Here is a 55,582-nt window from a genome sequence, read left to right on the forward strand (position 1 = left end):
GCGTCTGCGGCAGGATCGCCTCGATTTTTTCGACCAGCGGATCGCCTTCCACCTTGAACTTGATCGACGCATAACCGAGCGCCGCGCCCAGGACGATGGCGCCGAGTGCCATGATCGCCAAGGTAATGATCATTGATACTTGTCGAGTCCGACGAAACCCATGAAAGCCAGGCTCATGAGCCCCGCGGTGACCATCGCGATCGCGGTTCCGCGGAAGTGAACCGGTACGTCGGCGCCTTCGACGCGCTCGCGGATACCCGCGAAGAGGACGAGGACCAGCGAGAAACCGATCGCGCTAGCGGCACCGAACAGCAGCGACTCGACGAAGTCGTGCTTGTTGGCGACGTTCAGCAGGGGCACGCCGAGAACGGCGCAATTGGTCGTGATCAGCGGCAGGTAAATGCCCAACACCTGGTGCAGCAACGGACTGGTCTTCTGAATAACCATCTCGGTGAGCTGGACGATCGCCGCAATGGTGACGATGAAGGACAAGGTGCGCAGGTACTCCAGCCCGAAGGGCATCAACAGGTAGTGGTCGATGATGTAACTGGCGCCGGTAGCGACGGTCAGCACAAAGGTGGTTGCTGCGCCCATGCCGAAAGCGGTTTCGAGTTTCCGGGACACCCCCATGAAGGGGCAGAGGCCGAGGATCTTGACCAGCACGACGTTATTGACGAGGACCGCGCCAACGATGATGAACAGGTAGTGAGTCATAGTTTGCATGGGCGATGGGCAGCGCGCTCCGCGGCCCGGCGATTATCCTGCGGCGAGTGAGACCATGCAACCACGTTATCGACGACGCCATCCAGGCTCAGGCGCGACGCAGCCCGGCAATCGCCGCCGCGGCCTCGGCGATCAGTTGCGGACCGCGATAGATAAAGCCGGTATAGCACTGGACGAGACTGGCGCCGGCAGCGATCTTGGCCGCCGCATCGGCACCACTCAAGATACCGCCGACGCCGATGACCGGCAACTCGCCGGCCAGCGCCGCCGCCAGTCGACGAACAACCGCCGTCGACCGCGCCGTGAGCGGCGCACCCGAAAGCCCGCCGGTCTGTTCGGCATTTGGCAATCCCTCGACGCCGACGCGCGAAACGGTGGTGTTGGTCGCGATGACGCCGTCCATCCGATGCCGTCGCAAGAGGTCGGCAATCGCCTGAATCTGTTCGTCTTCGAGGTCGGGAGCGATTTTCAGCGCCAGCGGAACGTACTTGCCGTGGCGATCGGCGAGCCCGGCTTGCGCCGCCTTGAGACGACCGAGCAGCGCATCGAGCGCGTCGTCGTTCTGCAGGTCGCGCAGGTTTCTCGTGTTCGGACTCGAAATATTGACTGTGACGTAGCTCGCCGCCGCATAGACGCGGTCGAGGCAGACCAGGTAATCGTCCGCCGCCTTTTCGATCGGCGTATCGAAATTCTTGCCGATATTGATCCCGAGAACGCCGCCACGACGTGTGAACTGCGCGCCGACGACATTGGCCAGCAACTTGTCGACGCCATCGTTGTTGAACCCCATGCGATTGACGATAGCCTGCTGCGCGGGAATGCGAAACAGACGTGGCTTGGGATTCCCCGGCTGCGGACGCGGCGTGACGGTGCCCACCTCGATGAAGCCAAAACCCAACGCCGCCAAAGCGTTGACGTGTTCGCCGTTCTTGTCGAGGCCGGCGGCCAGACCAACCGGGTTGGGAAAGTCGATCCCCATCACACGCCGTGGGTCGCGCGGCACCGGCGAGGCCAACAGGCAGGTGACTCCGGCCGCATCGAGAAAGTCGATGCCAGCCATGCCAACGCTATGCGCGGTCTCGGCGTCCAAGGAAAAGAAGAGATGTCGCAGCAGCGGATAGATCATCCGCGCATTTTACCGCATCGCAACATGCCGGCGTGAGCGGACTGCTCCCCAGCCGAGAATTGCCGGGCGCAGAACGTAAGCGCGCGCCGCAAGCTCATTGCCCCTGGCAAGCCTTTAGCAGGTGACGTGGAACAGCCCGACCGTGCCACCTTTCGCCATGTTGTAGGTCTTGATGGCCTCCGAAGTCGGCTGCAGAATCACGCGACAGTGGCGTTCGGCAAAGAACTCGGCGGCTTCCGACGACAGGTGCACGTTGCCATACTGGCCAGCGCCCAATACCAGCGTTTCGCAACCGTTCTCATGGACAAACTCCGCTTCGTCCCGGGAAATGGTGTGCGAGGTGCCATAGTGCTGTTTCGACAGCCGCTTTCTGCGCCTCACCACCTCGCCGGACAAGCGGATCAGTACATCGTGCGCATAGATTACGCCGTCTACGGTGATGCTGCCAAACGCGGTCGAATCGATTTTCATGGCGCGCCCTCCAGACTGAAACGCACCTTCTATCACTCGTCGCGCAACATTTCAAGGCGCCGGCGGGCGTTCGAGCGCCGAATCAGCCTTCTGGAACCGATAGCACAACGGGTCTGCCTCAGCCACCCGAAAGACGGAGATCCGCCCGCAAACTCAGCTTCGCGGCGCTCGACCTCCCGGCGCGCACAAAGTCAGCGCCAGTTTCCAAAACGCGTCGGGCGGCAAGACGGCGGATTCAGCGTGCCAGGCGAATTTCTGGCACCTCGACGATGGCCAAGGTCGTTGCCGGGGGTTCCTCGATGGCACGAAGCAGCGCCTGCGTCATCTGTTCCAGGGTGACGAGCCCCAGGCGACCGAGCGCCGGACGCCAGCGCGGAACGCACGCCGCCAAGGTATAGAGCGGTGCCAGAATGATCGGCCAGCGGTGCCCTGGGCCGATGACGTACCAGGGACGCAGGATGGTCGCGCGCACGCCGCTGCGCGCGATCGCCTCCTCGCCGGCGGCCCGGGCGGCGACATAGGCGCGCATTACCGGCGCCGGCTGCGCGACGCTGACGTATACCAGGTGAGCTACCGACAGGCGCGACGCCGCGCTCACGGCGGCGCGAATCGAAGCGAGATCGACCGCCTCGAATTCTGCCGCTTTTCTCGGGTTGGGGTGCGGCGTACCGACCAGGTGGACGAGGGTGTCGCCTGGCTGCAAGACAGTGGCGATCGACTCGCAATCGAGCGCGTTACCAACCACGGCCTCGGCCCCGGGAGCAACGCGTCCGCTTGCCGAGCGGCGCACCAGAAGTCTGACCCGGTGCCCGCGCGTCAGCAATCGCTCGACCAGACGCGTACCGAGGTAACCCGTTCCCCCGGTCACCACCACCGTCCCTCTCGTCACCGCCATGGCCGGTCGCCGTCCGGGAGCGCGATCAGCGCCCAACGATATCGCCCTTCAAGCCCGAAACGGCCGTCAGGACTTCCTTTCGCTCGATAGTGGGAACCTTGAACTTGTCGAGCGTGGCGCTCAAGGCCTTGACCGAGATGTCCCAGTCCTCATCGGTGATTTTCAGCCCCCCGTGCGCTGTTTTCATGTCGCGGCCGCTGTAGGAACAAGGCCCCTTGCTGATCACGCACAAGAAGTCGATGATCTCGCCGCGAATGCGATTGAGCGAATCGCTGCTATGTCCGACGAAGAACCGACCGAGTTTCGGGTCGGGCAACAGCCGACCGAGAAAATCGTCGGTCACCGCCGCCAGAGCGTCGTAACCGCCCAGGCGTTTGTACAACGTTGGCGATTCTTCGCTCAGTGCCGGTGTGCTAAACGCGGTCGCCAGAAGAGCAGCGAGTAGGGAGTGAGTCAGTTTCATCGGTAAATCCTCCGTGGGTGAATAGGCGTCGTCCGATGGTCGCCGCGGAGGACGACCACCTAGCCACCGTACGCGTCACGCCCACCTTTGGATGCAGAGGCCCTTGTCCGGGTGGCAGAACAGCGGCCCTGTCGATGGCCCCCACATGCGGATCGCTCAGCTACCCATGCCGCTGACGCTGCTGGCGCCTTTCTTGCGTAGCGCGTGGATCTTGGCCAGACCGCCGCGTGCCGTCTCCCGATAACTTACCTTCATGTCGCAGCCGGTTTCCCACATGGTACGGACCACCTCGTCGAATGAAACGATGTGGTGGCCGTCCGAAAGCAGGGCGTAGGCAGCGCAGTCGACGGCGCGGACGGCAGCCACCGCATTGCGCTCGATGCAGGGAATCTGCACATAGCCGCCAATGGGGTCACAGGTCAGGCCGAGATGATGCTCCAGCCCCATCTCTGCCGCATACTCGATCTGCCGCACCGACCCCCCCAGGAGTTGCGTCGCGGCGCCGGCCGCCATCGCACAGGCGGTTCCGACTTCGCCCTGGCAGCCGACTTCGGCCCCCGAAATCGACGCATTGCGCTTGACGATGTTACCGATCATCCCGGCCGTCGCCAGCGCGCGGCAAATCTTTTCGTCCGACAAGCGCGCGTGCCCTTGCAGAAAGAACAACACCGCGGGGAGCACGCCGCAGGCGCCGCAGGTCGGCGCGGTCACCACCTCGCCACCGGCCGCATTCTCTTCCGATACGGCCAGTGCATAGGCAAACTGCAAGGCCGTTTGGCCGAAGTAGCCGGCGAGGCTCTGCGCACGGGCGTGATAGGCCGAAGCCTTGCGCGACACGTTCAGCGTCCCCGGCAGACGTCCTTCGGCGTTCAGACCGGTCGCGATAGTCTTCTGCATGCTCTTCCAGACGCGGCACAGATAGTGCCAGATGGCCGGCCCTTCGTGGCGTTCGACGATTTCCCAGATGCCCATCCCCTCGCGTTCAGCCTGTTCGAGAACCTCCAGCATGCCGGCATAGGGATACACCTCGTCGCCGCCGTCAGGCTGGCCGTTCTCGTCGAGCAGCGCGCCGCCACCCACCGAGTAAACGACGCGTCTCGTCAGAACACTGCCCATGGCGTCGAGCGCCTCGAACTGCATTCCATTAGGGTGAAGAGGCAGGGATCGATCGGGCAGCCAAACGATGTCCACCGGTGTCGGGAAGAACGGCACGCTGACCGCCAGATCAGTGAGGTGACCGCGGCCGGTGGCAGCCAGGGCTCCGTAGAGCGTGACGCGCAGGCGTGCCGCCAGCGGGTTGGCGGTCTTGAACGCGATGGCGGCAAAACGCGGCCCCATGGTGTGGCTGCTCGAGGGGCCAAGACCGATACGGTAGAGTTCCTGCAGGGATTTCATGGGCTGGCTGCGCCTCGCGAATGGTCAAGAAATCGTCGATGAAGTCAGCTTGCCAAACCGCCGCCTGCCGACCGCCTTGCCGGGATGTATCGACATTCGCTGGAGTATAAGCCTACCCCTCGCCCACCGGGCGGGATATTGCAGGTGCCGAGCGTCGGCAGAAATGGCCGGAAAATGCCGCGACGCTGATGGACGCCAGACCAGACGTCTCGACACTGAGCCGCCTGAAAAGCGCGCGCAGGAGACAAGGCGGGCGTCCAAGTCCGATAGGTCGCTAGGCGACGATCGCCAGTGTCAACAGGAGTGCGAAGAACAACTGCAAGCGCGCCGTGGCGGCCAACATCTGGTTGAAAACCGGCCCCGTCGCCGCACGCCGGAAACGGTCTATCTGCAGCAGCGCGAGGGGCAGCAGCAACGCTGGCCAAGTCAGGCGGGCGCCGTGCCCGACGAGCACCGCCAAGCCGGGCAGCAACGCAAAGGGAAGCAGAACTTCGACACCGTAGATCCACGTCGCGGCCCGCCGGCCAAGAATGACCGCCAGCGTGCGTCGGCCAGCGCTGGCGTCGGACTGGATGTCGCGCGTGTTGTTGACGGTGATCACCGCTGCCCCGAACAGCCCGGCCATGGCCCCGGCAAGCAGCGCGGCCGGCGCGATCGACAAGGTCTGCAGGTAATAGCTGCCACCGACGGCCGCCAAGCCGAAGAACAGTACGACGAAACCCTCGCCGAGCGGCGAATAGGCGATCGGTCGCGGCCCGCCGGTGTAGGCCCAGCCGGCGAGCAGTGAAGCCAGGCCGATGGCGATGATCGGCCAGCCACCGAACCAGGCGAGATAGATGCCGAAGTTGAAGGCCAGGGCAAAAGCGGTCCACGCGGCCCGCCTGACGGCAGATCCCGGCAGCCAGCCCATGGCCGTGGCGCGCGGTGGCCCGAGCCGCCTCGGGGTATCGCCACCGCGCTCAAAATCGGAAACGTCGTTGTGCAGATTGGTGCCGATCTGAATCGACAGCGCGGCCAGCAAGGTTACCAACGCCAACCAGATATCCAGGAAGCCCCGCTCTGACCAGGCAAGCGCGTTTCCGATCAGCACCGGGACCGCGGAGACGCTCAGTGTCTTCGGCCGAATGGCCAGCCACCAGACGCCGCTCGGACTTGGTCGCTCGATCCCCGTGCTCACGGACGAAGTCCTTCGCAAGCCGCCGACATACCTGGCCAGCGCCGAGCAGGCACAGCCAACGACTGTCGACCGTGCCGGGAAGAGAAGTCATCCCGAGTCATCCAGACTGATTATACGATGAGCCAACGATCTTCCTGGCGCCGCTCCAACCCACCGCGAGTGCGACGACGAGTTGGGTCAGTGTCATTCGCCGTCGTGTGCCTCCGGAGCTGGCGGCTTGGAATGGGACAGGCGACGCACCCGAATGCTCGCCGTCTGATGATCACCGCCGACGCCTGCGGCGGCAACGCCTACCGCGCGCCTCGATGGCGAACGGACCGACAGGCCAGTACCTCGGAACAATGATGAAAAGCTGTTGATTCTATAGTTTAATCGATTCTTTCTTGCGCCATGAAGCGCCACCAGCATAGGCCATCGAAATCGGAAAATCCGACCGTGGCGGAGATGTGCCGTGACAACCCCCGGGGGCCGAAAACGGCGGCTTTGCCTGCCCGCTCGCGCGGCCGATTGGGCGACCGAATCAAACGCATTGCGCAGAACCTGTGATGACCAACGAAAACTTTGTCGCCCTGCTCGACCGGCTCGAGCCGCAGGCGCGCCGCGACCCGGCCGCGTATCGGACCAAGGTCGTTCTGCTCGCTCTGCTCGGTAACGCCTACCTGGTGCTGCTCCTGTTGTCGCGCCTCGCCGTGTTGGGCTGGCTGGTCGCTGCGGTGCTGATGCTCAAGGCGATGGCGGTAAAGCTGGCCATCGTCGTCGGCGTGTTTCTGTGGATCGTCGCCAAGGCGCTGTGCGTGCGCATCGACCCCCCGGCCGGACGGGCAATCGCGGCGACGCAGGCGCCCGAGCTGTTTACGCTGGTCGATCGCCTGCGCCGGAAATTGGGTGCGCGGCCTATCGATCGCTTGCTGATCACTGCCGATCTCAATGCCGGGGTTGTGCCGGTGCCACGGCTAGGTATTTTCGGATGGCCACGCCGCTAGCTGCTTGTCGGTCTGCCGCTTCTGAAGGCACTCGGCGTGGAACAAGTTGGCCGCGGTGCTGGCACACGAGTTGGGGCACCTGGCGCGCGATCACGGACGAACGTCGAATTGGGTATACCTCCAGAAACTGCGCTGGGGTCGTCTACAGACCGCGCTCGAGGCGAGACAAAGCCGTGGCGGCTTCCCATTCAAGCCTTTTCTGAACTGGTTCGCACCCTACTTCAACGCTTTCTCGTTTCCGATGGCACGGGCAAACGAGTACGAGGCGGACGCAGCCGCCGTTCGTTTGACCTCGCCACAAGCGGCGGCCATGGCGCTGACGACGGTCGAAGCAGTCAGCCGCTTCCTGGCGGAACGCCATTGGCCGCGGATGCTTTCCCTCCAGTCGTGCCAGCGCGCTTCGCGCGCGGCAAGCCGGGCGGCCGCCCTCGCGAGGTCTACCACGGCAAAGCGATTCGTCGCGCCGGGGCGGCAATGCAATGACACCCGGTGCCACGCCATCCGAGACGATATTGGCACTGTCGGCGTCGTGATGGGCAAGTGCCGGTCCAGCGAGACGAATGCCCAAGCGATCGCTTTCCACGCTCATCGTGTAGGGCTACTTGGCAAACAGTGGATCGACCGCCCGCGCTTTTTCGAGGGCCGCGCCCAAGCCCATCACCCGAGCGTGGATCGACGGGTCGATACGCTCGCCGAACTCGACCGTCCACGCGCTGTCGCCGAGTGGCAGGAGGCGCGGCGGAAAGCGCTGGTTGCTGCTTGGCACGGCACGCGTCAACCCGCAAGCTTACGTGACAGCCAGGCAATCACTTACCGGCCAGGGAATCGCTCCAGGTTTCGTCGAAACCATCGGCCCAGGCGCTGACCATCGAACCCGCCATCCCGGCGAGGAACGCCGGTTCGGCCGCCTCGACGGCCTGCCAAGAGGCGAGGCGGCAAAGCATTTCGGTCTTGTTCAGGCCGTCGCTCATCGTGGCCAAGGCATTGCCACGCCCCGGAGAAGCGCCGCAAGCGACAAGCGAAGGATCCTGGCAGGCGGCCAACACCCGCCACGGCGAACCAGCAGTCAATAGATCACGGAGGCGGCCGGGCTGATGATCGCCAGAACTTCCATCGCCTGCAACCGGGCTTCCAGAATCACGTCGGCCACCACTGTCTCGTCCAGCCCGAGCGATGCCCAGGCGACGGCGTCACAAGCGGCGCTACCGGTCTGGCCGTTTGTTCCTTTCAGCGTCGGCGATACGCCGGCCGCCAAAACGTTGGCCACGTGCAGCAAGGCGGCCTCACGCGGGAACGCGGTGGCTTGGTCAGGTTGTAGCTGGCAGGCGACGAGAACCTGCAGAATCGCCGGCAAGTTCCATGCTCTGAGCAATTCCGCGCCCAGCACCGCATAGTCAAAGCCGAAGACGCGCCGTTCGGCGGCGGCCAGCAAAGTCTCGTCCGTCGGTTTCTCGGCCACCAGCAGGGCACGGTATTCATCGGGCAGACAGGTGTAGAAGACGAGCCGGCCAACCGCGTGCAGCAATCCGGCAAGGAACAACTGTTCGGTCTGGCGAAAGCGGCAGCGACGACCGAGAAGCCGGGCAATCACCCCGCAGGTCACACTGTTGTCCCAAAAGCTGGCCATGTCCACCAGGTCGGCGGGCAAGCCCTTGAAGGTCGTGGTCACCGACGTCGCCATGGCCATCACCTGCAGTTCCCCTTCACCGATCACGGCGATCGCCCGAGGAAGGCTATCGACCCGAGCCTTCAGCCCATAGTAGGCGCTGTTGGCCAGCTTCAGCAGCGCCGCGACCAGACCCGGATCGAGTTCCACCACCTCGACCAACTCCTGGGTCGTGGAATCCGGCGAAGCGATCAGTTCGTTCAGGCGGACCGCCACTTCGGGCAGGGTAAAGAGCTGGCTGACTTCCTGGACCAAGTGTTGTGGCGTCATGACGCAAACCTCGCGAAAAAAATAAAGCATACCCCGATTCGCGAAGCAGAACTCATGCGGTCTCAGCAAAATGCCTTCCGCGTACCGGGCGCTGGGGCATCGATTTTGGTGGCCGGGCGCCGCCCTGCCATCAACCGCGTGGATCGGGAGTGAAACCGCCGGGAAACGGGTTGGCGACCGGCGGCTGGGGCTTGGCGCGCGGAATGATGCCCTGGGCCAGAAGGTTGGTGCGACTGTCGTAATGGATGGCGACGATCTCGGAAGGCAGCTCCGTGGCACGGCGAAAATCGGTGTATTGGGTCGGAGCGCTGATGCGCTCGCCGTGGCCGGTACCCAGACGCGACTCCGCAAGCCGGCCCCCCACTTCGTCACGCGCCGTTGCCGCTGTCTTCGCTTCAGCGGTCGACGCGGCCGGGGCGGCGGCCCGCTCGTGTTCGCGCGCCTGCCTGCTCACCGGTGGCGTGACGGCCAGGGTCGCCTCACGGTAGACGGCGACGCCGATCACGCCGACGTTTTCGGGCCGGTCGGTGCGCCCCGCGTAGCTATCGGCCAGGCTGGTGAAATAGAAAGCGGCGACATCATCCATGCTCTTCCGCCAACCGCCGATCTCCGCCGACTGCCAGGGCGACAGGACATAACCCGACTGCGAGCTGGCCGCCGTCTGCCCACTCAGCGCGTTGATACCGTCGACCGATACCACGGTCAACAGCCGTCCTGCACTCTTGTTGCGCAGCAGGACAACGTAGCGCTTGCCGGGGGTACCGGCGACATACAGGCGCCCTTGATGGCGATAGACTTCGAGCGTCTGACCACTGCTGCGGTCGATGACGCTGATGTCAACCAGCGCACCGGCGTCAGCGATACCAACACAGGCGGCCAGCGACAGGGCGGCGAACAGGGTGGGGATATTTTTCATGACGGTCTCCTTGGTTGAAGTGAGTAGGTGACCGTGTAAACGCTAACGACCGGCAAACGGGGTCGAGTCAGCGGCGAAGATCGTCTGGCAGAGGGTAGTCTGGATGGGCACGTCGGAATTCGCGCAGTTGCCGCGCAGCTTCCTCGATCTGCCCGGCGCGCCGCAGTGCCCGAATTTCGTCGAGCCAGACGGCCGGAGAGCGAGCCTGGTCGACGCTCGACTCCGCGGGGGCAGGCGAGGTGTCACGGAGGACCGAAGACGAGCGGGCGGCCGTGGGGCGCGCGGTTTCGCCACGCTCCTTCACCCCGGCGGTACTCTCGACCGGGGCTGGCCACGGGCTCTCACGCTTCGCCTCGGCAGACGTCGCGGCGGGGGCCGCCGGCCACACCTGACGTTCGTCTTGCTTCGGCGAAGCGGACTCGGCGGTCGATCGGGCAGCGGCGGGCGCCTCGTTCTCGCTAGCCCCAGCGGGCGAAGATGGTGCGATCTTCCCGCTGGCCGCCGACGGCTTCTGCAACGCCGCCGCTGGTACTGCCGAAACAGTAGCGGGTGTCGGTCCGGCTCGCTCAGCCAGAGGATCGCTCGGTGCATCGCGCCGTACCTCGGGCAGCGTCGGCTCGCTAGTAGGTGGCGTCGATCGATACGCCGGCTGCCGTTCGTGCAGCAGGGCCAGAGTTAGACTCAACACGAGCGTCGTCGCCAGGGCTAGTGAGGTGCGCCAGCGCGACCACCAGCTGCCACGCAGCGGCACACGATGATCGGCCAGCGCTGCCCGCGCTGCGGCCAGAACACGCTGGTCCAGCGCGGCCGATGGCTCGGCCACCGAGAACTGCCGGTACAGAGCGGAGAGTTTTGGATCTCTCGGCGAATCCCGGAGCGGCTCGCTCATAGCAAGTCCCGCAGCGAATGTCTCAATTTGCCCAGCGCGTAGCGCAGGCGGCTCTTCGCCGTTTCGCGCCCCGTCTCGGTCGCGGCGGCGATTTCGTCTAGGGTCAATCCACCCTCCTCGGCGAGCAAAAAAACATCACGCTGGGCGACTGGCAGGTCGGCCAAGGCCAAGCTGATGCGCTCTGCGGTCGTCCGACGTTCGAGCAGAGCGTGCGGCGTCTCGTGATCGGCAGCGGGCAACTGGTCGATCAACTCGTCCACGGGGTCGAGCTCATCGTTCATGCCGAGCGGCGCGAAGCTGGCCGCCAACCGGGGCGCTTGTTGCCGATAATGATCGATGAGACGGTGACGCGCAATCCGGAAAACCCATGTCGAGAAGCGTGCCAGCGGTTCGTAGCCGGCGCGCGCGTTGATGACTTTGATCCAGACCTCCTGAAAAAGCTCCTCGGCAAGCGCCGTGTTCCCGCAATGCCGGTCGAGATAACGATAGAGTGAGCCTCGATAGCGACGGTAAAGCGTTGTGAACGCCTCGGCGTCACCAGCACGGTAGGCCAGCATCAATCGCTCGTCGCTCCACTCTCCTCGCATTCGCGCAGTCTAGCGGCTGGCTGAGCAAACGCAAGCAAGCACCGCTAGCCAAAGCCGAAGCCACCGCGCCGGGTGTTAGAATCATCTCCCTTCGTCATCGGAGACCGCTAATGACCTGGCATCGTGTGTGCGCTATTTTAGGCGGCTGTCTGCCGGCCATGATCCTGCCGGCACAGACATCGGCCGCCGGCCCGAAAGCTGAGGCAATCGTCGACCGCGTGCAAACGCCCGCCTGGATCGAGCGACACGGCATGCGGCAAAAGCTTTCGACGGGGCTGGTGCTGCGCAATCGCGATCACCTGATTACAGGGCCCGGCGCCCGCCTACGGATTCAGCTCGGCGATGGCAGCGTCGTCGGACTCGGCGCCGACAGCCGCCTCGAATTGAATGCGCTGGGCGTACGCGAGCGAGATGTCTTCACGGCGGCTCTCGACCTGCGACAAGGCACGCTGCGTTTCAGCACCGGCGCCCTGGCCAGAAGTGTTCGGCAGCGGGCCGTCAATCTGCGCGTTGGCTCAATCACCGCGACCATTCGGGGAACGGACCTTTGGGGCTCTGCCGATCAGGATGGAGACCGCATCTGCCTGCTCGAGGGCGGCATCACCGTCGTTCACCCGCAGGCCGAGGCGCAGCAGATGGACCAGCCGCTGCGCTGTTACAACGCACCAAAAGGGGAGGCGCCACTGACGCTCGAGATAGCCAGCCAGCAGCAACTGTCCGCGTGGACGGCGCAAACCGATCCGCCTTTTGACCGCCGCTCAGATCCTCGGCAAAACAAATGGGGGGTAGAAGTGGCTACCGTAGATAGTGAGTCCGCAGCACTCGCCCTTTACGACCGTCTTCGCGACGCTGGCTACGAGGCCCGGATCAAGCCACAACCGGCCGCCGGTGGGACTTATCGTTACTCCGTTCGCCTTACCCGGTTGACGACCGGGAATGAAGCGGCCGAACTGGCGAAACAGTTCGCCCCCTCGCTCCCGATCCCTTCACCAACGGCTATCGGTCGCTGACGCCGAGTGCCGAGTCTAACCGTCTCGGCCGCCTGTCTTGCGTTCACGTGGCCTGATGGTAAAGGCGAAAACACTCGTTCCATTTTACTTGCCACAACCGAGCGAGGCTCTGTGCAGTAATCAAATTCAGCTTCGAGAGACGGTTCTGGTGCCGCCATAGCCACGAGAAGCATGTCCTCGCTCCGGCCGCCTGGCGGACGACGCTACGGCCACCTTCAGCCTCCGCAAAGTCTATGAAACGCTCCACCGCGACGCGATAGTAATCCGAACTGTCGCAGCAACCGGTCATCACTTCGGCTTCACCGGCCGCGCGGCGCCAAAGCTTGAGCGCGAGTTCTTCACTAATACCGGTCTTGTGGGCAATCCACGGCAGGATTTTAGGTGCTTTCATGCTATTACTCCTCAGGTACTGGCCATGCCAGACACTTCAAATTCGGACGGAAGTCTCGTGAACCTCACGCTTTGTTGCAGTGCAGCATCATTATAGGGATTCTGCACAGAAAAAGTAAGGATATTCACCTAATTCTCGACTTCAATGAGGGCGGCAAACTTGTTCTTACAAGCGCCGAGGATCCGCCGGATGGAAGCCATCCATGCTGCACAACAATGTCAGCGGCCCCTCAACTGGCTACCACGTTAGCACTAGCCGCCGCGTCGCGCCGTGACTTAACGCACAAGACCCAGCCTATGCATCGCGCGGGATGGCCGGGTGCGCGAGAAAATCCACACATGGTGCCGCCCTCTTCCGATCCGTGGCGCTTCGACAGAACACCGCACTCAGCTTCCCGCAGCGCGCTCGAAGAGCGCAATCGACTCGACGTGCGAAGTGTTGGGGAACATGTTGACCACACCCGCCCCGCGCAAACGGTAGCCCTTCTGACTTACCAGGATGGCTGCATCCCGCGCCAAGGTCGCCGGGCTGCACGAGATGTAGACGATGCGCAGAGGACTCTCGGAACCGAGCGACTTGACGAGTTCCAGCGCGCCTTCGCGCGGCGGATCGATCAGCATCTTGTCGAAACGCCCGAGATCGCTCAGGGTGTCGTCGGTCGCCGCGAAGAGGTTCGCCACCCGATACTCTACGCGATCTTGCAAGCCATTGGTCGCCGCATTCTCGACCGCCCGGCGCACCAGTTCCGGACTTCCCTCGACGCCGAGGACGCTGGCACCCGAACGGGCGATCGGCAGCGTAAAGTTCCCGAGACCGCAGAACATATCGGCAATGTGCTCACCGGGGCGAGGATCGAGCAGGCGAAGCGCACGGCGGACGAGGACACGATTGACCGGGTGGTTGACCTGAGTGAACTCGGTCGGCGAAAAGAAATGCTCGACGGCAAAGTCCGGCAAGACGTAGGACAGGCGTGGACCCTCGAGCGGATAGAAGCGATAGGCGGTGGCCGGCCCAGCCGGCTGCAGGTAGAAAACAACGCCATGGCGGTCGGCAAACTCGCGCAACAACACTTCGTCGACCGTCGTAAGCGAATCCAGAATGCGCAGGACCAGCGCCGTCATTCGTTCGCCAACGGCGACCTCGATCTGCGGCAGGCGGTCCCGGATCGTCATCCGGCCAACCAACTCGCGCAGGGGCAGCAGCATCGCCGACAGATGGAAAGGCAGAATCTCGCACTGCTGCATGTCGGCAACGTAACTGCTCTTCCTCTCGTGAAATCCAACGAGCACACCGCCCTTCTTGGCGACGAAGCGGACCGACAAGCGGGCACGATAGCGGTACGACCAGGGCTGGCCGTAGATCGGCGCGTACAGTTGCTCGGCGGTGAGGCGCCCGAGATGTCGGAGATTGTCCTCCAACAGCCGCTGTTTGGCCGCCACCTGCGCCAATGGGTCGAGGTGTTGCATGCTGCAACCACCGCAGACGCCGAAGTGTGGGCAGCGCGGCGACACGCGATCCGGTGAGGCTTTCAGAATATGCAGCGCGCGCGCCACTTCGTAACTCGGCTTGCGGCGATAGCTGGCATACTCGACCGTTTCGCCAGGCAAGGCGCCCTCCACGAAAACCGTCTTGCCATCGAGCCGGGTGACTCCTCGCGCCTCGTGATCTAGCGATTCGATGATTCCTTCTGGCATTCGTTTCGTCCACCGGTAAAGCGCGCGATGTTATCTCGAACGCCGGTTGCACAGCGCAGTCGTCAGCCTGAATCCTCGCCGCGTTTTGATGAGCGCTCGGCGAAAGCGTTCCGCCTGCAGGCACGACATCAGCCCGCGACGGCCGAAATCAATCGCCAGCCGCTGGAACGATCCGCTGCCGGTAGTTGATCGAGAGAGCCGTGAGCAAGGGATGCTCGGCCAGTCGCCTGGCGAACTCGTTTTCTGCCCGACTCAAGGTGGCGATGTCCGCCAGCGCCTCGTGAGGCAAATAGACCTCGGCCTCGACACGCCCATTGAGATAGTGCAGGACGACTCGTTGCGGTTCGGGCAAGCCCGCCAGAACCGGTGCCAGATGGCTCATCAGTTCGTGCCGATCCAGCATCGCCTGCGTGCTGCTGTCGTGGTCCAGATCATCCTCCACGTCGACATGGACGAGCACGTCCGACACCGAGGGGTGGCTCTCGAGCACCCGCTTGCGGGTCGTCTCGGCGATGCGATGGCCTTCCGAAACGCTGATCCGCGGGTCGACGCAGACGTGCGCGTCAACCAGCGAGCGATGCGCCATGCGCCGGGTACGCAGTTCGTGCAGACTGCTCACGCCAGGGGTGTCAATGATCACCTGGCGGATGCTGGCGACTTCTTCGGTCGACAAACCGGTGTCGATCAACTCCTGGATCGCCTCCCACGAGAAAACGACGCCCATGCGCACGATCATGAAACCCACGATGATAGCTGCCACGGAGTCGGCAAAGTTGAAGCCCATCAGGTTGCCGACGATGCCGACGGCCACGACCAGGGAAGAGGCGGCATCCGAACGGGCGTGCCAGGCGTTGGCGATCATCATCGGCGAACGCAGGCGCTCGCCGACACGAAGCATGTAGCGAAACAATCCCTCCTTCGCCGCCAGCGCCAGGATCGCCGTCCACAACGCCAGCGACGCGACGGGCGGCAGATCGTCAAGGTTTTGCAGCTTCACCCCGGCCCCCCAGATGATTCCGGCGCCCGTTACCGCGAGGATCGCCCCAAGCGCAAACGACGCCGCTGTTTCGACGCGGGCGTGGCCATAGGGGTGGCTCTCGTCGGCAGGATCTTTGCTGTGATGAGCGGCAAACAGAACCAGAAAGTCGCACACAAGATCGGACAACGAATGCAGTCCGTCAGCGATCAAACCCTGCGAATGCGCCAGAATGCCGACGATGACCTGTACCGCGGTGAGGAAAACGTTGACCATGACGCTGATCCAGGTGCAGCGCTGAGTCATACCGTGCCGCCCCGGATCATCAAAGGACACTTCGGGAATGTCTTTGTAGGCACTCATGGGCTTCCTCGCCTCCGGAGAAAAAGGGAAAGAATTATAGGTCAGTCCGGTAACGGTGCGAACAAGGCGGCGATATCGTCACGACCGAACTTGGCGTCAACGCTACGGTCTTCGGACAGAATCTGCGCCGCCAGTTCAGCCTTGCGCTCCTGCAACGCGAGGATTTTCTCCTCGATGCTGCCGGCAACGATCAGCTTGTAGACGAAGACTGGCCTATCCTGGCCAAGGCGATGTGCACGATCCGTAGCCTGGTTTTCGGCCGCCGGGTTCCACCACGGATCGTAATGGATCACGGTATCGGCAGCCGTCAGATTGAGGCCGACGCCACCGGTTTTCAGGCTGATCAGGAAGACCGGCACTTCACCCGACTGAAAGCGCTGGACCTGCGCTTCGCGATCCCGGGTATCGCCGGTCAGCAGCACATAGTCGATACCCGCCACCTTGAGTTCCTTTTCGATCAGCGCCAGCATGCTGGTGAACTGCGAAAACAGGAGGATGCGCCGACCCTCGTCGACCTGTTCTGGCAGCATCGTCATCAACAGATCGAGTTTGGCCCGCTCCTTGACTTTCTGCGCCGACCTGGCTTTCAACAAACGCGGGTCGCAACACACTTGTCGCAACTTCAGAAGGGCGTCGAGAATGACGATCTGACTGCGGTTGAACCCCTTGCTGGCGATCTCTTCGCGCACTTTCTCGTCCATCGCCACGCGCACCGTCTCGTAGAGGTCGCGCTGGCTACCGGTGAGTTCGACTTTGCGCACGATGATCGTTTTCGGAGGCAACTCGCGCGCCACCTCCTCCTTCTTGCGGCGCAGGATGAACGGCCGCACGCGGCGGGCCAGGAGATCGCGGCGTTGCGCGTCACCCTGCTTTTCGATCGGTGCCCGCCAGTGCTTGGTGAAGCTCTGATTGCTGCCGAGAAAACCCGGCAGCAGGAAATCGAACTGACTCCAGAGCTCGCCGAGATGGTTTTCCAGTGGTGTGCCCGTCAGGCACAGACGATGCCGGGCGGAAATCTTGCGTACCACTTCGGCACCCTGGCTGCGTGCATTCTTGACTGTCTGCGCTTCGTCGAGAATCAGCAGGTGATAGTTGTTCCGGGTCAACTCGGCAGCATCGCGCCAGAGCAGCGGGTAAGTCGTCAGCACAGCGTCGTGCCGCGGGATGTCGGCAAAGCGACTCTTGCGCTCCGGCCCGTGTAGCGAGAGGATCGAAAGGCCGGGGGCAAAGCGTGCCGCTTCGTTCTTCCAGTTGAAGATCAGCGAGGTCGGCAGGACGATCAAGGCCGGGCGATCAAGTCGGCCGGACTCTTTCTCCAACAGCAAATGCGCCAAGGTCTGCGCCGTCTTGCCCAGCCCCATGTCGTCGGCGAGAATCCCGGCCAGGTTCTGTTGGCGAAGGAACTGCAGCCAGGCCAGGCCTTCGGTCTGGTAGTGGCGCAGTTCGAGTCCAAGGCCGCGCGGCGGATCGATGTGGCTGATTCCCTGCGCCGCGGCGAGCTGATCGGCCAGCGCCAGGACGTCGCTTTGGCCCCGGAAGCGCCAGCGGCTGCTATCGTTGAACTCGGCCAGGCGCGGCGCGTCGAAGCGCGACAAGCGCAGGGAACTACCGCCGGAAAATCCGTCGAATAGATCGATCAGCGTTCCCGCCAGCGGCTTCAGGCGCCAAGCCGGGGCACGTATACGTTGACCGGCTGGGGTGACCAGTTCGATCAGCTCAGCGTCCTCGATCTGCGCCAGCAAAGCGGCGTCCAGCCATCGCCCATCGCGTCGGAACAGCGCCGCGAGCAGCGGCGCCAAAGGCAAACGCTCGCCCTCGACGATGACGCCCATGTCCAGCTCGAACCAGCCATTCTCGCCGGCGACGAGATCCGCATCCCAAGCCTCGACCTCGAGAAAACGGTGACGAAAGTCGGCGGCGAACTCAACGCGCCAGCCCGCCGTGCGCAGGCGAGCCAGCTCGTCGCGCATCAAGACAGGCCAGCCGCCTTCGCAGGCCAGTCCGTAGGCATTGTCCGGCGGCTTGCCGAAAGTCTGCAGTACGTAACCGGGAATTTTCTCGAAACCTGCCGCCGCCAGTTCATCCATCAATTGCTCTTCGCGCCGGCTCTGGCGGACAACCCGGACCATCTCGCCATTCTCTACGATCGCGTAGTCACGAACGTCGTCGGCCGTTAGCTCGACCTCGCCATAATGGAAAACCGGCCGCGCGACGTCGAAAGGACCACCGCCATAGCTCGTCAAATAGTCACGCCAGCTACGATTACCATGTGTATTCAGTGTCTCGAACTGAAGTACCGGCTGGAGATCGGCCGCAATGCACCGCGTGCTGGCACCGCCATCGTCCGGCTCGTTGGGCAGTTCTCGGCTGCTCTCTGCGAGTGCTTCACCAACCAGGGCAGCGGCGGTGGCCGACAAGGGAGGCAAGGAGAACAGGCGAGCAACCACGGCCGGATTGCCGCGTACCCGCAAAAGTCCGATCTGCCGCTTGTCGAGATCGAGGTACCATGGCGCACGCAGGGGAATGATCAGCCTGGCCGGAGGCTCCGGCCGGAGCAACGGGACTCGCCGCCCGTCGGGATTGATCTGCCAACCGAGCGTCGCCGGTCGCGATGCCGACAAGGTCAAGGGCGAGAAGTCGTCCTTGCGACACAGCCGGCCGGTCTGCGCCATCAGCTCGAGCACTTCGCCGCCGTGCCGAGGCCCAAGCCCGAAGGCACGCAGCCCGGTAGCGAACGAACGTTCGGCCCATAGCAGACGCAGGATCGGCCGATCTTCCTCAGCGACAAAACGGGGCGGCTTGCTCAGCAGACGATCAATGCTCCACAGCGCTTCTGCACCTTCCGGATCGCGCCCCTTGTGCACGCTGACGCCAAAGCCGCGGGCATCGGTCGTCCAGTGCAGCAGATAGTAGAGCTGTTGACGGCCAGTCGCGGAATGGCGATCTTTCTTACTAACCGCCACGGCCACACGGCGCAGTTCCTCAGTCCATGACAGGACGCCGAGTTCGCCGTGCTCAGCCGCCGGCAGCGCTTTGACAGGCTTATCCAGCGTCATACTCTCGCCAGGCGATCTCGCCTGCCGGCAGTCAACGGCGAGGAGGCGGCAGACGTCCTCGAGGTCCGACTAGACGAGGGAACGGTCATTGGTTGCCCACTTTGTCGGGACGCGACACATGACGCTCCAGGTAAGCACCAGCCACGTACCGTAGCACACCCTGGCACGCCGCAACAAGATGACGCTTGGCCAGCGCCACTCGCCGCAGGTCGCCGCCATCAGTCGCGAAAGTTGCCGTACTTGATCGGAAAATCACTGATTTCCCGGGTGATCAAGGCGATGCAGGATTGCAGATCGTCACGCTTGGCGCCGCTGACGCGCACGGCGTCGCCCTGGATCGATGCCTGGACCTTGAGTTTCGAATCCTTGATCAGCTTGACGATCTTTTTTGCCAGTTCCGACTCGATCCCGAGGCGGATCTTCAGATCCTGCTTCACCTTGTTACCGGAAACGCGTTGCACGGGCTGACTGTCGAGGCGTTTGGTGCTTTCCTTCTCCTTCTTTTCCATCGCCGGGAAGAGCAGATCCTTGATCTGCTCGAGTTGGAAATCGGAATCGCCGTACAAGGTGATCAGCTTGTCCTTTTCGTTCAACTCGACCTTGGCACTGGTCGCCTTGAAGTCGTAACGATTGTCGATCGCCCGCCGGGTCACGTCGACCGCATTGTTCAACGCGGCCATATCGGCTTCTGAGGAAAAATCGAATGACGGCATGGTTACATTCTCCAAAATTTCTCGAGGACCGTCTTGGTGATGAAGCCGATCATGCCGAAGGCGAGTACGAAGAACAAGACGATCGTGCCGGTCTTGCCGGCCTTCGCTTTCCAGGCAATTTCCCCGATGATGAACAGCATGAAGAGCATGAAAGCGGCAATCCCGAAGGTCATGCCGAAGTCCGAAATCTGCTCTTCCGTCAACCCGAACATCGACGGATCCTCCCGCGCTCAGCTCCTGCGCCGCGCCAGATTGGCTGCGATACGTAGACGTAGCGCGTTCAGCTTGATGAAGCCGCCAGCGTCCTTCTGGTCGTAGGCGCCGGCATCGTCCTCGAATGTCGCGATGGTCGAATCGAACAGCGAGTCGCTCTTCGAATCGCGGCCGACGACGATGACATTGCCCTTGTAGAGTTTGACCCGCACCCAGCCATTCACCACGCACTGCGTGTGGTCGATCAGCGTCTGCAAAGCGAGGCGCTCCGGACTCCACCAGTAGCCGTTGTAGATCAGGCTGGCGTAGCGCGGCATCAGGTCGTCCTTCAGGTGGGCAACTTCGCGATCGAGCGTGATCGACTCGATCGCCCGGTGGGCCGGCAGCAAGATCGTGCCACCCGGCGTCTCGTAACAACCGCGCGACTTCATGCCGACGTAACGGTTCTCGACCAGGTCGATTCGACCGACGCCGTGCTTGCCACCCAGGCGGTTCAACAACGCCAGCAACTCGGCAGCCGGCTGGCGCGTACCGTTGATCGCCACCAAGTCACCTTTCTCGAATTCGAGGTCGACATATTCGGCCGCCTCGGGCGCCGCCTCGGGCGCTACCGTCCAGCGCCACATCGACTCTTCGGCCTCGGCCGCCGGGTCTTCGAGGTGGCGTCCTTCGTAGCTGATGTGCAGGAGGTTGGCGTCCATCGAGTACGGCGACCCCCCTTGGCGATGCTTCATCTCGACCGGAATGCCGTGGCGCTCCGCGTAGGCCAGGAGTTTCTCGCGCGACGACAGATCCCATTCGCGCCAAGGCGCGATGATCCGGATGTCCGGGCACAGTGCGTAGGCGCCAAGCTCGAAGCGCACTTGGTCGTTGCCCTTGCCCGTCGCCCCGTGGGCGATCGCCTCGGCACCAGTCAGCCGGGCGATCTCGACCAGGCGCTTGGCAATCAGCGGCCGAGCGATCGACGTGCCCAGCAGGTACTCGCCCTCGTATACGGTATTGGCGCGGAACATCGGAAAGACGAAGTCGCGAACGAACTCCTCGCGCAGGTCTTCGATGTAGATGTTCTCCGGCACGATGCCGAAGCGAAGCGCCTTGGGACGCGCCGCCTCGAGTTCGTCGCCCTGACCGAGGTCGGCGGTGAAAGTTACTACTTCACAGTGATAGGTATCCTGCAGCCACTTCAGAATCACCGAAGTGTCGAGGCCGCCCGAGTAGGCGAGTACGGCTTTCTTGATGTCGCTCATTTGGATTCCTTGCGCCGGTCCGCTCGGCCGCGGACCGCGGAGTTGGAGTAAGGTCAGGCAGTGTCGACCCTGCCGAGCAAGAGATACTCGAGCAGCGCTTTCTGCGTATGCATACGGTTTTCGGCTTCGTCCCAGACGACGCTTTGCGGACCGTCGATGACGGCGGCGGCGACTTCCTCGCCGCGATGCACCGGAAGACAGTGCATGAACAGCGCCTGCGGACGTGCGGCTCGCATCATCTCGACGTCAACCTGCCAGTCGGCGAAGTCGCGCCGGCGTTCGTCGTTCTCGGCCTCGAAACCCATCGACGTCCACACGTCAGTGGTCACCAGGTCGGCGGCGCGCGCGGCGTCCATCGGATCGGCAAACTGCTCGAAGTGGCCGGTGCCGTGCAGCCCAGCGCGCGCTGCTTCGACTTCGTAACCTGGCGGGGTCGATACACGTACCCGGAAATCGAGTACCTCGGCGGCTTGCAGCCAGGTATTGCAGACGTTGTTCGAATCACCGATCCAGGCCACCGTCTTGCCCTGTATCGGTCCGCGATGCTCCATAAAGGTGAAGATGTCGGCCAGTATCTGGCACGGGTGATACTCGTTGGTCAAGCCATTGATCACCGGCACGCGCGAATGGGCAGCGAAACGCTCGATCATCGCCTGCTCGAAGGTCCGGATCATCACGACGTCGCTCATACGCGAAATTACCTGGGCGGCGTCCTCGATCGATTCGCCGCGCTGCAGTTGCGAATCGCGACTATTGAGGTAGATCGCCGAACCGCCAAGCTGCTGCATGCCGGCTTCGAAAGACAGGCGCGTGCGCGTGCTCGCCTTCTCGAAAATCATCACCAGCGTACGGTCGCAAAGTGGCCAGTACTTGCGGTAAGCCTTGAATTCGGCTTTGATCCAGCGCGCCCGCTCGAATAGGTGTTCGTACTCGGCACGCGTGCAGTCCCTGAATTGAAGAAAATGTTTTACGCTGTCCATCGTGTGTCCCTACCGGGCGGCGAGAAAATCGCCGATCAGCCTCGCCAGGCGTGCCACCAGTTCACGCGCCTCGTCGGCACTAAAGGTCAGCGGCGGCAGCAAGCGAACGACTTTGTCGGCCGTGACATTGATCAGTAGACCGATGGCCAGGGCGCGCGTCACCAGTTCGCCGCACGGGCGGTCGAGCTCGATGCCGATCATCAGACCCTGGCCGCGAATGTCGACGACACCTTTGCTGCCGGCCAGCGCCAGCGCCAAACCGTCGCGGATCAGCTGACCGACGGCAAGCGCGTTGTCGATCAGACGATCCTTTTCGATCACGCCCAGGGTGGTCAACGCCGCGGTCGCCGCCAGTTGGTTGCCGCCAAATGTCGAGCCGTGGTTGCCCGGCTGGAACAAGCCCGCCGCCTTGCCTGCGGCCAGACAGGCGCCGATCGGCACGCCGCCGCCCAAGCCCTTGGCCAGCGTGACCACGTCGGGACGGATACCGGAATGCTGAAAAGCGAACCAGCGGCCGGTGCGGCCGGTGCCGCACTGCACCTCGTCGCAGATCAGCAACCAGTCATGATCGTCGCACAGGGCGCGCAAACCACGCTGGAAACCGATGTCGGCGATGTTGACGCCACCCTCGCCCTGGACGATCTCGAGCATTACCGCGACGATATTCTTGTTGCTGTTGGCGATCGCCTTTATCGCCTCGATGTCGTTGTAGCGAACACGCACGAAGCCCGAGACGAGCGGCTCGAAACCCGCCTGCGCCTTGCGGTTGCCGGTCGCCGACAGCGTCGCCATGGTGCGACCGTGGAAAGCCTTCTCCATAACGATGATTGCTGGGCTATCGATGCCCAGCCGGTGGCCGTAAAGCCGCGCCAGCTTGATGGCCGCTTCGTTGGCCTCGCAACCCGAGTTGCAGAAGAAGACTTCGTCCATACTGGCCAAGGCGGCCAGCTTGTCGGCCAGTTCTTCCTGTTGCGTGACTCGGTAAAGGTTGGACGAGTGCAGGATTCGTCCGGCTTGCGCAGCGATCGCCGCGACCAGCGTGGGGTGATTGTGGCCGAGCGTATTGACGGCGATTCCCGACAGCGCGTCGAGATAGCATTTCCCATCGGTATCGGTCAGCCAGCTGCCCTCGCCATAGCTGAAGGCGATCGGCAGACGGGCATAGGTATTCATCAGGTGTGACATGGACCACCTATTGCGGAGGCTTTGAAACTGAAACGGCGGCTTGCGCCGCCGGATAACGAGACACGCTCTCAGACCACAGATCATTCTCGCCAAGCAAAGCCATCAGCGCTTTGTATGGCGGAAGACAAGGTGAAGATTCTACGGGAAAAAAAAAACGATGTATAGGAAAGGCAGGACACCGCCCAGGGCAAACTCGCCCGATCCACGGCGCGCGGCAGCGCTTCGCCAGCAAGCAGTTAACGCGCTCCCACGACATGACCTCCGCACGTCTCGTGAACTCGCCACGCCAGGACGAACCCGGCTCGTCGAGCCGACCCTGACGGTCCGGCCATTCGCCGGTTTGACGTCCGGCGGTGCAGGCGCGGCGCTAGCCGCCAAAGGAAGCTGACGCTCAGGTAAAGCGACAGGCTCCCGGACCATCAGGATGGCCGCAGCTTCCGCAGGGACCGGGATCGCCGTCACGGGCCAGCGAACCGGACACGGCGGCAAAGGCCGACAGCTTCTTGCGCAGATCGACGCTGTGGCAATCCGGGCACTCGGGCGTCGGCGAAGATTGGCGTACGAGCTTTTCGAATTCCCTGCCGCAGGCGGCGCATGCGTACTCATAAATGGGCATGATGTCGACCCTCCCTGTACTCTCTGTCTTCGGCCTTCTTCACAAGACTCCCTGGCGGTCCAAGCCGCTTGCCCACCATAACGCGCCGCGGCCGTCCATCTCAGTAACCGCGCTTCTCCTGCTGCTGCTTGCCCTTGATATTGCCAACGGTTCCACCGACGACTCCGCCGATCGCTGCGCCAGTCCACCCACTGCCGCCCGAGATGGCGGCAATGCCGGCTCCCGCCGCGGCGCCGATCGCCGCCCCGCTGACGGTTCCCTGCTGCTGCGACGTCATATTGGTACACCCGATGGCCACCAAGGCGACGGCAAGGGATATTGCCAATCCAGTCTTTTTCATCTCTCGTCTCCCTTACTTGCTCTGGCGAAGTGCTGGCACGACCATCTCAAACCAGATCGTTTCCACCACGGGCCTCTGCAATTGTTCCGGGTGATCGGCATACCATTTATCCAGCGCCTCGAGTACGCTGGCCAGCGTCTGACCCTTCATTCCTCTGGCAACGCGCGGCGAGAAGCCGCTTTCGTTGAGCGCCGGATTGTCGGCGTAGTACGTCGCCTCGACCTGAACGAGATTGGCCAGACCAATCAGGTAGGCCTTCTTGACTTCGTCGCTGGACCGGGTCCAGTGCGTACCGTCAACCAGAGGAACTTCGGCCGCACCAACTCCTCCACAGGTCAGCAACAACACCATAAAGGCGGCCGGCACGGCATGCCTCAGGGTACGAAAACTCGCTACGGTGATCATCTTCTCCGACTCCAAAACGGGAAATCGGAGACTATCACGTCACTATCGAGGATTGAAGTCAACCGAATCTCCCTACAAATCAAGCCAACGGTGGAAGGACGCGAAACGCGGCCGCCCCCGCGCCGTCAGATCGCGATAGCGAAAAACAAGCTGGGAGCCGAGCGGCGGCGGATTGCGACGCACCGCATCACTCAGTCCAGTGCCCAGCATGAACTCGACACCGTCGGTTGTACGCACACGCAGCGCACCGAGCATGCCGAGGTACCTGCCCTGCCCGGGCTGATAACCGACTACCGTCGCTTCCGCGTCACGCCAGCGCTTGACTTTGAGCAAGACATCGCTGCGCCCGGTGACGTAAGCCGCATCGGCGCGGTGCAGCATCAGCCCCTCGCCGCCAGAATGCAGGACTTCGTCCAGTTTTCGTTCGAGCGCTTGCCGGCTGGCGATTTCGAATTGCTCGACGACCTGCAGCCAGGGCACGCCGCTACGGTTCACGAGTTCCTGCAAGGACTGCACTCGCTGGCGAAAACTGCCTGGCGCCTGGGGCAACTCGAAAACCATATAACGAACGTCGCGCCACGCCGCGTCGTCGACCGTCTGCCGGCGAACCAGTCCCGACAGCCGTTCGAATTCACGGCGCCCGATCCACAGTTCGCCGTCCAGTGCTTGCTTCGGGAAATTCGCGATAAACCAGTCGGGAGCCGGAATCGGATGAGCATTACGGGTGAGCAGGCGCTGCCCATCCCAAAACGCTCGCACCCCGTCGAGTTTTTCGCTGACCAGGTACCGTTTGACGTCCGACTGGCCCTCCTCGGTTGCGGCCAACAGCAAGGTCAAGGGCTCACCAAGGACCGGCCAGCCGATACCGGCTAAAGCAAGCAGCGTCAACGCGTTTGTCGCCGTATTCCAGCGCATCGGCACCCCTCCTACAAGACCTTGACTCGCGCCGGTCGACCGGCACGGGGAAAATCTTAGGCGACCAGCGGCAAAAATGGAATCGGTCGCGCAGACTTCATTGGCTCGCGCCGGGCGATTGCTTCCCGTACCAAAGGCCACGCCCAGCGCGAGGCGCTGGCTGGCCCATCAGATTATCGGCGCGATCGCCAGATGCGGGGCTTGAAGCGGACAGAGGGCTTGGGGGCAAGCCGCCGGCCGGTAGTGGAACTCTCGTCGCAGGAAGCCATTCGTACAGGAATCCGAGGCTGTCCATACCCCCGGCTAGGCGCCAAAAACAAGTCATCAGGCGGAGAACTGGCGGCGTGTGCTAAAGTGAAAAATAGCCAGCCAAGAAGCCAGACGCACAGAGGAGAACTTCCGCCCCCAAACGGCAATACCGCCTGCGGACAATCGGCAAATCATGCGCCCGACGTCGAAACCCTTGCTTACTTGATTTTCTGGTGCCCAAGAGAGGAATCGAACCTCCACGGTGTTGCCACCACTAGGACCTGAACCTAGCGCGTCTACCAATTTCGCCACCTGGGCATCTCCAGCGAAGGCCGGATTTTATAGGAACATGAACAAATGTCAATAAAGAAGCTGTCCGCTATCCGCCGTAGCGATCCGTGGCTGGAGCGCGAACTGAAAAGGTACGAACAGCCACTGCCGTCACGCGAATATCTCCTGCAGATCCTCGAGGAGCAAGGCAAACCGGTCAGCTTCGAGTCACTGTGCGCGCTGCTCGACATTCGGGATCACGAATTGGAAGCGTTCCAACGCCGCCTGCGCGCGATGGAACGGGAGGCACAGTTGCTGCGCAACCGCAAGGGCTCGTACATTCTGCCGGAACGCGCCAGCCTCATCGCCGGGCGCGTCGAAGGACACCAGGACGGCTATGGCTTCCTGGTCCCGGATGACGCTGGCGAGGACTTGTTTCTCGAAGCACGGCAGATGTCTAAGGTTCTGCACGGTGATCGTGCGCTGGTGCGGGTAGTTGGCGTCGACCGCCGCGGGCGCCGCGAGGGAGTGATTGTCGAAGTTCTCGAACGTGCCAACAGCAAGGTCGTTGGCCGCGTACTGGTCGAACACGGGATTACCTTGGTCGTTCCGGAGAACCGGCGCATCAACCAGGACATCCTGGTAGCGCCGGGAGGTGCACATCAGGTCAGATCGGGTGAGGTAGTAACGGTCGAAATCATCGAACAACCCGACCGGCATTCGAAGCCGATCGGCCGCATCGTCGAAGTGCTCGGCACTTACGCCGACCCGGGGATGGAAATCGAGATCGCGTTACGCAAGCACGAGTTGCCTTTCGAGTTCTCGAGCGCAGCGCTCGCGGAAGCCGCGGCGCTGCCAGATGCGCTGCTTCGCTCGGACTGGGAAGGACGCAGCGACTTGCGCGCTCTGCCATTGGTCACCATCGACGGCGACACAGCGAGGGACTTCGACGACGCCGTCTTCGCCGAATCGAAGGAGCATGGCTGGCGGCTCGTCGTGGCGATCGCCGACGTCAGCCACTATGTGCAACCCGGGACGGCGCTCGATCGCGAAGCGCGGCAACGCGGCAATTCGGTCTATTTTCCTCGCCGGGTAATTCCGATGTTGCCGGAGAAGCTTTCCAACGGGCTGTGCTCACTTAATCCGGAGGTCGATCGCCTGGCCATGGTATGCGACATGGAGATCGACCAGTGCGGTGAAATCAACGACTATCGGTTCTATCCAGCGGTTTTTCGCTCGCAGGCACGACTGACCTATGATCAGGTGTGGCAGTGGCTTAGCGGGGCCGCGTCACCGAGCAACGATCACGAACGTGCGCTGCAGCCGCGGTTGCAAGCGCTCTACACGCTGTTTCAGGTGCTCGCAGAGGCGCGCGCCAAACGCGGAGCGATCGACTTCGAGACGCTTGAGACGACCATGCTATTCAATGAACAGGGCAAGATCGAGAGAATCATCCCCACCCACCGCAACGACGCGCACCGCTTGATCGAGGAGTGCATGCTGGCGGCTAACGTCTGTGCGTCGTCTTTTCTTCAGGCCAAGCGCCAACCGTGCCTTTATCGAATACACGAAGGGCCGACAGCCGAAAAACTCGACGCGCTGCGTAGTTTTCTCAGGGAGTTCGGTTTCAGCCTCGGTGGTGGCGACGATCCGGTAGCCAGGGACTACGCCGAACTACTGGACAGCGTCAGAGCTCGTCCTGACGCTCAGCTACTGCAGACGGTGATGCTCCGCTCGCTTCGCCAAGCGACTTACAGCCCCGACAACGTCGGCCACTTCGGCCTGTCGTACGAGCATTACACCCATTTCACTTCGCCTATCCGGCGCTACCCCGACCTGCTGGTTCATCGCTCGCTCAAAGCGATCCTGGCCTCCAGCCAGTACTCGCCGGGCAACTGGGAAGAGGTGGGAATGCATTGCTCGATGACCGAGCGGCGCGCCGACGAGGCGACACGCGACGTGACCAACTGGCTCAAATGCTATTACATGCGCGACCGGCTCGGAGAAGAATTCGCCGGCACGATTGCCGCGGTGGTGCCTTTTGGTGTATTCGTCGCACTCGACGAAGTCTATGTCGAAGGTTTGGTACATGTCTCAGAACTCGGCGAGGACTATTTTCAATACGACATGGTCAAGCACCAGATGCTCGGCGAGCGAACGGGAAAGCGCTTTCGCCTAGGCGATCGTCTGAACGTGAAGCTTGTCCGGGCGGACCTGGAAACCGGGCGGATTGACTTTATCCTCGCCGAAACGGCGTGAGCCGGGAGTTCCCGCGAGCATTTCTCGCCAACCCGCCGCGTGCCGTGCGCGGCTGCGCGGCCACTCTGGTAAGCTTTGGGCTCGCGAGTCAGGCTCGAACCTGCTGGAGAAGGCGGCATACATCATGATGAGTAAACATCGTTATCCGGCGGCGGACATCGCCGTTGTCGAGCGTGTCATCCGCGAACGACGCGACATCCGGCACTTCGTCGCCGGGCGACTACCCGACGGCCTGCTCGATCGCCTGCTTGAAGCGGCTCATCTTGGACCATCGGTTGGCTACATGCAGCCGTGGCGCTTCGTACGCATCGTCAGCAATGAAACGCGAATGGCGCTGTGGGGAATCGTCGACGCGGAAAGGGTGGCCACCGCTGCCAGTCTGCCAACACGCGCCGCCGATTTCCTGAAGCTGAAGATCGACGGTATCCGCGAGGCTGCCGAAGTACTGGTCGTGGCCCTGATGCCTGGCCGAGAAGCACACCTTTTCGGCCGGCGGACACTGCCTGAAATGGACCTCGCCTCCACCGCCTGCGCCATTCAGAACATGTGGTTGCTGGCACGGGCCGAAGGCATCGGCCTGGGTTGGGTTTCCTTCTTCGACCCCGAGGCGGTCGGCGAATTGCTGGAGATGCCTCCCGGCAGTCGCCCGATCGCGATTCTGTGCCTCGGACCGGTTGCCGAGTTTCCGGCGGCACCGGTTCTCGAGTCGCAGGGTTGGGGGCGTCGCCTGCCGATGGACGAGGTGGTCTTCGAGGACCGCTGGAAGGCCGGCGCCGGCGGAACACCAACCGCTTATTGAGGGTAGGGTCATGCGGAGGCGCCGTGACTGACCGGGTTAGCCGACGTGATTTCCTGCGCGCACTCGGCTCGACGCGCAAGCGGCCGCTGCGTCCGCCCTGGGCGGTCGACGAGGAAGCTTTTGTCGAGGCTTGTACGCGTTGCGGCGATTGCAGAACGGCATGTCCGACAGGGATCGTCGTTCTTGATCGCGACGCGAATGCCTATCCAGCGCTCGACTTCCACCTTGGCGAATGCACTTTCTGCACTGGCTGTGTCAGCGCCTGTCACAGCGGTGCCTTGCGCAAGCAACCCAAGCAGGCCGCTTGGCAGTTGCGGGCCGCCGTTGGCCAAGCCTGCCTGGCACAACATCGAGTCGAGTGCCGGATTTGCGGTGACTTGTGCCTCTCGGGTGCCATCCGCTTCGCGTCGCGAGCCGGCGGCATGGCCACGCCGCTGGTCGACGCGGCTCGCTGCACGGGCTGCGGCGCCTGCGTCGCGCCGTGTCCGACGAGAGCCATCGATGTTCGCTGAGATGACGACGCCTGGCTCGATCTCGCCTTTTCGCACGCGGCACGACTACCGCCAGGCCTGTCCTCGATGAGCGCACAGCTGGGTAGTGCGGGGCAGGCAGCGGCACCCGTCGACGTTTCGGCAAGACTGTTGCGCGTCGTTTCGACGATGGTCGAAGAAACCCGTCCGGGACGCAGCGGGCGGGTGAGCCTGGCCAGCCATCTCGAGCGAGATCTCGGTCTGGACAGCCTGGCCCGCGTCGAGCTCCTGATGCGTGTAGGCAGCGAGTTCGGCCACGCACTGGCCGAATCGGCACTGACCGAAGCCGAAACGCCGCAGGACTTGTTACGATTCATTGCGCAGGCGAGTGCCGACGGCCTCTCGAGTGAACTCGTCGAGCTCGAGACGGCCACCAGTCTGAGCAGCGTTCCGACGCTGGCGGCGACCTTGGTCGAGGTTCTCGAATGGCATGTCGAACGCCATCCTCGACGAACGCACGTGTTGCTCTACGCCGATGGCGCTAGCCGGCAGGGAGAGTCCCGGGCCGAGATCATCACTTACGGCCGATTGCTCGAGCAATCGCGTCGCATCGCCGCCGGTCTGGTGGGTCGTGGCTTGTTGCCGCGGCAGGCGGTTGCCCTGATGCTGCCAACCGGGAGCGACTACTTGACGAGTTTCTTCGGCGTGATGCTCGCCGGAGGCATTCCCGTACCGATCTATCCGCCCGCCCGTCTGGCGCAGCTCGACGATCATTTGCGCCGGCACGCGCGCATCCTGGCCAACGCCAAGGCGGTGTTCATCATCACGGTGCCACAGGCGAAAGGGGTGGCGGCCTTGTTGCGCGCCGAGGCGCCAGACTTGAGTGAAGTCCTTACTCCGGCCGAACTCGACCACGAACCAATGAGCCTGCTCTACCGCGCAGCGCCCGACGACATCGCTTTTCTCCAATATACCTCGGGCAGTACCGGCGACCCCAAGGGCGTCATGCTGAGCCACGCCAATCTGCTGGCCAATCTGCGCGCCATGGGCGAGGCGGTTGCGGTGAGCAGCGAAGATGTCTTCGTATCCTGGCTGCCGCTTTATCATGACATGGGATTGATTGGCGCGTGGTTCGGGTCGCTCTACTTTGGCATGCAACTGGTGCTCATGTCGCCGTTGGCTTTTCTTTCTCGGCCGGTGCGCTGGCTGCGCGCAATCTCGCATCATCGAGGCACGCTCTCGCCGGCGCCCAACTTCGCTTACGATTTATGTGCCCGAAGGTTGGCCGACGCCGACCTTCAGGGGCTCGATCTGTCATCGTGGCGCTTAGCGCTGAACGGTGCCGAGCCGGTGAGTCCGGCGACCCTGCAGGCGTTCAGCGAGCGTTTTGCACCCTATGGCCTGCGCGGTGAGGCGATCACCCCGGTCTATGGGCTGGCTGAGTGCTCGGTGGGACTGGCGTTCCCGCCGCTCGGGCGCGGCCCGCGCATCGACCGGGTGCAGCGTGATGCACTGCTCCGCAATAAGTGCGCGCTGCCGACGGCCTGTGGCGACACGGACGTGCTGTGCGTGCCGGCCTGCGGTCGGGCTTTGCCGGGACACGAGATCCGCGTCGTCGACGATCAGGGCAGCGAACTGCCTGACCGACGCGTCGGCTGCCTGCAGTTTCGCGGGCCGTCGGCCACGGCCGGCTACTATCGCAATCCCGCTGCGACGCAGGCGCTTTGGCGAGATGGCTGGCTCGACTCTGGGGATTTTGCGTATACGGTCGACGGCGAGATCTATCTTACTGGCCGGGTCAAGGACCTGATTATCCGCGGTGGGCGCAACATCTACCCCTATGAACTCGAACAAGCGGTCGGCAACCTTGCGGGTGTGCGCCGGGGGTGTGTCGCCGTTTTCGCCAGCAAGGATCCGGTCAATGCCAGTGAACGGCTGGTCGTCATGGCTGAAACACGGGAAGAGGATCCGACACGACGCGAGGCACTGCGCCACAGGATCAACGACGTGGCTGTCGAGACGGTCGGCATGCCGGCTGACGAAATCGTTTTGGCACCACTCAATTCGGTACTCAAGACTTCCAGTGGCAAGATCCGTCGAAGCGCGTCGCGCGACGCCTTCGAGAGTGGTTTGATCGGTAACCGGGCCGTGCCGGTCCGATGGCAGATGTTTCGGCTGACGATGGCGACGTTACGTGCGCGCCTGGCCAACCTGGCGCAAGGCATCGCTCGGCGGACTTACGGCGCCTGGTGCTGGATGGTGTTCGTTCTCCTCGCCCTTCCGGTGGCGACGCTGGTCATTGCCCTGCGGTCGCCGGCGATCGGGCGCCACATCGTACATCGTGCGGCGCGCCTCTTCTTAAGCCTGGCAGGCATACCCCTGCGCGCGACGCCAGTCGCTGCCCTGCCCGCGTCACCCCACCTCTTGCTGGTCAACCATTGCAGTTACACAGACGCGCTGGTGCTGTGCGCAAGCTTGCCGCCAGCCCTCGCCTACAGCTTCGTCGCCAAACGCGAGTTCGTGGACCAGCCGCTGGTCCATGTCTTCCTGCGTTCGCTGGGCACGCTGTTTGTCGAGCGCTTCGAGGCATCGAAGAGCGTCCAGGATGTAGACGAGATCGTCGCCGCGCTCGGACGGGGCGAGAGCTTGGTGATCTTTCCGGAAGGCACTTTCTCGCGTGAGGCAGGCCTCAAACCGTTTCGGATGGGCGCTTTCGTTAGCGCCGTCCGAGCGCAGGCACCCGTACTGGTCTGTGGTCTGACAGGGACGCGCCTTGTCCTGCGCGAAGGCACGTGGCTGCCACGACACGCGAATGTGGCGCTGGCCATCGGGCCGCTGCTCGTCCCAAGCGCCGCCGATTGGGCGGCAGCCGTACGGCTGCGCGATGCGACGCGCCGGGAAATGCTCGCCCTCTGCGGCGAGCACGATCTGGAGCGCTGATCTCCGTCTGCCGCGTTCGCCGGGGCGATGCGGCAGCGCCAAGCGCTCCTGTCCGGGCGGCCTGTCTTTCCTTGCCGACTCTGTGACCTATTCCCTAACACTCCGCTAGCGGATTCCCTATTCTTCTCTTCATCGCGGCGCAACGGCGCCGGGGCATTGAGCAAGGAGTCCGAAGTGGCTGACAGCGGTTTCAACAATTGCGAGCTTTGCGGCTCACCCGGTGGTGAGGTGGTCTGGGAGAGCGCCCTCTGCCGAGTGGTAATGGTCGCCGATGCGGACTATCCGGGTTACTGCCGGATCATTTTGCATAAGCACTTGCGCGAAATGACCGATCTGCCCGAAAAAGAGAGGATGCAACTGATGAGCGTCGTGTTCGCCGTCGAGAGTGCGGTTCGTGGCCTGTATCAACCGGACAAAGTCAATCTCGCGAGCCTCGGCAACATGACGCCGCATGTCCACTGGCACCTGATTCCGCGCTGGCGCGACGACAGGCACTTTCCGCATCCGGTGTGGGCCGCGGCGCAGCGAGCAAGCGCCCCGCGCCGCAGTCCGGTCGATGGACGACAACTGGGCGAGCGCATCATCGCCGCCCTGCGTAGCACCTAAACAGCCGCCGTGAAACGCGGTCATCGAGGAGTACTAGACATGAGCACAGCCCTTGCCAAAGCGCCGGCAAGTCTCCGGATTACTGACCTGCAGACCGGCTTTCAGCTCCTTTCGCGTCTTCCTCTGGCCGATTCACAGCAAGCCGAGCTGGACATGAACGAGTTTCTCGATTCCCTCCTGCAGGCCCCACCAGCCGCCGACGTCTATCTGCAACTGCTCGAGCAGACACGGATATCGCTCTGCTTCATCGAGGAGGACTTGGCCCGGCGCTATGCCAACAAGCCGTTGCCGCTGGGCGACATCGAAGAGCAGGCTTTCCAGCAGGTTATAGGCACCTGGCTGAAGGCTGCCCGCTCGTATTCGCACTGCGCGCAGTTGCAAAGCCCGGAGGACGGCACCGCGCATGCTGAGCGACTGGCGTTGATCCTGCATCGTTGCATCTACTACACCGGGATGGCGATCATCGAGCACCATCGTGCGCGCCGACAACTACCGGCCGGATTGTGGTTGGACCTGCACGGCTTTTACGCCAGTGCCGAGGAGTGGGGTGTCGCGACGGTCTCGGTTCCCGATCCACTCGATGCGCTCGGTCGAAGCACGCACTGCACGGCAGCCTTCGTTGGCCTGCTGCTGACCGAGTTGGCCGGGCCCTACAGCCTGTCCGCACGGGAGCTGGGGCTGGTTCGGCGCTGGGCAAACCAATGGTCGCCGCTCGTCAGTATCCGCCCGGCGGTACCGGGCGAAGCGCTGCCGCAATACGTCGTTGACCTGATGCAGGATTCGGGTTTGTGCGCCTCGGCCGAATGCTTGCAGACCGAGAATCTGCGCCGCCTGGACACTTCCCGTTTGGCAATGCAACTCAATCAGTTGTTGCAGCAGCTGCAACAGAAAATTGCGCCGGTTCAGCTTGGCCTTGGCGAGGATTGCACAGCGACACAGTCTTATCGATTGATCAAGCGTCTCTTCCGGCCATGGACCTTGGTGCGTGCGGGAAGGAAGTTTCGCCGCCACCGGGCGGCGGGAATCGCCAAAGTATGCTCGGGCTTTGCCGGAATGCACTACTACATTTCCGGTAAAGAATTCAACCAACCTGAACATGCCCGCATCTATTCGCGCCAAGAGTTCGACAGCCTGTTCGCGTTTCGCCATATGGTCGATCCAACGCAGCAACTGACAGTTCGCCAGGCGCAACTCGGCTTTGCCCTGGACGACTGGGAGGTTCTCGATCAATCCGCCAATGGTTTCCGGCTCCTGCGCTCGACCGCTGGCAGACGGCTCGAACCAGGGCAATTGCTGTCGCTGTGCCCACACGACGGCAGCTCGCACTTGCTGGCGCAAGTCGTGTGGTTGAGGCAAGAACAGAGCGGTGGCCTGGTGGCCGGCGTCACGGCGCTCCCTGGTCGACCACAGGCAGCCGCCGCGCGCCCACTGCCCCAGATCCCCGGACATGGCGAGCATTACAGCCGGGTTTTCATCCTGCCGGCGGTGCCGGCAATCGGCGCGGAGCAGACACTCGTCCTCCCTTCGGGTTGGTATCATCCTGAGCGCTTGGTCGAGATCTACAGTGACCAGCCTTGGCGAGTGAAGTTGCAGCGCCTGCTGACCGAGGGTTCTGACTTCGAACGGGTGGCTTTCGTCGTAGCTTGAGGGACAGCCATCCGGCGGCCGGTTCTGGCGGCCGGATTTTGCGCTATGATAAGCGTCCGAATTATAATCAGGAACGCCCATGGCCGGCCTGGACGAGACCACCAAGACACCGACCGAGATCAGGCTGCATCAGAAGTCGCGTATTCTCGAGCTGACCTTCGATGATGGTCAGCGCTTCGAACTGAGCTACGAGTTCCTTCGGGTCTACACCCCTTCCGCCGAGGCACGCGGTCACGCACCCGGTCAGGAAGTCCTGCCGGTCGGCAAACGTGACGTCTGTATCGAACGCGTCGAGGCGGTAGGCAACTACGCCATCAGGCCTGTCTTCTCGGACGGCCACGAGAGCGGGTTGTACTCGTGGGATCTTTTGTACAACCTGGGCGCTCACCGGGATGAACTATGGCAGGCGTACGTCGACCGACTGCAGCGGGAAGGCGGCAGCCGCGATCCGGCAGCCTGCCCGACGCCCTTGGTCAAAACATCAAGCGGTTGCGGCAATCGCTGATCGTCATGGCCGCCCGGAACTCCCTTGGCGTTGAACCATGAACGACCGTAAGCGCACTCATTTCGGCTTTCAGGAGGTGGATGAAGGCGATAAATCGCAGCGCGTCGCCGACGTCTTCGATTCCGTCGCTCAGCGCTACGACGTGATGAACGATGTCATGTCCGGCGGCCTCCACCGACTGTGGAAAGCGCTTACGATTGCCAGAAGTGGCGTGCGGCCGGGCGCGCGCGTGCTTGACGTGGCAGGAGGCACCGGCGACTTGGCTCTGGCTTTCGCCAAAAAGGTCGGCGAAAGCGGCGAGATATGGTTGACCGACATCAACCGGGCGATGCTTACCCGCGGTCGCGATCGGCTGAGCGACAAGGGTTACATCCTTCCGGTGGCGCAGTGTGACGCCGAGAAACTCCCATTTCCCGACGACTACTTCGACTGTGTAAGCGTCGCCTTCGGGCTGCGCAACATGACACACAAAGATCTGGCGCTGGCCGAAATGCGGCGCGTTCTTCGCCCAGGAGGACGTCTTCTGGTGCTCGAGTTCTCGCAGATCTGGAAGCCGCTCGCGCCGGTTTACGACTTCTACTCGTTCAAGGTAATTCCCCGCCTCGGTCGGCTGATTACCGATGATGAGGAGAGTTACCGCTATCTGGCCGAGTCGATCCGGGTTCATCCGGATCAGGCGGCGCTTAAGTTGCTGATGGAACAAGCCGGCCTCGAGCAGGTCGATTACGAGAACATGGCATTGGGCATCGTCGCTCTGCATCGTGGATTCAAGTTCTGACAGAAGAGGATTGCAACATGAAAAGAGTTTTCATGGCACTCGGTGTTTGCCTGCTTTCTCTTGGTCTCGCGGTCGGAGACGCCGAAGCCAAGCGACTGGGTGGTGGCAAATCGACTGGGATGCAAAGGGATTCGGTCACACAAAAGCAGGCGACACCACCAGCCCAGAACAGCATCACGCCCTCTGCCCCGGCGGCGGCTCCAGCGGCAGCGACAGCGCCAAAACGAAACTGGCTAGGCCCGCTGGCGGGACTCGCCGCCGGCCTGGGAATTGCCGCGCTGCTGTCTCATCTTGGCATGGGTGAGGGTTTGGCGAATGCACTAATGATTGGGCTCCTGGTGGTGGCGGTGGTGCTCGTCTTCAAGCTGCTGTTTCGCCGCAAGGCGCCGCCGCTGTCCGGTGAAGCGATGGAATACGCCGGCGTCGGTGGGCCCGGCATGGCGCCATCGTCGAGCTTCGAGGCCGCTCAGAGCGGATCGTCGTCAGCCACCGGCGACGTCGAGAGGAAACTCCAGTGCCTTGACCGTACCGAGCATGAGGTGCCAGCGGACTTCGACAGCGAAGGATTTCTACGCGTCGCCAAACTTAACTTCCTCCGTCTGCAAGCGGCCAACGACGCGGGAAATCTTGAAGACATTCGCGAGTTTGTTAGCCCGGAACTTTTCGCCGAGATCCGGCTGCAATTCGACGAAAGGAACAAGGCGCCACAACAGACCGACGTCGTCATTTTGAACGCCCAGTTGCTGGATCTGGCGACGGAGACCGGCCGACACGTGGCCAGCGTTCGCTTCAGCGGGATGATTCGCGAAGAAGCCGAGGCAGCGGCGGAGCCTTTCGACGAGGTTTGGAACCTCACCAAGCCGATCGAGGGCGGCAAAGGCTGGGTAGTGGCCGGCATTCAGCAACTGGCCGGTTTCTGATGGTCTTCGAAGGCGCCCTGCGCCTGCTCAATCACGTTCTGGCCGGCGAAAGCTGGGCGCGCGATCGATTGCTGCCGTTTGCCGGGCAAACGGCACGGCTGGAGTGCGGCGGGCTCGCCTGGGTGGTCAGAATAACGGAAGCCGGGCAGTTCGCAGCCGACGACACGGGACTCCCGCCGGCAGTCAGCATTCGTTTGCCTAATGATGCGCTGCTGCGCGCGGCGCTTGACCGGGGAGCACTTTTTTCTTCAGCGACCATTGCCGGTTCAGTCGATTTGGCGGAGACACTGGGATTCGTCTTTCGCAATATCGCTTGGGACGTCGAGCACGATCTGTCGCAACTGTGTGGCGATGTCCTTGCGCACCGCGCGCTGCGCGTTGCCAAAAGCGTGGGCGATTGGCATAGGCAGGGCCTAAGGAGCCTGGCTCAGGCCGCGGCCGAGTATTTCAGTGAAGAGGACGCCGCGATCGCACATCGCCGTGATGTCGAGCGCTTCTGTTCGGAGGTCGATGCTTTGCGTGATGACTTTGCGCGTTTCGAGAAACGACTCGCTCGCTTCGAAGTTCCTTGAGAGATTTGTAGATTCGATGCTCCGAGCGACAAAAAAGGCAGCTTGCGAGCTGCCTTTTTTGTCGCCGGGGAGAACCCCCTCCTGCGCCAACATCCTTGGTCGTTGTTAGTGACGACTGCGCAGCTTCTTGATCGCCTGTAGTTGGGCAACGGCCTGCGCCAGTTCGGCCTCTGCTGTGGCCAGCCCAACGTCTGAAGAACGATTTCTGAGGGCTTCTTCGGCCCGCTTCTTGGCTTCCATCGCCTTGGCTTCGTCGAGATCGTGGGCGCGAATCGCTGTGTCGGCGAGAACCGTGATCAAAGCAGGCTGGACTTCGAGCATGCCGCCCGAGACGTAGACGAGTTCATACTCGTCACGGTCAGGGATTTTCAGCCGAACTGTTCCCGGTTTAATACGGGTCAGCAGCGGGGCATGCCGCGGGTAGATGCCGAGTTCGCCGGCTTCGCCAGGAAATACCGCGAAGTCGGTCTGGCCGGAAAAAATCAACTCTTCGGCGCTGACAACGTCTACATGGACTCTGATGGACATGATTTCCTTCCTTGCTGGAGTTCGTTTCCACACCGCTCGCGGTGCGGAAACGACGTTCTCTGAAGCCGCCTAGAGTGTCTTGGCCTTCTCGAACACTTCCTCGATACCGCCAACCATGTAGAAAGCCTGCTCGGGGATGTTGTCGCACTCGCCCTCGACGATCATCTTGAACCCCTTGATCGTATCCTTGAGCGGTACGTACTTGCCTGGCGAGCCGGTGAAGACTTCTGCCACACTGAATGGTTGCGACAGGAAGCGCTGAATCTTGCGCGCCCGATAGACGGCCAGCTTGTCTTCCGGAGACAGTTCGTCCATACCGAGAATGGCGATGATGTCTCGCAACTCCTTGTACTTCTGGAGGGTCATCTGTACCGCGCGGGCGACGCTATAGTGCTCCTCGCCGACCACCTGTGGGTCGAGCTGGCGCGAAGTCGAGTCGAGCGGGTCGACAGCCGGATAGATGCCGAGCGACGCAATGTCGCGCGACAACACGACGGTCGAGTCCAGATGCAGGAAGGTCGTCGCCGGCGAAGGGTCGGTAAGGTCGTCGGCCGGTACATACACGGCTTGAATCGAGGTGATTGAGCCGACCTTGGTAGACGTGATCCGCTCCTGGAGGCGGCCCATTTCTTCGGCCAGTGTGGGCTGGTAACCAACCGCGGAAGGCATTCGGCCGAGTAGCGCCGAAACCTCGGTACCCGCCAGCGTGTAACGATAGATGTTGTCTACGAAGAAGAGGATGTCGCGCCCGTCGTCACGGAAACGCTCGGCCATCGTCAGCCCGGTCAGCGCCACGCGCAGACGGTTGCCCGGCGGCTCGTTCATCTGGCCGAAAACCATGGCAACCTTGTCGAGAACGTTGGACTCCTTCATCTCGTGGTAGAAGTCGTTGCCCTCACGCGTCCGCTCACCGACCCCGGCAAAAACCGACAGGCCGGAGTGTTGCTTGGCAATGTTGTTGATCAGTTCCATCATGTTGACGGTCTTGCCAACGCCGGCGCCCCCGAACAGGCCCACCTTGCCGCCTTTGGCGAATGGGCAGACGAGATCGATAACCTTGATCCCGGTTTCCAGCAGGTCGACCGAAGGCGACAGTTCGTCGAATTTCGGCGCCAACTGGTGAATTTCGCGGCGTTCGTCGGTGGCAATCGGACCGGCTTCGTCAATCGGTCGGCCAAGAACGTTCATAATGCGGCCAATCGTTGCGTTGCCAACCGGTACCGAAATGCCGGCGCCGGTATTGTTGACCTTCATGCCGCGGCGAAGTCCGTCGGAAGACCCCATGGCAATCGTGCGCACGACACCATCCCCCAGTTGCTGCTGGACTTCGAACATCAACTCGGCTTCGCACATGTCGGATTCCTCCGCCTTGTCGAGCAGGAGCGCGTCGTAGATCCTGGGCATTGCGTCGCGCGGGAACTGGATGTCCACCACGGCACCGATACACTGAACAATGTTTCCTTGACTCATCGTCGTATCCCTAATCAATAAACTAACTATTCCGTGGTCAGACGGCCGCCGCGCCGGCGACGATCTCCGACAGTTCCTTGGTGATCGCTGCCTGGCGAGCCTTGTTGTAAACCAGTTTGAGCTCGCCGATGACGTTCTTCGCGTTGTCCGAGGCCGACTTCATGGCGACCATCCGCGCGCTCTGCTCGGAAGCCATGTTCTCGGCGACGGACTGGTAGATCATCGCCTCGACGTAGCGCACCAGCAGGTCGTCGATAACCGTCTTGGCATCAGGTTCGTAGAGGTAATCCCAACGGTTGCTCTCTCCCCCTACGAGCTCGCCAGACAAGGGTAGCAACTGATAGAGCGTCGGTTCCTGCTTCATCGTGTTAATAAAGCGTGTAAAGGCAATGTAGAGAACGTCCGTCTCGCCTTTCATGTACGCATCGAGTTGCACCTTGACCGGACCGATAAGCTTCTCGAGGTGCGGTGTGTCGCCGAGCCCAGTGAGTTGCGATACGACATTGGCACCGGCACGCTGCATGAACCCCAAGCCTTTGTTGCCGATCGCGGTGACCCGCAGTTTCTTTCCCTCGGCATCCCACTCCCTCATTTTGCTCAGCGCGAGACGAAGGACGTTGGTGTTCAAACCGCCGCAGAGTCCCTTGTCGGAGGTGACGGTGATCAAGCCGATCGCCTTGACCTGTGGGCGTACGGTCAAAAAGGGATGACGATAATCGGTCAGGGCGTGCGAAAGATTGCCGGCTACCTGCCGGATCTTTTCGCCGTAGGGGCGGGCCGCCCGCATCCTGTCCTGCGCTTTGCGCATTTTGGAGGCCGCCACCATCTCCATGGCCTTGGTGATCTTGCGCGTACTCTCGACGCTCTTGATCTTGTTGCGGATTTCCTTGCCGCTAGGCATGGCAATCTCCTCGATCGATCAGGCCAGGGTGGCCTTGAACTCCTCAATCGCCTTGGTGAGCTTCTGCTCAGCGTCGGCGTCAAGATCTTTGGTGGTTTCGATCTTGCTGATGAGGTCGGCATACTTCTGCTTGACGAAGCCGTGCATCTGCTTCTCGACAACCAAAGCCTTCTTCACCGCGACATCGTCGAACAGTCCCTTATTCACCGCGTGCAGAGTGATCGCCATTTCGGAAACGGACAGCGGCGAGTACTGCGGCTGCTTCATCAGTTCGGTGACCAGACGACCGCGATCGAGCTGCTTGCGGGTCGCTTCGTCGAGGTCCGACGCGAACTGAGCAAAAGCGGCCAGCTCACGGTACTGGGCAAGCGCCAGGCGCACGCCACCGCCGAGCTTCTTGATGACTTTGGTCTGAGCGGCACCGCCGACACGCGAAACCGAAATGCCGGCGTCGATCGCCGGGCGGACACCGGCATTGAAGAGGTCGGTATCGAGGAAGATCTGACCGTCGGTGATCGAGATGACGTTTGTCGGCACGAAGGCGGAGACGTCGCCAGCCTGCGTCTCGATGACCGGCAGCGCGGTCAGCGAGCCAGTCTTGCCCTTGACTTCGCCGTTCGTGAACTTCTCGACCCATTCCTCGGAAACGCGCGCCGCGCGTTCGAGCAGGCGCGAGTGCAGGTAGAACACGTCGCCCGGATAGGCTTCGCGCCCGGGCGGGCGACGCAACAACAGGGAAACCTGACGGTAGGCCCAGGCCTGTTTGGTCAGATCGTCGTAGATGATCAGCGCATCCTGGCCGCGATCACGGAAGTATTCTCCCATCGTGCACCCGGAGTAGGGCGCGATGTATTGCAGCGCCGCCGATTCGGAAGCGGTGGCCGCGACGACGATGGTGTAGGCCATGGCGCCGTTCTCTTCAAGCCTGCGTACGACGTTGGCAACGGTGGAAGCCTTCTGACCGACCGCGACGTAGATGCAGATCAGGTTTTGGCCTTTTTGATTGATGATCGTGTCGACGGCGACCGCGGTTTTGCCGGTCTGCCGGTCGCCGATGATCAGTTCGCGCTGGCCGCGCCCGATCGGCACCATCGCATCGATCGACTTCAGACCGGTCTGCACCGGCTGCGAGACAGACTTGCGCCAGATCACCCCAGGGGCTACTTTTTCGATCTTGTCGGTCAGCTTGTGGTTCAGAGGACCCTTGCCGTCGATCGGCTGGCCCAGCGAGTTAACCACGCGACCGAGCAGTTCAGGGCCGATCGGCACCTCGAGAATACGGCCGGTAGTCTTGACGGTGTCGCCTTCGCTGATTTGGTCATATTCGCCGAGAACCACCGCGCCAACCGAGTCGCGGTCGAGGTTCAAGGCCATGCCAAAGGTGTTACCGGGAAACTCGAGCATTTCTCCCTGCATGACGTCGGTCAGACCATACACGCGGCAGATACCGTCGGTCACCGAAACGACGGTGCCCTGGGTACGGAGATCGGCGCTGATCGCAAGATTCTCGATCTTGCTCTTGATCAGTTCGCTGATTTCGGAAGGATTCAACTGCATGGAAATTCTCCTAGTTGTTGAGCGCCAACCTCAGGCCCTCGAGTTTTCCGCGTACGGAGGTATCGAGAACCTGGTCGCCAACGACAATCTTTACGCCGCCGATCAGCGATTGATCGACGACTACTTCGGCAGTTAGCCGGGTCTTGAAGCGCGCTTCCAGATCTTCGATCAGCGCCGTGCGCTGCGCCTCGTCAAGCGGAAAGGCACTGTAGATCGTCGCTTCTTTGACGCCTTCCTGGGCCGACCTGAGCGCCTCGAAAAGACTGGCAATTTCCGGCAGGGCGGACAGCCGTTCGTTGGCGGCGAGAACGTCGATCAGATTGGCCTCGCCTCCGTCCACCGTCCGCCCGACCAGCGACTTGAAGAGCGCGCTCTTCTGGGTGGCGGACAGTTCCGGGTTGCCGATGCACGAATGCATCCGTTCATCCCCGGCAATGGCGGAAAGCAGCGACAACCGCTCGGACCAGGCCGCTAGCGCCTTGTTTTCCAGCGCGATGCGGAAAACCGCTTCAGCGTAGGGACGGGCGATGGTAACGAGTTCGGCCATGATTTTAGAGTTCCTGCTTGAGCGCGGCCAGCATCTCGGCGTGCGCCCTGGCGTCGACTTCGCGCTTCAGGATGCGCTCGGCACCAGCGACAGCCAAGTCGGCGAGACGGCCACGCAGTTCGGCGCGAGCGTGTTCGACCTGTTGCGCGATTTCGGCCTTGGCGGCGGCGACCACTTTGTCGGCTTCGACCTTGGCGGTCTGTTTTGCTTCTTCGACCATCTGCGCGGCGCGCTTTTCGGCCGCTGTGACGATCTCGGCGGACTTCGCCTTGGCATCACGCAGGGCGTCGGCGGAACGTTTGCCGGCGAGCTCCAGCTCGTGCTTGGCGCGCTCGCCGGCGGCGAGTCCGTCGGCGATCATTTTTTGGCGATCAGCCATGGCCTTTTGCAGCGGTGGCCAGACGTACTTCATGGTGATCCAGATGAAGACACCGAACCAGATCGCTTCGCCAAACAGCGTTGCGTTGATGTTCACGCTAACCTCCTGTCAAGAGTTGATCCAATAGGAGAAAAGCGGTTAGCCAGCGGCCTTGACGACGGCGATGAAGGGATTGGCAAACAGCATGAAGAGCGCGATACCGACACCGATCATGGTAACCGCGTCAAGCAAACCGGCAACGATGAACATCTTGACCTGGAGAGTCGGGATCATTTCCGGCTGGCGAGCGGCTCCTTCGAGGAATCGGCCACCGAGGATACCAAATCCGATGGCGGTCCCGAGAGCACCCGCACCGATCAGGATGGCGACGGCGATGGCGGTATTACCAAGCAACATAGACAGAGCGGCTTCCATTACTTTCTCCTAGTAAGACATGCTAGACGGGTTAAACAGGGACAACGTGAATCAAACTGAGACAAGACTCGGCGTTTCCGTCCACTAGCCGTGGGACTCACTGGCCATTGACAGGTAGACAATGGTCAGCATCATGAAAACGAAAGCCTGCAAGGTGATGATCAAGATGTGGAACAGGGCCCAAGGCAAGGCCAGAGGGAGCTGCCAGATGCCCATCAGGGCGATCAGGATGAACACCATTTCGCCAGCGTACATGTTGCCGAACAGGCGCAGCGACAGTGAGATCGGCTTCGCGACATCCTCGATGATACGGAACAGAAGGTTCAGCGGCGCGAGCTTGGCACCGAAGGGCACGGTAAAGACTTCATGCAGGAAACCCCCGACACCCTTTACCTTGACGCCCATCACCAGCATGATGGCAAACACGGTCAGCGACATGGCGAAGGTAAGGTTCGGGTCGGTGGTCGGCACAGCCTTGAAATAATGAACACCGGCAAAACCGAGGAGCACCGGCAGGAAATCGACCGGGATGAGGTCCATCGCGTTCATCAGGAAAACCCAGATGAAGATGGTGATCGCCAGCGGTGTCACCAGCGGACTGCGGCCATGATAGGTATCCTTCGCCTGCTGGTCGACGAAGGACACGATCAGTTCGACCAAGGTCTGCATCTTGCCGGGGTTGGTGACGCTCGCCCGGGAGGCGAGTTTCGCCATGCCAACGAAGGCGAAAAGGCCGAGGAGTCCCGAGACGATCAGGCTATCCAGGTGAAAGGTCCAGAAGCCCTGTCCGACCGACAGATTGGTCAGGTGATGAACAATGTAACCGCTCGTCGTTAATGCCTCGCCCGAAGCCATATTTTTCCCCTGTTTGACTATTGCTGCCGGAGCAGCGCCATCCAATAAACGACAACCGTTGCAACATAGGCCAGGAAGAGCGGCAAGGCGGCGAGCTGTGCGTAGCTCTTGAAAACCAGGGCGAACAACAACAGGGTAACAGCGAACTTGTAGGCTTCGCCGGCGACCTGAGCATTGAATGCCTTCTTCGCATCAGCAGCTGCCGTGCTCGGCTGCCGCAAAGCCCGCCAGGCGTAAGCGAGGGCACTGGCCATCGCGATACCCCCGCCAAGCAGGGCGGAAACAGCCGCGTTAACCCCAAGTACCAGCCCGGCCACCAAGGCCACCGCCAGCGTCACGCCCAACTGGCGGCGCAACACCCAGCGAACTTGAGGATGCACGACTAACCCCTCCAAAACGTTGGCAGGATACCAGACTCGCATAGAGGAATCAAACCGCACATGCAAAAAAGTTGTCTTTGCTCGATAAAACCTGCCTTACAGCCAAATTCGAGCAGCTCTCGACAGGCGTAATTGGTGCGACGCGTCAATGACGTAGGCGCTGCAGAATTCCTTCCAGTTGGTCGAGGTCGCCGAACTCGACCATGAGCCTGCCGGCACCGGCCTTATTGGCCCGAATCGTTACCTGCGCCCCCAACAGGTCGGCCAGTTCGTCCTGCAACCGCAGAAGATCGCGATCAGGTTTCCTGGGCGCCGTTTCCTTGGGCGGCCGCAGGGCATACTGAACGAGGCGTTCGGTTTCGCGCACCGACAGACCTTTCTGTACGACGCGTTGCGCCAGTTGAACCTGCAGCGCGCCAGCGAGCGGAAGCAGCGCTCGGGCGTGACCCATGTCGATCTCGCCACACATCAGGAGTTCTTGTGCCGGAGCCGCCAATTGCAGCAGGCGCAGCAGGTTCGACGCCGCCGGCCGCGAGCGCCCGACGGCGTCGGCCGCCTGCTGGTGAGTCATCGCAAACTCGTCGATCAGACGCTGCAGACCAAGGGCTTCTTCGAGCGGATTGAGGTTTTCGCGCTGAATGTTCTCGATCAAGGCCATCGCCAGCGCGGCCTCATCCGGGATCTCGCGGATGAGCGTCGACACCTCGGTCAGCCCGGCCATCTGCGCCGCTCGCCAGCGCCGTTCGCCGGCGATGATTTCATAACGGTCGTCGCCGACCGGGCGCACCAGAATTGGCTGCATCAGCCCTTGTACCCTGATCGAAGCCGCCAGTTCCTCGAGCGACGCGGCGTCCATACGGGTCCGCGGCTGATACTTGCCGGGCTGGATGTGGCCCACCGGCAGCAGCCGTTGCTGCTCCCTGTTCGACGCTTCATTGCCGGCCAGCAAGGCGTCGAGTCCACGTCCCAAACCTTTCGATTTCATGGTTCGGCTCCTGGTGCGACACGGCTGGCGCTGGCTCGTCCGGCACCTCCGCGCCGATCGAGAATCTCTTGCGCCAGCAGCAGGTAGGCCTGGGCGCCTTTGGAACTGCGGTCGAAAGCGATCACCGGCTTGCCGTAGGACGGAGCCTCCGCAAGGCGAACGTTGCGTGGAATGATCGTTCGGTAGACCTTGCTTCCGAAATGCCCTTCGAGTTCGCGCGACACCTGCTGCGTCAGTGTCGAACGTGGGTCAAACATGGTTCGCAACAGCCCTTCGATCTCGAGCACCGTATTGAGATTGGCACGCACTTTCTTCAGTGTTGCGACAAGGTCGGTCAAACCCTCGAGCGCGTAATATTCGCACTGCATCGGGATCATGACCGCATCGGCGGCGACCAGCCCATTGACGGTCAGCATGTTCAACGCTGGCGGACAATCCAGGAGGACGAAATCATGGCTCCCCTGGAGATCGGCGAGCGCATCGCGCAAGCGGTATTCGCGCTGACCGAGATCGATCAGGTCAATCTCGGCGCCCGCCAGCTCGCGATTTGCGGGTAAGAGATCGAAGCCGAATTCGGTCCGCAATCGCGTATCGGCGACCGTCGAGCGACCAATCAGAACCTCGTAAACCGTCGGCATCGCGACCCGCTTGACGACGCCGCACCCGGTGGTCGCGTTGCCCTGCGGGTCGAGATCGATCAGCAGCACGCGCTGGCCGAGTTCGGCAAGGCAGGCCGAGAGATTGACTGCGGTCGTCGTCTTGCCGACCCCGCCCTTCTGATTGGTTACCGCGAGTATTTTTGCCAAATCAACCATCCCCCGAATGCTCAGCGTGCTTCTTGCTCATCACCACCAGATGCCGTTCGCCATCGACGCCGGGCACCACCAGCCGATGTATCCCGTTGACCCGCAGGTCCGCCGGCAAGCAAGCGATCTCGTCCCGTGGCCAGGCACCTTTCATGGCTAGCCAGTGACCGCCCTCGCCCAGCAAATGACGCGACAGTTTCACGAGCTCGCTCAGCGGCGAAAAGGCACGCGCCGTGATCGTCGCGAAGTCGGCGCACGGCCGATAGTCCTCGACCCGACCGCAGTGTACGGCAATATTCGCCAAGCCAAGCTCGATTGCCACTTGGCGCATGAAGGCCGCTTTCTTCGAATTGCTATCGAGCAGTACCACGTCCAGCGTCGGCCGGGCGATCGCCAAGGGTATGCCCGGCATACCACCCCCGCTGCCAACATCGAGCAGCGGTGGCGCGCCGACGAAAGGCAGTACCGCGAGCGAATCGAGCAAGTGATGACTGACGGTCTGTGACGGATCGCTCAGCCCAGTCAGGCGGTAGGTCTTGTTCCACTTGCTGAGCAGTGCCGCATAGTCGAGCAGTTGCCGTTGCGCGGTGGTCGGCAGATCGATGCCCGCCGCCAGCAAGCCCTGGGCAAGCTGAGCCGCCGGCGTCATTGCACGCCGGTTCTCTCGTTCGCTCGGCCCGCTTCGCCACGCTTCAGGTGGACCAACAGGATCGAGACCGCCGCCGGCGTCATTCCCTGAATGCGCGACGCCTGGCCGAGAGTCTGCGGTCGCTGGGCCGCCAACTTCTGCTGGACCTCTTTCGACAAACCGCTGATCCCGCCAAAATCGAAGTCTTTCGGGAAGCGCGTTGCCTCGTTCGCCAGGTTCTTTGCCACTTCGTCCTGCTGCCTCTCGATGTAGCCCTGATAGCGCGCCTGAATCTCGACCTGCTCGACGACCTGCGCGTCGCGCAAACCGGCGTCGACCGATACGTCCTTCGCGTCCAAGGTCATCAGCGCGGCATAGCCGACGTCCGGGCGGCGCAGCAATTCGTACAGACTGTATTCGTGCTCCAGTGGCTTGCCGAAGACTCGTGTCGCCTGATCGTCGCCGACCGTTCGGGGGTTGACCCAGGTCGACTTCAGGCGCTCCTGTTCGCGGGCAATTGCCGCCTGCTTGTCGGAAAACGCTCGCCAGCGCCGGTCGTCCACCAGACCGAGTCGCCGACCCGCCTCGGTCAGCCGCAGGTCGGCATTGTCTTCGCGCAGCGATAAACGATACTCGGCGCGGCTGGTGAACATCCGGTAGGGCTCCGACACGCCGCGCGTAATCAGATCGTCGACCAGCACTCCCAGGTAGGCTTCGTCACGGCGCGGGGTCCAGGCGTCCCGCTCGCCTGCCCATAGTGCGGCATTGGCACCCGCCAGCAGGCCTTGTGCGGCGGCCTCCTCGTAGCCCGTCGTACCATTGATCTGGCCGGCAAAAAAGAGGCCGCCGATAGCCCGGGTCTCGAGCGAGGACTTGAGCGCTCGAGGGTCGAAGTAATCGTACTCGATGGCATAGCCGGGGCGCAGGATGTGGCAATTCTCCAGCCCGCGGATCGAACGTACGATCGCCAGTTGAACATCGAAAGGCAGGCTGGTGGAAATGCCGTTAGGGTAGACCTCGTGAGTCGCCAAGCCTTCCGGCTCGAGAAATACGTTGTGGCTGTTCTTGGCCGCGAAACGATGAATCTTGTCCTCGATCGAAGGGCAGTAACGGGGCCCGACACCCTCGATCAAACCCGTATACATTGGCGAGCGATCGAGATTGGCGCGAATGATATCGTGCGTGCGCGGATTGGTGCTGGTAATCCAGCACGGCCGCTGCGGCGGATGCTGCGCCGCGTCGCCGAGAAAAGAAAACACCGGTAGCGGATCGTCTGAGTGCTGCTCGGCCATAACCGAAAAGTCTATCGTTCGACCGTCGAGCCGCGGTGGCGTACCGGTCTTCAGGCGGCCGGCTGGCAACTCCAGGTCGCGCAGGCGCGCGGCCAGCGAAGTGGCCGGAGGATCTCCCATGCGTCCGCCAGTGTAATTCGACAAACCGACGTGAATCAGGCCGTTGAGAAAGGTTCCCGTGGTCAGGACGACGGCCCGGGCAGAAAAACGCACGCCCAGCTGAGTCACCACGCCAGCGACGCGATCACCGTCGAGGATCAGATCGTCACAAGCCTGGGCAAAGGTCATCAGATTCGGCTGGCGCTCGAGACGGCACCGAATGGCTTGCCGGTACAACACGCGATCCGCCTGCGCACGAGTTGCGCGCACGGCCGGGCCCTTGCTCGAGTTGAGAATCCGGAACTGAATGCCGGCTTCGTCCGCCGCCTCGGCCATCACTCCACCGAGGGCATCGATCTCCTTCACCAGGTGGCCCTTGCCGATCCCGCCGATCGAAGGGTTGCAGCTCATGGCACCGAGGGTTTCCAGGTTGTGCGTCAGCAGCAGGGTCTTCATTCCCATGCGTGCGGCAGCCAGCGCCGCCTCGCTGCCGGCATGGCCGCCACCGACTACGATGACATCAAAACGTTCAGGGAAAAGCATGGGCGATTGCCATCTGGCGCGCGGCGGACCGACGGGAAAGAACGGGATTCTACGCCAGTTCGCTGAAACATAACAGGTTTCAGGTGTCTCAAAGAGGCATTAGAATGGCTTTTGGGGTCGGCCGGACCCGTTCATTAGCGCAGGGCCAGGCAAAGGAAATCTGCCGCTGCCAGGGCCGGTCTAGCGCCAAAGAACAGGAATCGATAGCGCCTGGCTATGATTTAGATTACTAGAATCAATTGGAACAATTCTGGTGACTCCACTACCATTCGTCCGTCGTTTCTTTTATCCACCGAACTCGAAGGAGAGCTCAAGATGTCCTTGATCAATACCGAAGTCAAACCGTTCAAAGCCACCGCGTTCCACAACGGCAAGTTTGGTCCCGTTTCCGACGCCGACCTGAAGGGAAAATGGTCAGTGGTCGTCTTTTACCCGGCTGATTTCACCTTCGTCTGCCCGACCGAACTGGGCGACCTGGCCGACGAATACGATTCGTTTCAGAAAATCGGCGTCGAAGTGTACGCGGTGTCCACGGACACCCACTTTACGCACAAGGCTTGGCACGATGCCTCCGACACCATCAAGAAGATCCGCTATCCGATGATCGGCGACCCGACCGGTACGATCACCCGCAACTTCGGCGTGATGATCGAGGAAGAGGGCTTGGCACTGCGCGGCACCTTCGTCATCAATCCCGAAGGCGTCATCAAAGTCTGCGAGATTCACGACCTGGGCATTGGCCGTGACGCCAAGGAGTTGCTGCGCAAGGTACAAGCGGCGCAATACGTGGCCAGCCATCCGGGTGAAGTCTGCCCGGCCAAGTGGACGCCGGGCGACGCCACGCTTTCGCCGTCGCTCGACCTGGTCGGCAAGATCTAATACACGAAAGCCGGTGGCCGGGTTTCGCCGCCGCGGTGGCGAAACTGGCGGGTTCCAGCGCAAAGGGGCTGCAGGGCTAGCTGCTTGGCGGCCCCTTTTCCATGACACCCGACGCGAGAGAAATCACATGCTAGACGCCAACATCAAGACTCAGCTCAAGGCCTACCTCGAGAAAATCCGCCAGCCGATCGAACTCGTCGCCTCGCTCGACGACAGCGCAAAGGGGCGCGAGATGTGGGCTTTGCTCCTGGAGATCGCCGAACTTTCCGACAAGGTCAGCGCCAGGCAGGACGGCGAGGCTTCACGCAAGCCCTCGTTCGCCATTGGCCGTGCCGGAGAACAGCCGCGCATCAGCTTTGCCGGGATCCCGATGGGCCACGAGTTCACTTCGCTGATTCTTGCCCTGCTGCAGGTCGGCGGTCATCCGCCGAAGGCGGAAGCGGCGACCATGGACGACATTCGCGCGATTGCCGGCGAGTTCCATTTCGAAACCTTCATTTCGCTGTCCTGCCACAACTGTCCCGATGTTGTCCAGGCCCTCAACCTGATGGCCGTGCTCAACCCCGGCATCAGTCACCAGATGATCGACGGTGCGCTTTTCCAGGACGAGGTGACGCGCCGTCAGATCATGGGAGTACCGACGGTCTACCTGAACGGCGAACATTTCGGTCAGGGCCGCATGCTGCTTGAGGAAATCGTCGGGCGGATCGATACCGGCGCCCGGCAGCGCGAAGCCGAGAAGATATCGGCCCGCGAACCCTTCGACGTGCTCATCGTCGGTGGCGGACCGGCCGGTGCCGCCGCCGCGATCTACGCGGCACGCAAGGGAATCCGTACCGGAGTCGTCAGCGAACGCTTCGGTGGACAGGTACTCGACACCCTGGCGATCGAGAACTTCATCTCGGTCAGTCAGACCGACGGGCCCAAGCTCGCTGCCGGACTCGAGCAGCATGTCCGGGAGTACGAGGTCGACGTCATGGATCTGCAGCGTGCCGAAGTGCTGCTCCCCGGTGGTGGCACCGGGCTCAGTGAAGTTCGGCTGGCCAGCGGCGCGACACTCAGGAGCAAGACGGTGATCATTGCCACCGGGGCGCGCTGGCGCGAAATGAATGTGCCAGGCGAAAATGAGTATCGCGGCCACGGGGTGGCCTACTGTCCGCATTGCGACGGCCCCTTGTTCAAAGGCAAGCGAGTCGCCGTCATTGGCGGCGGCAACTCCGGCGTCGAGGCGGCGATCGACCTGGCCGGCGTCGTTGCGCACGTCACCTTGCTCGAATTCGACAACCAACTGCGAGCCGACGCCGTGCTGCAAAAGAAACTCTTCAGTCTGGCCAACGTCCAGGTGATCACCAGCGCACTGACCACGGAAGTGACCGGCGACGGCAAGCGGGTCAACGGGCTGGTGTACACCGATCGCCGCAGCGGCGAAGCAAATCGCGTCGAGCTCGAAGGTATTTTCGTGCAGATCGGCCTGCTGCCCAACACCGAGTGGCTGGCAGGAACGGTCGCCCTGTCGGCGCGCGGCGAGATCGAAATCAACCCTCGCGGCGAAACCTCGGTACCCGGCGTCTTCGCCGCCGGCGACGTCACGACGGTACCATTCAAGCAGATCGTCATCGCCCTTGGCGAAGGCGCGAAGGCTTCGCTCAGCGCTTTCGATTACTTGATCCGCCAATCGGTCGCCTGAGGCGCTTTCGGAGGTCGGCACGGACCGCCTCTGCCCGTGCCGACACCCGGCCCGGACGGCTGCCGTGTCATGCCGCCCGTGTCATCGGTCGGCGATCGAGCGCTTGATCGACAGAGAACTCTCGCGTAATGTTTCAGCATGAAAACGCCCGAAAGCACCGAGGAGCTGCGTCACAAGCTCAGCCGGGAACTGGCCAGCAAGCGAGCGCTGCTGATCGATCGCCACCCCAACGCCCGGAACTCTCTTCGCATCATGCTTTCGGCGCTGGGGGTTACGGCGGTGCATAATGCCGGCAGCTCGGCGGAAGTGCTGCGGCAGGTCAAAGGGCATCATTTCGACATCATCCTGTCGGACTACCAGCTCGAAGACGGGCGCGACGGCCAGCAACTGCTCGAAGAACTCCGTCAGCAGCACCTGGTGGCCCTGAGCACCGTATTCATCATTATCACCAGCGAGCGCGGCTACCACAACGTCGTTTCGGTCGCCGAGCTGGCGCCGGACGACTACCTGATCAAACCCTTCACGGCCGACGAGCTGCACGGCCGGCTGATTCGCGCCCTCTACAAGAAGAGTTTTTTCGCGCAACTCTACGAGCAACTCGACAACGGCGCCTTTACCGAAGCCCTGGCCACCTGCGAAAAGCTGCTCGGGCAAGAGAGCGCTTTCCTGTTCGATGCCTTGCGTCTGAAGGGAGAAATCCTCAATGCCCTGGGCCGTCATGCCGACGCGCAGCTCGTTTACGAGCAGGTGCTCAAACAGCGTGTCGTGCCGTGGGCGAAAATGGGTCTGGCCATGGCGCTGCGCGGACAGCAGCAACTGGCCGAAGCGGAAGCTGTCGGACAGGCCTTGGTTGACGACTTCCCCGAGTTCACAGCGGCCTACGACTTTCTCGCCGAAGTGCAGGACGACATGGGCAAGGCGACGGAGGCGCAGGAGATCCTGCAGCGTGCGGCACTGATCTCGCCCAACAACTCGAACCGGCAGCGCCTGGTGGGTGACGTCGCGGCACGCAACAACGATCTTCAGATGGCCGAAAAGGCCTACGGCAAGGTGCTGGAGCGCCGTCGCGGGTCATCGTTGAAGAACATCGACGACTACACCAATCTGTCGCGCGTCATGGTGCAACGCGGTCATACCGAAGGCGCCAGAAAAGTGACCGATGAACTCCGCCGCGACTGGCGAGGCAACAAGCACGGGGAATTGGCCGCGCTCGTCATGGAGGGTCTATGCGCCGAAAAGGAAGGGGATCCCGCCAAAGCCAAGCGCGCCGTCGAGCAGGCGGTTTTACTACACCAGTCCTTGCAGGACGAAGGCGCCGCGACACCTGTGTCGCAGAAACTGACACTCGACTTGGCGCAAGCCTGCCTGGCGACCGGCAACGAGGCCATGGCGCAGGAACTCGTCCGCAAGGTCGCCGCGGAGAACCACGAAAACCGCGCCATGATTGCGCAGGTCCAAAACATGTATACGCGGGCCGGGAAAGAGGAAAGCGGCCAGGAGCTTCTTGCGCAGGTCGGGCGGGAAATCGTCGAACTCAACAACCGCGGTGTGATGGCAGCGCGTAGCGGCGACGTTCAGGGCTCCGTACAGTTGCTGATGGAAGCGGCTGAACGCGTACCGAATCTGCAGTTCCTGGTCAATGCGACGAAAGCGATTTTCACCCTGCTCGACATCAAGGGCTGGGACGCGACGCTGGCGAAACGTGGCCTGCGCTACCTGGAAATGGCCCAGACCAAGGACATGCGCAACCCGCGGGTGATTTCGGCGAGAGAGATGTACCAGCGCGTTGCTCGCAAGTACGGCGTGTCGATCGTCCCTTTCAGCGGCGCGCGAAACCAAGGCGACAAAGCTGCCGGCTGAGCGCAGGCGGCGCTTTTGGCTCGACACGGCGGTTTCTTCGGGCGGCGACATGGCCGGCCGCTAGCTGGACCCGATGGCGGGTCTCGCGTCCCGATCTTCGGCCCTCGCCCCCTGCAACAGATGGTCGAGGAAAGCCTGCGCCGGCAAGGACAGGGCCTTCGACTTCAGGTGCACGGCACGCCAATGCTTGCGTAGGGGAAACCCCTTGACGTCGAGAATGCACAGTCCCTGCGTGACTGGATCCACCGGCAAGGCGTGCCGGGACAGAACTGCCGGTCCCATGCCGCTGGCAACGAGGTCACAAATCGCCTCATTGCTGTTCAACGTCAGTCTGACGTCGAGTTTCAGTCCCGCCTGCGAGAGATGGGTATCTATCGTCCGGCGCGAGCCGGAACCCGTCTCGCGCAGAATGAAGCGCTCGCTGGCCAACGCGCCGAGCTCGATCCGCTGTCCAGCCGCCCAATGACCTGCCGCCGCGATGACCACCAGTTCATTGTCGAGAAATGGGTAGCTAACCAACTCAAGGTCTTCCGGCGGATAGACCATGATGTAGAGATCATCCTGATTGCCGCGTAGCCGCGAGACGACCCGTTCGCGGTCGGCGATTTCCATTTCGACGTCGATTTCCGGGTAGCGCCGGCAAAAGTCGCCCAGCATGCGCGGCAGGAAGGAGCGCGCCGTGGGTACCAGTGCCACCCTCAGGCGGCCGCGTTTCAAACCCTTGAGGTCGTCGATCGCCGACTCGAGGCGGTTCCAGACGTCGTCCAGTGCCTTTACCGTTTTCGACATTTCCTCGCCAGCTTCGGTCAGGAGCACCTCTCGCCCCTGCTGTTCAAACAACGGTAAGCCGAGGACCTCGACCATTTGCTTCACCTGCAGCGAAACTGCTGGCTGCGTCAAATGCAATGCCGCGGCGGCTTTCGTGAAGCTGCGGTGCGCAGCGACCGCGGCAAAGGCTTCCAGTTGGCGGAACGTGATTCGGCGACGTGGCATGTATAAGCCTTATCAAATTACTATTCTAAATTTTCTCATTTGATTTTATCGCTTTGCGCTCGCATAGTGGGGCTGTCGAGCAAACGATGGCCGACAAAACCCAAACCGATTCTTCTTGGAGAAAGCATATGCGGCACTACGATTCGGACAGCGCTGAAGCCAGGGCGCGTTTCGTCTCTCTCGCCCTTCTCGCCGATGGCGGGCTGGACAACAGCGAACTGAACCTGCTGCAAAAACAGGATCTTCTCGACCGGCTGGGCATCACGTCCGACACTTTCGATCGAGTGATTCACGAATTCTGCGACGACGTTCGGCTGTCGACGCGCGCTCCCGGTTTTGGGCAGATCGAGATCGACAGCGAAACGATCGACCATTTGCTCGACGACATTCGCTCACCCGAACTGCAAAAGGGAACTCTGCGGGTGCTTCTCGACATCGTCGCCGCCGATGGTTGCCTCAACGGAGGCGAAGCCCTTTTGGTGGCGCAAGCCATGCGGCGCTGGGGACTCGAGCTGCACGATGTCTCGCATGACGCGCAGCGCCTGGGGGTTCGTCGCGAACTGCGCATCGAATGCGAGTAAGTGGGATTGGTCGAACGTGAACTCCGCACCGAGAAACAGCAGATCTAATGCCGGCCGCCCAGCCCCAGGTAGCTTTCGACGACCCGTTGGTCGGTAAGGAGCTCGCGGCTGCGCCCTTCCAACGACAACTCGCCGGTTTCGAGAACGTAGCCATAGTCGGCGATCTGCAACGCCGCTCGGGCGTTCTGTTCGACGAGCAAAATCGCCACGCCCAGCTTCTTGAGTTGGCTGATGGTGCGGAAAATCTCCCGGATGACCAGTGGCGCAAGCCCCAGGCTGGGTTCGTCGAGCAGCAACAGCCGGGGTTTGGCCATCAGCGCGCGGCCCATGGCCAGCATCTGGCGCTCGCCGCCGGACAGGGTACCGGCCATCTGCTGACGACGCTCCATCAGGCGTGGAAAGATGTCGTACACTTGGTCGATGGTTTCCAACTGGTCACGATGGCCGACCCGATACCGATCGAAGGCACCCAGCAGGAGATTGTCCTCGACGCTCATTTCGGCAAACAGTTCGCGTTT

At 62.2% G+C, this 55,582-nt stretch carries 58 protein-coding genes, 1 tRNA gene and 2 pseudogenes (1 of these 61 cut by a window edge); 17 read left to right on the forward strand and 44 right to left on the reverse strand.

The features are described from left to right. The 8 genes and pseudogenes from Q1M07_RS05725 to menA form a co-directional block, all read right to left on the reverse strand. Positions 1-133 (reverse strand): annotated as a pseudogene (locus Q1M07_RS05725) (electron transport complex subunit RsxB); the annotation flags it as partial. Continuing rightward, positions 130-714: an electron transport complex subunit RsxA gene (rsxA, locus tag Q1M07_RS05730; protein WP_300452075.1), complete on the reverse strand. Its 585-nt coding sequence runs from the start codon at positions 712-714 to the stop codon at positions 130-132. The gene rsxA and the pseudogene Q1M07_RS05725, both read right to left, overlap by 4 nt. 97 nt (positions 715-811) lie before the next feature. Continuing rightward, positions 812-1,849, reverse strand: coding sequence for a quinone-dependent dihydroorotate dehydrogenase (locus Q1M07_RS05735; RefSeq protein WP_300451941.1), 1,038 nt, complete (start codon positions 1,847-1,849; stop codon positions 812-814). Positions 1,850-1,963: 114 nt separating this feature from the next. After that, the gene (locus Q1M07_RS05740) at positions 1,964-2,320 is read right to left on the reverse strand and encodes an MTH938/NDUFAF3 family protein (protein WP_300451944.1); all 357 of its coding nucleotides are present in this window, start codon (positions 2,318-2,320) and stop codon (positions 1,964-1,966) included. Between the two features lie 235 nt (positions 2,321-2,555). Continuing rightward, positions 2,556-3,215, reverse strand: coding sequence for an SDR family oxidoreductase (locus Q1M07_RS05745; protein WP_300451947.1), 660 nt, complete (start codon positions 3,213-3,215; stop codon positions 2,556-2,558). 25 nt (positions 3,216-3,240) lie between these two features. After that, the gene (locus tag Q1M07_RS05750; protein ID WP_300451950.1) at positions 3,241-3,678 is read right to left on the reverse strand and encodes a group 1 truncated hemoglobin; all 438 of its coding nucleotides are present in this window, start codon (positions 3,676-3,678) and stop codon (positions 3,241-3,243) included. A gap of 156 nt (positions 3,679-3,834) precedes the next feature. Next, on the reverse strand, positions 3,835-5,073 hold the full coding sequence (locus Q1M07_RS05755) for an L-serine ammonia-lyase (protein WP_300451953.1): 1,239 nt from the start codon (positions 5,071-5,073) through the stop codon (positions 3,835-3,837). A 274-nt stretch (positions 5,074-5,347) separates the two neighbouring features. After that, positions 5,348-6,250: a 1,4-dihydroxy-2-naphthoate octaprenyltransferase gene (gene menA / locus Q1M07_RS05760; protein WP_300451956.1), complete on the reverse strand. Its 903-nt coding sequence runs from the start codon at positions 6,248-6,250 to the stop codon at positions 5,348-5,350. 186 nt (positions 6,251-6,436) lie between these two features. On the opposite strand from menA, the pseudogene Q1M07_RS05765 reads away from it, so the two are divergent. Both Q1M07_RS05765 and Q1M07_RS05770 read left to right on the forward strand, forming a co-directional pair. Continuing rightward, positions 6,437-6,595: pseudogene (locus Q1M07_RS05765) on the forward strand (ISAzo13 family transposase); the annotation flags it as partial. Between the two features lie 200 nt (positions 6,596-6,795). Further along, positions 6,796-7,233: a hypothetical protein gene (locus Q1M07_RS05770; protein ID WP_300451960.1), complete on the forward strand. Its 438-nt coding sequence runs from the start codon at positions 6,796-6,798 to the stop codon at positions 7,231-7,233. A 142-nt stretch (positions 7,234-7,375) separates the two neighbouring features. Here the strand turns inward: Q1M07_RS05770 and Q1M07_RS18720 are convergent, their stop codons facing one another. The 7 genes from Q1M07_RS18720 to Q1M07_RS05800 all read right to left on the reverse strand — a co-directional run bounded on the left by Q1M07_RS18720 (position 7,376) and on the right by Q1M07_RS05800 (position 11,561). After that, a complete protein-coding gene (locus Q1M07_RS18720) occupies positions 7,376-7,822 on the reverse strand; it encodes a hypothetical protein (RefSeq protein WP_366983977.1) in 447 nt (148 codons plus the stop codon). Positions 7,823-7,831: 9 nt separating this feature from the next. Continuing rightward, the gene (locus Q1M07_RS18725) at positions 7,832-7,999 is read right to left on the reverse strand and encodes a hypothetical protein (RefSeq protein WP_366983978.1); all 168 of its coding nucleotides are present in this window, start codon (positions 7,997-7,999) and stop codon (positions 7,832-7,834) included. A 40-nt stretch (positions 8,000-8,039) separates the two neighbouring features. Further along, positions 8,040-8,204 carry a hypothetical protein gene (locus Q1M07_RS05780; protein ID WP_300452081.1) on the reverse strand — a complete coding sequence of 55 codons (165 nt, stop codon included), beginning with the start codon at positions 8,202-8,204 and terminating at the stop codon, positions 8,040-8,042. 95 nt (positions 8,205-8,299) lie between these two features. Beyond that, positions 8,300-9,169, reverse strand: coding sequence for an HDOD domain-containing protein (locus Q1M07_RS05785; protein WP_300451963.1), 870 nt, complete (start codon positions 9,167-9,169; stop codon positions 8,300-8,302). Between the two features lie 130 nt (positions 9,170-9,299). Then, entirely contained in the window at positions 9,300-10,085 is a 786-nt protein-coding gene (locus tag Q1M07_RS05790; RefSeq protein WP_300451966.1) for a hypothetical protein, read from the reverse strand. 67 nt (positions 10,086-10,152) lie between these two features. Next, positions 10,153-10,974: a hypothetical protein gene (locus tag Q1M07_RS05795; RefSeq protein ID WP_300451969.1), complete on the reverse strand. Its 822-nt coding sequence runs from the start codon at positions 10,972-10,974 to the stop codon at positions 10,153-10,155. Continuing rightward, on the reverse strand, positions 10,971-11,561 hold the full coding sequence (locus tag Q1M07_RS05800) for an RNA polymerase sigma factor (protein ID WP_300451972.1): 591 nt from the start codon (positions 11,559-11,561) through the stop codon (positions 10,971-10,973). The genes Q1M07_RS05795 and Q1M07_RS05800 overlap by 4 nt, the downstream gene beginning before the upstream one ends. Positions 11,562-11,671: 110 nt before the next feature. Between Q1M07_RS05800 and Q1M07_RS05805 the strand changes: the two genes are divergently transcribed. Beyond that, a complete protein-coding gene (locus Q1M07_RS05805; protein ID WP_300451974.1) occupies positions 11,672-12,571 on the forward strand; it encodes a FecR domain-containing protein in 900 nt (299 codons plus the stop codon). Positions 12,572-12,614: 43 nt separating this feature from the next. Here the strand turns inward: Q1M07_RS05805 and Q1M07_RS05810 are convergent, their stop codons facing one another. The 14 genes from Q1M07_RS05810 to Q1M07_RS05875 all read right to left on the reverse strand — a co-directional run bounded on the left by Q1M07_RS05810 (position 12,615) and on the right by Q1M07_RS05875 (position 26,232). Then, positions 12,615-12,962, reverse strand: a complete 348-nt coding sequence (locus Q1M07_RS05810) for a hypothetical protein (RefSeq protein WP_300451976.1) — start codon at positions 12,960-12,962, stop codon at positions 12,615-12,617. 386 nt (positions 12,963-13,348) lie between these two features. Further along, on the reverse strand, positions 13,349-14,656 hold the full coding sequence (rlmD, locus tag Q1M07_RS05815; RefSeq protein WP_300451978.1) for a 23S rRNA (uracil(1939)-C(5))-methyltransferase RlmD: 1,308 nt from the start codon (positions 14,654-14,656) through the stop codon (positions 13,349-13,351). A gap of 148 nt (positions 14,657-14,804) precedes the next feature. Further along, complete coding sequence (locus Q1M07_RS05820) at positions 14,805-15,995, reverse strand: cation diffusion facilitator family transporter (protein ID WP_300451980.1); 1,191 nt, start codon at positions 15,993-15,995, stop codon at positions 14,805-14,807. A 41-nt stretch (positions 15,996-16,036) separates the two neighbouring features. Then, positions 16,037-19,051, reverse strand: coding sequence for a DEAD/DEAH box helicase (locus Q1M07_RS05825; RefSeq protein WP_300451982.1), 3,015 nt, complete (start codon positions 19,049-19,051; stop codon positions 16,037-16,039). A 218-nt stretch (positions 19,052-19,269) separates the two neighbouring features. Continuing rightward, positions 19,270-19,764, reverse strand: coding sequence for a YajQ family cyclic di-GMP-binding protein (locus Q1M07_RS05830; protein WP_300451983.1), 495 nt, complete (start codon positions 19,762-19,764; stop codon positions 19,270-19,272). 2 nt (positions 19,765-19,766) lie between these two features. Beyond that, entirely contained in the window at positions 19,767-19,976 is a 210-nt protein-coding gene (locus tag Q1M07_RS05835) for a DUF2788 domain-containing protein (RefSeq protein ID WP_300451985.1), read from the reverse strand. Positions 19,977-19,994: 18 nt separating this feature from the next. Further along, complete coding sequence (locus Q1M07_RS05840; RefSeq protein ID WP_300451987.1) at positions 19,995-21,224, reverse strand: argininosuccinate synthase; 1,230 nt, start codon at positions 21,222-21,224, stop codon at positions 19,995-19,997. A 53-nt stretch (positions 21,225-21,277) separates the two neighbouring features. Continuing rightward, positions 21,278-22,204, reverse strand: a complete 927-nt coding sequence (argF, locus tag Q1M07_RS05845) for an ornithine carbamoyltransferase (RefSeq protein ID WP_300451990.1) — start codon at positions 22,202-22,204, stop codon at positions 21,278-21,280. A 9-nt stretch (positions 22,205-22,213) separates the two neighbouring features. Further along, entirely contained in the window at positions 22,214-23,389 is a 1,176-nt protein-coding gene (locus Q1M07_RS05850) for an aspartate aminotransferase family protein (RefSeq protein ID WP_300451992.1), read from the reverse strand. A 391-nt stretch (positions 23,390-23,780) separates the two neighbouring features. After that, entirely contained in the window at positions 23,781-24,005 is a 225-nt protein-coding gene (locus tag Q1M07_RS05855) for a zinc ribbon domain-containing protein (RefSeq protein WP_300451994.1), read from the reverse strand. Between the two features lie 100 nt (positions 24,006-24,105). Further along, the gene (locus tag Q1M07_RS05860; protein WP_300451996.1) at positions 24,106-24,345 is read right to left on the reverse strand and encodes a glycine zipper domain-containing protein; all 240 of its coding nucleotides are present in this window, start codon (positions 24,343-24,345) and stop codon (positions 24,106-24,108) included. A 12-nt stretch (positions 24,346-24,357) separates the two neighbouring features. Further along, entirely contained in the window at positions 24,358-24,750 is a 393-nt protein-coding gene (locus Q1M07_RS05865; RefSeq protein ID WP_300451998.1) for a hypothetical protein, read from the reverse strand. Between the two features lie 72 nt (positions 24,751-24,822). After that, positions 24,823-25,665, reverse strand: a complete 843-nt coding sequence (locus Q1M07_RS05870) for a DNA ligase (RefSeq protein ID WP_300452000.1) — start codon at positions 25,663-25,665, stop codon at positions 24,823-24,825. Positions 25,666-26,145: 480 nt separating this feature from the next. After that, positions 26,146-26,232 (reverse strand) — tRNA-Leu (locus Q1M07_RS05875). A 39-nt stretch (positions 26,233-26,271) separates the two neighbouring features. On the opposite strand from Q1M07_RS05875, the gene rnr reads away from it, so the two are divergent. The 10 genes from rnr to Q1M07_RS05925 all read left to right on the forward strand — a co-directional run bounded on the left by rnr (position 26,272) and on the right by Q1M07_RS05925 (position 37,680). Continuing rightward, positions 26,272-28,443 carry a ribonuclease R gene (gene rnr / locus Q1M07_RS05880; RefSeq protein ID WP_300452002.1) on the forward strand — a complete coding sequence of 724 codons (2,172 nt, stop codon included), beginning with the start codon at positions 26,272-26,274 and terminating at the stop codon, positions 28,441-28,443. Between the two features lie 127 nt (positions 28,444-28,570). Continuing rightward, on the forward strand, positions 28,571-29,242 hold the full coding sequence (gene bluB, locus Q1M07_RS05885; protein ID WP_300452079.1) for a 5,6-dimethylbenzimidazole synthase: 672 nt from the start codon (positions 28,571-28,573) through the stop codon (positions 29,240-29,242). Positions 29,243-29,265: 23 nt separating this feature from the next. Beyond that, a complete protein-coding gene (gene napF, locus Q1M07_RS05890; RefSeq protein ID WP_300452004.1) occupies positions 29,266-29,754 on the forward strand; it encodes a ferredoxin-type protein NapF in 489 nt (162 codons plus the stop codon). Positions 29,755-29,820: 66 nt separating this feature from the next. Next, complete coding sequence (locus Q1M07_RS05895) at positions 29,821-32,652, forward strand: AMP-binding protein (protein ID WP_300452006.1); 2,832 nt, start codon at positions 29,821-29,823, stop codon at positions 32,650-32,652. A gap of 174 nt (positions 32,653-32,826) precedes the next feature. Beyond that, positions 32,827-33,258 (forward strand): HIT family protein, encoded by a 432-nt coding sequence (locus Q1M07_RS05900; RefSeq protein ID WP_300452008.1) that lies wholly within the window; start codon positions 32,827-32,829, stop codon positions 33,256-33,258. A 39-nt stretch (positions 33,259-33,297) separates the two neighbouring features. Further along, positions 33,298-34,905 (forward strand): hypothetical protein, encoded by a 1,608-nt coding sequence (locus tag Q1M07_RS05905; RefSeq protein ID WP_300452010.1) that lies wholly within the window; start codon positions 33,298-33,300, stop codon positions 34,903-34,905. A gap of 79 nt (positions 34,906-34,984) precedes the next feature. Then, positions 34,985-35,410, forward strand: coding sequence for a DUF971 domain-containing protein (locus Q1M07_RS05910; RefSeq protein ID WP_300452012.1), 426 nt, complete (start codon positions 34,985-34,987; stop codon positions 35,408-35,410). Positions 35,411-35,447: 37 nt separating this feature from the next. Further along, a complete protein-coding gene (gene ubiE, locus Q1M07_RS05915) occupies positions 35,448-36,188 on the forward strand; it encodes a bifunctional demethylmenaquinone methyltransferase/2-methoxy-6-polyprenyl-1,4-benzoquinol methylase UbiE (RefSeq protein ID WP_300452014.1) in 741 nt (246 codons plus the stop codon). Between the two features lie 17 nt (positions 36,189-36,205). Continuing rightward, positions 36,206-37,108 carry a TIM44-like domain-containing protein gene (locus Q1M07_RS05920; RefSeq protein WP_300452016.1) on the forward strand — a complete coding sequence of 301 codons (903 nt, stop codon included), beginning with the start codon at positions 36,206-36,208 and terminating at the stop codon, positions 37,106-37,108. Next, complete coding sequence (locus tag Q1M07_RS05925; protein ID WP_366983983.1) at positions 37,108-37,680, forward strand: SCP2 sterol-binding domain-containing protein; 573 nt, start codon at positions 37,108-37,110, stop codon at positions 37,678-37,680. Before Q1M07_RS05920 ends, Q1M07_RS05925 begins: the two co-directional genes overlap by 1 nt. Positions 37,681-37,785: 105 nt before the next feature. On the opposite strand, the gene Q1M07_RS05930 is transcribed toward Q1M07_RS05925, so the two are convergent. The 13 genes from Q1M07_RS05930 to mnmG form a co-directional block, all read right to left on the reverse strand. Further along, positions 37,786-38,208 (reverse strand): F0F1 ATP synthase subunit epsilon, encoded by a 423-nt coding sequence (locus tag Q1M07_RS05930; protein WP_300452020.1) that lies wholly within the window; start codon positions 38,206-38,208, stop codon positions 37,786-37,788. Between the two features lie 69 nt (positions 38,209-38,277). After that, positions 38,278-39,678: a F0F1 ATP synthase subunit beta gene (gene atpD, locus Q1M07_RS05935; RefSeq protein WP_300452021.1), complete on the reverse strand. Its 1,401-nt coding sequence runs from the start codon at positions 39,676-39,678 to the stop codon at positions 38,278-38,280. A 37-nt stretch (positions 39,679-39,715) separates the two neighbouring features. Beyond that, positions 39,716-40,579, reverse strand: coding sequence for a F0F1 ATP synthase subunit gamma (gene atpG / locus Q1M07_RS05940; protein WP_300452023.1), 864 nt, complete (start codon positions 40,577-40,579; stop codon positions 39,716-39,718). An 18-nt stretch (positions 40,580-40,597) separates the two neighbouring features. Further along, complete coding sequence (gene atpA / locus Q1M07_RS05945; RefSeq protein WP_300452024.1) at positions 40,598-42,136, reverse strand: F0F1 ATP synthase subunit alpha; 1,539 nt, start codon at positions 42,134-42,136, stop codon at positions 40,598-40,600. Between the two features lie 10 nt (positions 42,137-42,146). Further along, positions 42,147-42,683, reverse strand: a complete 537-nt coding sequence (locus Q1M07_RS05950) for a F0F1 ATP synthase subunit delta (protein ID WP_300452026.1) — start codon at positions 42,681-42,683, stop codon at positions 42,147-42,149. A gap of 4 nt (positions 42,684-42,687) precedes the next feature. Beyond that, positions 42,688-43,158, reverse strand: coding sequence for a F0F1 ATP synthase subunit B (locus Q1M07_RS05955; RefSeq protein ID WP_300452028.1), 471 nt, complete (start codon positions 43,156-43,158; stop codon positions 42,688-42,690). A gap of 42 nt (positions 43,159-43,200) precedes the next feature. Continuing rightward, a complete protein-coding gene (gene atpE / locus Q1M07_RS05960) occupies positions 43,201-43,464 on the reverse strand; it encodes a F0F1 ATP synthase subunit C (RefSeq protein WP_085953067.1) in 264 nt (87 codons plus the stop codon). 96 nt (positions 43,465-43,560) lie between these two features. Beyond that, on the reverse strand, positions 43,561-44,331 hold the full coding sequence (gene atpB, locus Q1M07_RS05965; RefSeq protein WP_300452030.1) for a F0F1 ATP synthase subunit A: 771 nt from the start codon (positions 44,329-44,331) through the stop codon (positions 43,561-43,563). Positions 44,332-44,348: 17 nt separating this feature from the next. Beyond that, positions 44,349-44,711, reverse strand: coding sequence for an ATP synthase subunit I (locus Q1M07_RS05970; RefSeq protein ID WP_300452032.1), 363 nt, complete (start codon positions 44,709-44,711; stop codon positions 44,349-44,351). Positions 44,712-44,856: 145 nt separating this feature from the next. Beyond that, positions 44,857-45,696 (reverse strand): ParB/RepB/Spo0J family partition protein, encoded by an 840-nt coding sequence (locus Q1M07_RS05975; protein ID WP_300452034.1) that lies wholly within the window; start codon positions 45,694-45,696, stop codon positions 44,857-44,859. Next, complete coding sequence (locus Q1M07_RS05980; RefSeq protein ID WP_300452036.1) at positions 45,693-46,502, reverse strand: ParA family protein; 810 nt, start codon at positions 46,500-46,502, stop codon at positions 45,693-45,695. Before Q1M07_RS05980 ends, Q1M07_RS05975 begins: the two co-directional genes overlap by 4 nt. A gap of 1 nt (position 46,503) precedes the next feature. Then, a complete protein-coding gene (rsmG, locus tag Q1M07_RS05985) occupies positions 46,504-47,151 on the reverse strand; it encodes a 16S rRNA (guanine(527)-N(7))-methyltransferase RsmG (RefSeq protein WP_300452037.1) in 648 nt (215 codons plus the stop codon). After that, positions 47,148-49,064 carry a tRNA uridine-5-carboxymethylaminomethyl(34) synthesis enzyme MnmG gene (mnmG, locus tag Q1M07_RS05990; protein WP_300452039.1) on the reverse strand — a complete coding sequence of 639 codons (1,917 nt, stop codon included), beginning with the start codon at positions 49,062-49,064 and terminating at the stop codon, positions 47,148-47,150. The genes rsmG and mnmG overlap by 4 nt, the downstream gene beginning before the upstream one ends. Positions 49,065-49,379: 315 nt before the next feature. Here mnmG and ahpC point away from each other — a divergent pair, with 315 nt between their 5' ends. From ahpC to Q1M07_RS06005, 3 genes are all read left to right on the forward strand, one after another. Beyond that, positions 49,380-49,943: an alkyl hydroperoxide reductase subunit C gene (gene ahpC / locus Q1M07_RS05995; protein ID WP_300452041.1), complete on the forward strand. Its 564-nt coding sequence runs from the start codon at positions 49,380-49,382 to the stop codon at positions 49,941-49,943. Between the two features lie 127 nt (positions 49,944-50,070). Then, on the forward strand, positions 50,071-51,630 hold the full coding sequence (ahpF, locus tag Q1M07_RS06000) for an alkyl hydroperoxide reductase subunit F (protein ID WP_300452043.1): 1,560 nt from the start codon (positions 50,071-50,073) through the stop codon (positions 51,628-51,630). 138 nt (positions 51,631-51,768) lie between these two features. Continuing rightward, positions 51,769-53,490 carry a response regulator gene (locus Q1M07_RS06005; protein ID WP_300452045.1) on the forward strand — a complete coding sequence of 574 codons (1,722 nt, stop codon included), beginning with the start codon at positions 51,769-51,771 and terminating at the stop codon, positions 53,488-53,490. A 60-nt stretch (positions 53,491-53,550) separates the two neighbouring features. Here Q1M07_RS06005 and Q1M07_RS06010 read toward each other — a convergent pair whose 3' ends face one another. After that, positions 53,551-54,483 (reverse strand): LysR family transcriptional regulator, encoded by a 933-nt coding sequence (locus Q1M07_RS06010; protein ID WP_300452046.1) that lies wholly within the window; start codon positions 54,481-54,483, stop codon positions 53,551-53,553. A gap of 128 nt (positions 54,484-54,611) precedes the next feature. On the opposite strand from Q1M07_RS06010, the gene Q1M07_RS06015 reads away from it, so the two are divergent. Then, positions 54,612-55,064 (forward strand): hypothetical protein, encoded by a 453-nt coding sequence (locus Q1M07_RS06015; RefSeq protein ID WP_300452048.1) that lies wholly within the window; start codon positions 54,612-54,614, stop codon positions 55,062-55,064. 44 nt (positions 55,065-55,108) lie between these two features. Here the strand turns inward: Q1M07_RS06015 and Q1M07_RS06020 are convergent, their stop codons facing one another. After that, positions 55,109-55,582: the 3' portion of an ABC transporter ATP-binding protein gene (locus Q1M07_RS06020; protein ID WP_300452050.1), read on the reverse strand. It continues 291 nt past the right edge of the window; the window shows 474 of its 765 coding nt (coding positions 292-765); the start codon falls outside the window, past its right edge; it ends in the stop codon at positions 55,109-55,111.

It is taken from the genome of Accumulibacter sp. (assembly GCF_029255285.1).
GTDB lineage: Bacteria > Pseudomonadota > Gammaproteobacteria > Burkholderiales > Rhodocyclaceae > Accumulibacter.

Bases quoted from the DNA above. Each gene is read 5' to 3' on its own strand.
- rsxA (WP_300452075.1), bottom strand. From the start codon at position 714: ATGACTCACTACCTGTTCATCATCGTTGGCGCGGTCCTCGTCAATAAC.
- Q1M07_RS05735 (WP_300451941.1), bottom strand. From the start codon at position 1,849: ATGATCTATCCGCTGCTGCGACATCTCTTCTTTTCCTTGGACGCCGAG.
- Q1M07_RS05740 (WP_300451944.1), bottom strand. From the start codon at position 2,320: ATGAAAATCGATTCGACCGCGTTTGGCAGCATCACCGTAGACGGCGTA.
- Q1M07_RS05745 (WP_300451947.1), bottom strand. From the start codon at position 3,215: ATGGCGGTGACGAGAGGGACGGTGGTGGTGACCGGGGGAACGGGTTAC.
- Q1M07_RS05750 (WP_300451950.1), bottom strand. From the start codon at position 3,678: ATGAAACTGACTCACTCCCTACTCGCTGCTCTTCTGGCGACCGCGTTT.
- Q1M07_RS05755 (WP_300451953.1), bottom strand. From the start codon at position 5,073: ATGAAATCCCTGCAGGAACTCTACCGTATCGGTCTTGGCCCCTCGAGC.
- Q1M07_RS05770 (WP_300451960.1), top strand. From the start codon at position 6,796: ATGACCAACGAAAACTTTGTCGCCCTGCTCGACCGGCTCGAGCCGCAG.
- Q1M07_RS18720 (WP_366983977.1), bottom strand. From the start codon at position 7,822: ATGAGCGTGGAAAGCGATCGCTTGGGCATTCGTCTCGCTGGACCGGCA.
- Q1M07_RS05780 (WP_300452081.1), bottom strand. From the start codon at position 8,204: ATGAGCGACGGCCTGAACAAGACCGAAATGCTTTGCCGCCTCGCCTCT.
- Q1M07_RS05785 (WP_300451963.1), bottom strand. From the start codon at position 9,169: ATGACGCCACAACACTTGGTCCAGGAAGTCAGCCAGCTCTTTACCCTG.
- Q1M07_RS05790 (WP_300451966.1), bottom strand. From the start codon at position 10,085: ATGAAAAATATCCCCACCCTGTTCGCCGCCCTGTCGCTGGCCGCCTGT.
- Q1M07_RS05795 (WP_300451969.1), bottom strand. From the start codon at position 10,974: ATGAGCGAGCCGCTCCGGGATTCGCCGAGAGATCCAAAACTCTCCGCT.
- Q1M07_RS05800 (WP_300451972.1), bottom strand. From the start codon at position 11,561: ATGCGAGGAGAGTGGAGCGACGAGCGATTGATGCTGGCCTACCGTGCT.
- Q1M07_RS05805 (WP_300451974.1), top strand. From the start codon at position 11,672: ATGACCTGGCATCGTGTGTGCGCTATTTTAGGCGGCTGTCTGCCGGCC.
- Q1M07_RS05810 (WP_300451976.1), bottom strand. From the start codon at position 12,962: ATGAAAGCACCTAAAATCCTGCCGTGGATTGCCCACAAGACCGGTATT.
- rlmD (WP_300451978.1), bottom strand. From the start codon at position 14,656: ATGCCAGAAGGAATCATCGAATCGCTAGATCACGAGGCGCGAGGAGTC.
- Q1M07_RS05820 (WP_300451980.1), bottom strand. From the start codon at position 15,995: ATGAGTGCCTACAAAGACATTCCCGAAGTGTCCTTTGATGATCCGGGG.
- Q1M07_RS05825 (WP_300451982.1), bottom strand. From the start codon at position 19,051: ATGACGCTGGATAAGCCTGTCAAAGCGCTGCCGGCGGCTGAGCACGGC.
- Q1M07_RS05830 (WP_300451983.1), bottom strand. From the start codon at position 19,764: ATGCCGTCATTCGATTTTTCCTCAGAAGCCGATATGGCCGCGTTGAAC.
- Q1M07_RS05835 (WP_300451985.1), bottom strand. From the start codon at position 19,976: ATGTTCGGGTTGACGGAAGAGCAGATTTCGGACTTCGGCATGACCTTC.
- Q1M07_RS05840 (WP_300451987.1), bottom strand. From the start codon at position 21,224: ATGAGCGACATCAAGAAAGCCGTACTCGCCTACTCGGGCGGCCTCGAC.
- argF (WP_300451990.1), bottom strand. From the start codon at position 22,204: ATGGACAGCGTAAAACATTTTCTTCAATTCAGGGACTGCACGCGTGCC.
- Q1M07_RS05850 (WP_300451992.1), bottom strand. From the start codon at position 23,389: ATGTCACACCTGATGAATACCTATGCCCGTCTGCCGATCGCCTTCAGC.
- Q1M07_RS05855 (WP_300451994.1), bottom strand. From the start codon at position 24,005: ATGCCCATTTATGAGTACGCATGCGCCGCCTGCGGCAGGGAATTCGAA.
- Q1M07_RS05860 (WP_300451996.1), bottom strand. From the start codon at position 24,345: ATGAAAAAGACTGGATTGGCAATATCCCTTGCCGTCGCCTTGGTGGCC.
- Q1M07_RS05865 (WP_300451998.1), bottom strand. From the start codon at position 24,750: ATGATCACCGTAGCGAGTTTTCGTACCCTGAGGCATGCCGTGCCGGCC.
- Q1M07_RS05870 (WP_300452000.1), bottom strand. From the start codon at position 25,665: ATGCGCTGGAATACGGCGACAAACGCGTTGACGCTGCTTGCTTTAGCC.
- rnr (WP_300452002.1), top strand. From the start codon at position 26,272: ATGTCAATAAAGAAGCTGTCCGCTATCCGCCGTAGCGATCCGTGGCTG.
- bluB (WP_300452079.1), top strand. From the start codon at position 28,571: ATGAGTAAACATCGTTATCCGGCGGCGGACATCGCCGTTGTCGAGCGT.
- Q1M07_RS05895 (WP_300452006.1), top strand. From the start codon at position 29,821: ATGAGCGCACAGCTGGGTAGTGCGGGGCAGGCAGCGGCACCCGTCGAC.
- Q1M07_RS05905 (WP_300452010.1), top strand. From the start codon at position 33,298: ATGAGCACAGCCCTTGCCAAAGCGCCGGCAAGTCTCCGGATTACTGAC.
- Q1M07_RS05910 (WP_300452012.1), top strand. From the start codon at position 34,985: ATGGCCGGCCTGGACGAGACCACCAAGACACCGACCGAGATCAGGCTG.
- ubiE (WP_300452014.1), top strand. From the start codon at position 35,448: ATGAACGACCGTAAGCGCACTCATTTCGGCTTTCAGGAGGTGGATGAA.
- Q1M07_RS05920 (WP_300452016.1), top strand. From the start codon at position 36,206: ATGAAAAGAGTTTTCATGGCACTCGGTGTTTGCCTGCTTTCTCTTGGT.
- Q1M07_RS05925 (WP_366983983.1), top strand. From the start codon at position 37,108: ATGGTCTTCGAAGGCGCCCTGCGCCTGCTCAATCACGTTCTGGCCGGC.
- Q1M07_RS05930 (WP_300452020.1), bottom strand. From the start codon at position 38,208: ATGTCCATCAGAGTCCATGTAGACGTTGTCAGCGCCGAAGAGTTGATT.
- atpD (WP_300452021.1), bottom strand. From the start codon at position 39,678: ATGAGTCAAGGAAACATTGTTCAGTGTATCGGTGCCGTGGTGGACATC.
- atpG (WP_300452023.1), bottom strand. From the start codon at position 40,579: ATGCCTAGCGGCAAGGAAATCCGCAACAAGATCAAGAGCGTCGAGAGT.
- atpA (WP_300452024.1), bottom strand. From the start codon at position 42,136: ATGCAGTTGAATCCTTCCGAAATCAGCGAACTGATCAAGAGCAAGATC.
- Q1M07_RS05950 (WP_300452026.1), bottom strand. From the start codon at position 42,683: ATGGCCGAACTCGTTACCATCGCCCGTCCCTACGCTGAAGCGGTTTTC.
- atpB (WP_300452030.1), bottom strand. From the start codon at position 44,331: ATGGCTTCGGGCGAGGCATTAACGACGAGCGGTTACATTGTTCATCAC.
- Q1M07_RS05975 (WP_300452034.1), bottom strand. From the start codon at position 45,696: ATGAAATCGAAAGGTTTGGGACGTGGACTCGACGCCTTGCTGGCCGGC.
- rsmG (WP_300452037.1), bottom strand. From the start codon at position 47,151: ATGACGCCGGCGGCTCAGCTTGCCCAGGGCTTGCTGGCGGCGGGCATC.
- mnmG (WP_300452039.1), bottom strand. From the start codon at position 49,064: ATGCTTTTCCCTGAACGTTTTGATGTCATCGTAGTCGGTGGCGGCCAT.
- ahpC (WP_300452041.1), top strand. From the start codon at position 49,380: ATGTCCTTGATCAATACCGAAGTCAAACCGTTCAAAGCCACCGCGTTC.
- ahpF (WP_300452043.1), top strand. From the start codon at position 50,071: ATGCTAGACGCCAACATCAAGACTCAGCTCAAGGCCTACCTCGAGAAA.
- Q1M07_RS06005 (WP_300452045.1), top strand. From the start codon at position 51,769: ATGAAAACGCCCGAAAGCACCGAGGAGCTGCGTCACAAGCTCAGCCGG.
- Q1M07_RS06010 (WP_300452046.1), bottom strand. From the start codon at position 54,483: ATGCCACGTCGCCGAATCACGTTCCGCCAACTGGAAGCCTTTGCCGCG.
- Q1M07_RS06015 (WP_300452048.1), top strand. From the start codon at position 54,612: ATGCGGCACTACGATTCGGACAGCGCTGAAGCCAGGGCGCGTTTCGTC.